Origin of the sequence: Pseudomonas sp. S37, from assembly GCF_016658545.1 — a bacterium.
Taxonomy (GTDB): Bacteria; Pseudomonadota; Gammaproteobacteria; order Pseudomonadales; family Pseudomonadaceae; genus Aquipseudomonas.
The window spans coordinates 1-57173 of record NZ_JACVZC010000011.1 but is presented as its reverse complement, the minus strand read 5'-3'; the positions used below and the strand labels follow the sequence as shown (position 1 = coordinate 57173).

At 61.2% G+C, this 57173-nt stretch carries 50 protein-coding genes and 1 pseudogene (1 of these 51 running past the window's edge); 16 read left to right on the top strand and 35 right to left on the bottom strand.

Annotated elements, in window-relative coordinates:
* The 5 genes in view from IAE39_RS06620 to IAE39_RS06600 are tightly spaced (at most 28 nt apart) and all read right to left on the bottom strand, a layout consistent with a single transcriptional unit that may run on beyond the window.
* Positions 1 to 201 carry the 5' end (the start) of a hypothetical protein gene (locus tag IAE39_RS06620; RefSeq protein ID WP_201200528.1) on the bottom strand. 216 nt of this gene lie to the left of the window's left edge, so only the first 201 of its 417 coding nucleotides appear in the window; its start codon is at positions 199 to 201; its stop codon lies beyond the left edge, outside the window.
* 28 nt (positions 202 to 229) lie between these two features.
* Positions 230 to 1183, bottom strand: coding sequence for a lysylphosphatidylglycerol synthase domain-containing protein (locus IAE39_RS06615; RefSeq protein WP_201200524.1), 954 nt, complete (start codon positions 1181 to 1183; stop codon positions 230 to 232).
* Positions 1183 to 2385, bottom strand: coding sequence for a cardiolipin synthase ClsB (gene clsB, locus IAE39_RS06610; protein WP_201200522.1), 1203 nt, complete (start codon positions 2383 to 2385; stop codon positions 1183 to 1185). The genes IAE39_RS06615 and clsB overlap by 1 nt, the downstream gene beginning before the upstream one ends.
* Positions 2382 to 3167, bottom strand: coding sequence for an endonuclease/exonuclease/phosphatase family protein (locus IAE39_RS06605; protein ID WP_201200513.1), 786 nt, complete (start codon positions 3165 to 3167; stop codon positions 2382 to 2384). The genes clsB and IAE39_RS06605 overlap by 4 nt, the downstream gene beginning before the upstream one ends.
* Positions 3164 to 4081 (bottom strand): DUF72 domain-containing protein, encoded by a 918-nt coding sequence (locus tag IAE39_RS06600; protein ID WP_201200507.1) that lies wholly within the window; start codon positions 4079 to 4081, stop codon positions 3164 to 3166. The genes IAE39_RS06605 and IAE39_RS06600 overlap by 4 nt, the downstream gene beginning before the upstream one ends.
* Positions 4082 to 4247: 166 nt before the next feature.
* On the opposite strand from IAE39_RS06600, the gene IAE39_RS06595 reads away from it, so the two are divergent.
* Together IAE39_RS06595 and IAE39_RS06590 are read left to right on the top strand one after the other, a co-directional pair.
* A complete protein-coding gene (locus IAE39_RS06595) occupies positions 4248 to 4622 on the top strand; it encodes a low affinity iron permease family protein (RefSeq protein WP_201200506.1) in 375 nt (124 codons plus the stop codon).
* Positions 4623 to 4644: 22 nt separating this feature from the next.
* Positions 4645 to 5196, top strand: coding sequence for an ATP-dependent Clp protease proteolytic subunit (locus tag IAE39_RS06590; RefSeq protein WP_201200505.1), 552 nt, complete (start codon positions 4645 to 4647; stop codon positions 5194 to 5196).
* Between the two features lie 112 nt (positions 5197 to 5308).
* On the opposite strand, the gene IAE39_RS06585 is transcribed toward IAE39_RS06590, so the two are convergent.
* The gene (locus IAE39_RS06585) at positions 5309 to 9091 is read right to left on the bottom strand and encodes a CheR family methyltransferase (protein WP_201200504.1); all 3783 of its coding nucleotides are present in this window, start codon (positions 9089 to 9091) and stop codon (positions 5309 to 5311) included.
* 278 nt (positions 9092 to 9369) lie between these two features.
* Between IAE39_RS06585 and IAE39_RS06580 the strand changes: the two genes are divergently transcribed.
* Both IAE39_RS06580 and IAE39_RS06575 read left to right on the top strand, forming a co-directional pair.
* Complete coding sequence (locus tag IAE39_RS06580) at positions 9370 to 9579, top strand: general stress protein (RefSeq protein WP_201200502.1); 210 nt, start codon at positions 9370 to 9372, stop codon at positions 9577 to 9579.
* Between the two features lie 156 nt (positions 9580 to 9735).
* Entirely contained in the window at positions 9736 to 10005 is a 270-nt protein-coding gene (locus IAE39_RS06575) for a DUF6555 family protein (RefSeq protein WP_201200500.1), read from the top strand.
* 248 nt (positions 10006 to 10253) lie between these two features.
* Here the strand turns inward: IAE39_RS06575 and IAE39_RS06570 are convergent, their stop codons facing one another.
* Entirely contained in the window at positions 10254 to 10868 is a 615-nt protein-coding gene (locus tag IAE39_RS06570) for a LuxR C-terminal-related transcriptional regulator (protein WP_201200498.1), read from the bottom strand.
* Positions 10869 to 10984: 116 nt separating this feature from the next.
* Between IAE39_RS06570 and IAE39_RS06565 the strand changes: the two genes are divergently transcribed.
* Positions 10985 to 12607, top strand: a complete 1623-nt coding sequence (locus tag IAE39_RS06565) for an ATP-binding response regulator (protein ID WP_201200496.1) — start codon at positions 10985 to 10987, stop codon at positions 12605 to 12607.
* 32 nt (positions 12608 to 12639) lie between these two features.
* On the opposite strand, the gene IAE39_RS06560 is transcribed toward IAE39_RS06565, so the two are convergent.
* From IAE39_RS06560 to paaF, 16 genes and pseudogenes are all read right to left on the bottom strand, one after another.
* Complete coding sequence (locus IAE39_RS06560; protein WP_201200494.1) at positions 12640 to 12939, bottom strand: hypothetical protein; 300 nt, start codon at positions 12937 to 12939, stop codon at positions 12640 to 12642.
* Positions 12940 to 13317: 378 nt separating this feature from the next.
* On the bottom strand, positions 13318 to 15372 hold the full coding sequence (gene paaZ, locus IAE39_RS06555; protein ID WP_201200492.1) for a phenylacetic acid degradation bifunctional protein PaaZ: 2055 nt from the start codon (positions 15370 to 15372) through the stop codon (positions 13318 to 13320).
* A 35-nt stretch (positions 15373 to 15407) separates the two neighbouring features.
* Complete coding sequence (locus IAE39_RS06550; protein ID WP_201200490.1) at positions 15408 to 16640, bottom strand: OprD family porin; 1233 nt, start codon at positions 16638 to 16640, stop codon at positions 15408 to 15410.
* A 39-nt stretch (positions 16641 to 16679) separates the two neighbouring features.
* Positions 16680 to 18248 (bottom strand): annotated as a pseudogene (locus IAE39_RS06545) (cation acetate symporter); the annotation flags it as partial.
* Complete coding sequence (locus tag IAE39_RS06540) at positions 18239 to 18547, bottom strand: DUF485 domain-containing protein (protein ID WP_012272262.1); 309 nt, start codon at positions 18545 to 18547, stop codon at positions 18239 to 18241. The gene IAE39_RS06540 and the pseudogene IAE39_RS06545, both read right to left, overlap by 10 nt.
* A 169-nt stretch (positions 18548 to 18716) precedes the next feature.
* Positions 18717 to 19793 carry a 1,2-phenylacetyl-CoA epoxidase subunit PaaE gene (gene paaE, locus IAE39_RS06535; RefSeq protein WP_201200484.1) on the bottom strand — a complete coding sequence of 359 codons (1077 nt, stop codon included), beginning with the start codon at positions 19791 to 19793 and terminating at the stop codon, positions 18717 to 18719.
* Between the two features lie 15 nt (positions 19794 to 19808).
* Positions 19809 to 20342: a 1,2-phenylacetyl-CoA epoxidase subunit PaaD gene (gene paaD / locus IAE39_RS06530; RefSeq protein WP_201200482.1), complete on the bottom strand. Its 534-nt coding sequence runs from the start codon at positions 20340 to 20342 to the stop codon at positions 19809 to 19811.
* On the bottom strand, positions 20329 to 21087 hold the full coding sequence (gene paaC, locus IAE39_RS06525; protein WP_201200478.1) for a 1,2-phenylacetyl-CoA epoxidase subunit PaaC: 759 nt from the start codon (positions 21085 to 21087) through the stop codon (positions 20329 to 20331). The genes paaD and paaC overlap by 14 nt, the downstream gene beginning before the upstream one ends.
* An 8-nt stretch (positions 21088 to 21095) precedes the next feature.
* Positions 21096 to 21377 (bottom strand): 1,2-phenylacetyl-CoA epoxidase subunit PaaB, encoded by a 282-nt coding sequence (gene paaB / locus IAE39_RS06520; RefSeq protein ID WP_004374528.1) that lies wholly within the window; start codon positions 21375 to 21377, stop codon positions 21096 to 21098.
* Between the two features lie 25 nt (positions 21378 to 21402).
* Positions 21403 to 22392 carry a 1,2-phenylacetyl-CoA epoxidase subunit PaaA gene (paaA, locus tag IAE39_RS06515; RefSeq protein WP_201200476.1) on the bottom strand — a complete coding sequence of 330 codons (990 nt, stop codon included), beginning with the start codon at positions 22390 to 22392 and terminating at the stop codon, positions 21403 to 21405.
* Between the two features lie 262 nt (positions 22393 to 22654).
* Entirely contained in the window at positions 22655 to 23974 is a 1320-nt protein-coding gene (gene paaK / locus IAE39_RS06510) for a phenylacetate--CoA ligase PaaK (protein ID WP_201200475.1), read from the bottom strand.
* Between the two features lie 121 nt (positions 23975 to 24095).
* Positions 24096 to 25316: a 3-oxoadipyl-CoA thiolase gene (pcaF, locus tag IAE39_RS06505; protein WP_201200467.1), complete on the bottom strand. Its 1221-nt coding sequence runs from the start codon at positions 25314 to 25316 to the stop codon at positions 24096 to 24098.
* Positions 25309 to 25749: a hydroxyphenylacetyl-CoA thioesterase PaaI gene (gene paaI / locus IAE39_RS06500; protein WP_201200466.1), complete on the bottom strand. Its 441-nt coding sequence runs from the start codon at positions 25747 to 25749 to the stop codon at positions 25309 to 25311. Before paaI ends, pcaF begins: the two co-directional genes overlap by 8 nt.
* The gene (gene paaH / locus IAE39_RS06495; protein WP_201200465.1) at positions 25742 to 27259 is read right to left on the bottom strand and encodes a 3-hydroxyacyl-CoA dehydrogenase PaaH; all 1518 of its coding nucleotides are present in this window, start codon (positions 27257 to 27259) and stop codon (positions 25742 to 25744) included. Before paaH ends, paaI begins: the two co-directional genes overlap by 8 nt.
* Positions 27260 to 27261: 2 nt before the next feature.
* Positions 27262 to 28053, bottom strand: a complete 792-nt coding sequence (paaG, locus tag IAE39_RS06490) for a 2-(1,2-epoxy-1,2-dihydrophenyl)acetyl-CoA isomerase PaaG (RefSeq protein WP_201200464.1) — start codon at positions 28051 to 28053, stop codon at positions 27262 to 27264.
* 34 nt (positions 28054 to 28087) lie between these two features.
* A complete protein-coding gene (paaF, locus tag IAE39_RS06485; RefSeq protein ID WP_201200462.1) occupies positions 28088 to 28861 on the bottom strand; it encodes a 2,3-dehydroadipyl-CoA hydratase PaaF in 774 nt (257 codons plus the stop codon).
* Between the two features lie 355 nt (positions 28862 to 29216).
* On the opposite strand from paaF, the gene paaY reads away from it, so the two are divergent.
* The 4 genes from paaY (at position 29217) to IAE39_RS06465 (ending at position 32510) form a co-directional block, all read left to right on the top strand.
* The gene (paaY, locus tag IAE39_RS06480) at positions 29217 to 29816 is read left to right on the top strand and encodes a phenylacetic acid degradation protein PaaY (protein ID WP_201200461.1); all 600 of its coding nucleotides are present in this window, start codon (positions 29217 to 29219) and stop codon (positions 29814 to 29816) included.
* A gap of 77 nt (positions 29817 to 29893) precedes the next feature.
* A complete protein-coding gene (paaX, locus tag IAE39_RS06475) occupies positions 29894 to 30817 on the top strand; it encodes a phenylacetic acid degradation operon negative regulatory protein PaaX (RefSeq protein WP_201200460.1) in 924 nt (307 codons plus the stop codon).
* 131 nt (positions 30818 to 30948) lie between these two features.
* Positions 30949 to 31293, top strand: a complete 345-nt coding sequence (locus IAE39_RS06470; RefSeq protein ID WP_201200454.1) for a helix-turn-helix domain-containing protein — start codon at positions 30949 to 30951, stop codon at positions 31291 to 31293.
* A complete protein-coding gene (locus IAE39_RS06465) occupies positions 31293 to 32510 on the top strand; it encodes a type II toxin-antitoxin system HipA family toxin (RefSeq protein ID WP_201200452.1) in 1218 nt (405 codons plus the stop codon). Before IAE39_RS06470 ends, IAE39_RS06465 begins: the two co-directional genes overlap by 1 nt.
* A gap of 34 nt (positions 32511 to 32544) precedes the next feature.
* Here IAE39_RS06465 and IAE39_RS06460 read toward each other — a convergent pair whose 3' ends face one another.
* From IAE39_RS06460 to IAE39_RS06440, 5 genes are all read right to left on the bottom strand, one after another.
* Positions 32545 to 33339: an ABC transporter permease gene (locus IAE39_RS06460; RefSeq protein ID WP_201200450.1), complete on the bottom strand. Its 795-nt coding sequence runs from the start codon at positions 33337 to 33339 to the stop codon at positions 32545 to 32547.
* Positions 33336 to 34043, bottom strand: coding sequence for an ABC transporter ATP-binding protein (locus IAE39_RS06455; protein WP_201200440.1), 708 nt, complete (start codon positions 34041 to 34043; stop codon positions 33336 to 33338). The genes IAE39_RS06460 and IAE39_RS06455 overlap by 4 nt, the downstream gene beginning before the upstream one ends.
* A gap of 141 nt (positions 34044 to 34184) precedes the next feature.
* Complete coding sequence (locus IAE39_RS06450) at positions 34185 to 35771, bottom strand: hypothetical protein (RefSeq protein WP_201200438.1); 1587 nt, start codon at positions 35769 to 35771, stop codon at positions 34185 to 34187.
* Positions 35772 to 35832: 61 nt separating this feature from the next.
* Positions 35833 to 37569, bottom strand: a complete 1737-nt coding sequence (locus IAE39_RS06445; RefSeq protein WP_201200437.1) for a hypothetical protein — start codon at positions 37567 to 37569, stop codon at positions 35833 to 35835.
* A complete protein-coding gene (locus IAE39_RS06440; RefSeq protein WP_201200436.1) occupies positions 37566 to 39386 on the bottom strand; it encodes a tyrosinase family protein in 1821 nt (606 codons plus the stop codon). The genes IAE39_RS06445 and IAE39_RS06440 overlap by 4 nt, the downstream gene beginning before the upstream one ends.
* A gap of 159 nt (positions 39387 to 39545) precedes the next feature.
* Between IAE39_RS06440 and IAE39_RS06435 the strand changes: the two genes are divergently transcribed.
* Positions 39546 to 40025 carry an Lrp/AsnC family transcriptional regulator gene (locus tag IAE39_RS06435; protein ID WP_201200434.1) on the top strand — a complete coding sequence of 160 codons (480 nt, stop codon included), beginning with the start codon at positions 39546 to 39548 and terminating at the stop codon, positions 40023 to 40025.
* Positions 40026 to 40115: 90 nt separating this feature from the next.
* On the opposite strand, the gene IAE39_RS06430 is transcribed toward IAE39_RS06435, so the two are convergent.
* On the bottom strand, positions 40116 to 40535 hold the full coding sequence (locus tag IAE39_RS06430) for a PA0061/PA0062 family lipoprotein (RefSeq protein WP_201200433.1): 420 nt from the start codon (positions 40533 to 40535) through the stop codon (positions 40116 to 40118).
* A 278-nt stretch (positions 40536 to 40813) separates the two neighbouring features.
* Between IAE39_RS06430 and IAE39_RS06425 the strand changes: the two genes are divergently transcribed.
* The 3 genes from IAE39_RS06425 (at position 40814) to IAE39_RS06415 (ending at position 44224) form a co-directional block, all read left to right on the top strand.
* Positions 40814 to 41707 carry a dihydrodipicolinate synthase family protein gene (locus IAE39_RS06425; RefSeq protein WP_201200432.1) on the top strand — a complete coding sequence of 298 codons (894 nt, stop codon included), beginning with the start codon at positions 40814 to 40816 and terminating at the stop codon, positions 41705 to 41707.
* 21 nt (positions 41708 to 41728) lie between these two features.
* Entirely contained in the window at positions 41729 to 43054 is a 1326-nt protein-coding gene (locus tag IAE39_RS06420; protein WP_201200431.1) for an NAD(P)/FAD-dependent oxidoreductase, read from the top strand.
* Between the two features lie 219 nt (positions 43055 to 43273).
* Positions 43274 to 44224, top strand: a complete 951-nt coding sequence (locus IAE39_RS06415; RefSeq protein WP_201200429.1) for a LysR family transcriptional regulator — start codon at positions 43274 to 43276, stop codon at positions 44222 to 44224.
* A gap of 84 nt (positions 44225 to 44308) precedes the next feature.
* Here IAE39_RS06415 and IAE39_RS06410 read toward each other — a convergent pair whose 3' ends face one another.
* From IAE39_RS06410 to IAE39_RS06390, 5 genes are all read right to left on the bottom strand, one after another.
* A complete protein-coding gene (locus tag IAE39_RS06410) occupies positions 44309 to 45799 on the bottom strand; it encodes an aldehyde dehydrogenase (protein WP_201200428.1) in 1491 nt (496 codons plus the stop codon).
* Between the two features lie 39 nt (positions 45800 to 45838).
* A complete protein-coding gene (locus IAE39_RS06405) occupies positions 45839 to 47167 on the bottom strand; it encodes an MFS transporter (protein WP_201200425.1) in 1329 nt (442 codons plus the stop codon).
* A gap of 99 nt (positions 47168 to 47266) precedes the next feature.
* Complete coding sequence (locus IAE39_RS06400; protein ID WP_268934115.1) at positions 47267 to 47980, bottom strand: GntR family transcriptional regulator; 714 nt, start codon at positions 47978 to 47980, stop codon at positions 47267 to 47269.
* 84 nt (positions 47981 to 48064) lie between these two features.
* Entirely contained in the window at positions 48065 to 49075 is a 1011-nt protein-coding gene (locus tag IAE39_RS06395) for a GlxA family transcriptional regulator (protein WP_201200421.1), read from the bottom strand.
* 91 nt (positions 49076 to 49166) lie between these two features.
* Positions 49167 to 50399, bottom strand: coding sequence for an aromatic ring-hydroxylating oxygenase subunit alpha (locus IAE39_RS06390; protein WP_201200419.1), 1233 nt, complete (start codon positions 50397 to 50399; stop codon positions 49167 to 49169).
* Between the two features lie 3210 nt (positions 50400 to 53609).
* On the opposite strand from IAE39_RS06390, the gene IAE39_RS06385 reads away from it, so the two are divergent.
* Together IAE39_RS06385 and IAE39_RS06380 are read left to right on the top strand one after the other, a co-directional pair.
* Positions 53610 to 54923: a tyrosine-type recombinase/integrase gene (locus IAE39_RS06385; RefSeq protein WP_201200417.1), complete on the top strand. Its 1314-nt coding sequence runs from the start codon at positions 53610 to 53612 to the stop codon at positions 54921 to 54923.
* A 233-nt stretch (positions 54924 to 55156) separates the two neighbouring features.
* On the top strand, positions 55157 to 55468 hold the full coding sequence (locus IAE39_RS06380) for a hypothetical protein (protein ID WP_201200415.1): 312 nt from the start codon (positions 55157 to 55159) through the stop codon (positions 55466 to 55468).
* 443 nt (positions 55469 to 55911) lie between these two features.
* On the opposite strand, the gene IAE39_RS06370 is transcribed toward IAE39_RS06380, so the two are convergent.
* On the bottom strand, positions 55912 to 56211 hold the full coding sequence (locus IAE39_RS06370; protein WP_201200413.1) for a helix-turn-helix domain-containing protein: 300 nt from the start codon (positions 56209 to 56211) through the stop codon (positions 55912 to 55914).
* Between the two features lie 85 nt (positions 56212 to 56296).
* Between IAE39_RS06370 and IAE39_RS06365 the strand changes: the two genes are divergently transcribed.
* The gene (locus IAE39_RS06365) at positions 56297 to 56749 is read left to right on the top strand and encodes a hypothetical protein (RefSeq protein ID WP_201200412.1); all 453 of its coding nucleotides are present in this window, start codon (positions 56297 to 56299) and stop codon (positions 56747 to 56749) included.
* Positions 56750 to 57173: the final 424 nt, after the last annotated feature.

Genomic DNA, 57173 nt, shown 5'->3' with positions numbered 1-57173 from the left:
GCTGTTTAGCATGTCCTTGCTTTCGTTGCTGCACGACCAGTTGATCGCTTCGGCGGGCAGGTTGCTGTAGCTGTAGCAGGTATGCCGTTCAGCGGGCGTAACCGCATCGCTGGAGGAGCGGGTGAGCACATTGCAGGCTTCAGCCCATGCCTGGCCGCTGGCCAGGCTGGCAACCATCAACATCAGTACAGAAACACGCACGTGCCACCTCCCGGGCCAATGGCCCTTGTCATGTCTGGGCGGGCTTGTCGCGCCGGCGCATGGCCTTGGCGCGCTTTTCCAGGATCAGGTAGGTAACCACCGCCAGCAGCAGCGGCACCAGGTAGTACAGCGTGCGATAGCCGAGCAGGGCAGCCACCAGTGAACCCTGGGCCATTTGCCCGTGCAGCAGGGCGAGGAATACCGCTTCCAGCACCCCCAACCCTGCCGGGATATGCGCAACCACACCCGCCACGCAACTGATCAGCAAGATCCCCAGGATCGAGGGGTAGAATGCTTCCCCCGGTAGCAACCAGAAGATCAGCAGCGCCATCAGCGCCCAGTTGCTGGCCCCCAAGGCAACTTGGCACAGCGCCAGGCGCAGCGAGGGCAGTGTTACTTCGTGGTCGCGCCAGCGCCAGGTACGTTTCGTCGCCAAACCACACGCCAGCAGGTAGCCCGCCGCAATGGCCAGCAACAGCAGGCCGATCAGGCGCAGGCCGGTAGCGCCCACTGCCCAGTTGCTGGGCAGTTCGACCAGGCCCATGGCAAACACGGTGCCGGCCAGCAGCATATAGCCCATCCAGTTGGTCAGCAGGCCCAGGGTAAGGATGCGCGTGATGGTCGGCGTATCCAGGCCCAAGCGGCTGTACAGGCGGTAACGCAAGGCAACGCCACCGACCCAGGTGGTGAAGTTGAGGTTGAAGGCGTAGCAGACGAAGGCGATTGGCAGTACCTGCCGGGCCGGCAGGTGGTGGCCGGTATAGGCGCGCGCCAGCAGGTCGTAGCTGGCGAATGTCAGGTAGCTGCACAAGGCAACTGCCAGGCCGATCGCCAGCGTACCGGGCTTGTAGGCCAGCAATGACTGGCGTACTTCGTTCCAGTCCAGGTTGCGCGCCAGCAGGTACAGCAGCACAGGGATGAGGATCAGGAACGCCACTGTGAACAGGCGTTTGCCCCAGGTTTGCCAGCCTTTGCGCGCCATCAGGTATTGCCCTCGTGCAAGTCGCCCTGGGTTTCGGCTTCCGGCTGCACCGAGCGCAAGCGCTGGCGGTGGGCCGGGAACCAGCCGGCAATGCGCGGGAAATGGCGGATGACGTGGAAACACACGAAGATCAGCGGTGCCCGCCACCAGTAACCACGAATCATGCGCGCCAGGGTGACCGGTTTGCACTGCTCCTGGGCCAGCGCCTGCAGATGCTGGCTGAGCTGCTGGTTGAAGACTTGGTCGCGGATGAACAGGTTGGCCTCCAGGTTGAACGACAGGCTCAGCGGGTCGAGGTTGCTGGAACCGACCGTGGCCCACTGGTCGTCGACCAGCGCCACTTTGCCGTGCAAGGGCCGCTGGCAGTATTCGCGAATGGCCACGCCGTCGCGCAGCAAGTAGTTGTACAGCAGCCGCGACAACGCCCGTACCCAGCGCATGTCCGGCTGGCCTTGCAGGATCAGGTGCACCTCCACGCCGCGCCGGGCAGCGTTGCGCAGTTCGCGCAACAGCCGGTAGCCCGGGAAGAAGTAGGCATTGGCCACCACGATGCGCTGCCTGGCACTGCGAAACGCCTGCAGGTACTGGGTTTCGATATCCGTGCTGCGCAGCCCGTTGTCGCGCTCGACCAGCACGGCGCTGCTGGCCCCGGCAGGTTCGGTGAGCGGCCGCACCGTGCTGGGCGCCTGCAGCACCGGCGACATCAGGCGCTTGCTGGCGGCATGCACCTGGGCCACCACCGGGCCGGTCACTTCGACGGCATAATCCTGCTTGGCCATGGCACCAAAATCTCCGAGGTGATCGGCGCTGTAGTTGATGCCGCCGATGAACGCGCGCTCGCCATCGATGACCACGATCTTGCGGTGCAAGCGCCGGAACAGGTTGGTGCGCATGCCCACCAGCCGTGGCTGTGGGTCGAAGGCGTGAAAGCTGACCCCCGCATCGGTCATGGCCGAGATGAACGCAGACGGCAAGTCAGCGGTGCCGTAACCGTCCACCACCACCTCCACACGCACGCCGCGGCGGGCCGCCCCGATCAGCACCTGCTGCAGTTGCTGGCCGACCTTGTCGTCGAAAATGATGAAGGTTTCCAGCAGGATCTCCTCCCGGGCCCGGGCCATGGCCTCAAACACACGGGGGTAATACTGCTCGCCATTGATCAGCAACTGCACACAGTTGCCGTCTACCCAAGGTCGGTTCACAGGTTGATCTCCGCGGCCAGTGGGGCGTGGTCAGACAAGTGCGACCACGGGTATTTCGCCAGCACCTGAGCGCTGCCGGGCATGGCGTTGCGCAAGTAGATGCGGTCCAGCCGCAGCAACGGCAGGCGTGCGGGAAAGCTGCGCGCCGGGATGCCAAAATGCTCGCCGAACGCCTCGACCAGGTGTTCGCACAGCACCGCGTCCGCCTTCAACCGCCAGTCATTGAAGTCGCCGGCGATGATCACCGGTGCCTTGGGCGGCAAGCTGCTCAGCAGGTCGAGCAGCAGCTTCACCTGGCTTTGCCGGTGCGCCTCGCGCAGGCCAAGGTGTACGCACACCGCATGGACCTGGTCATGGCCCGGCACTTCCAGCTGGCAATGCAGCAAGCCGCGCTGCTCGTTGCCCTGCACCGAAACATCAAGGTTGTTGAAGCGGCTGATGGGGAATTTCGACAACAGCGCGTTGCCGTGGTCGCCATGGGGGTATACGGCATTGCGGCCATAGGCGAACTGCGGCCACATGCTGTCGGCCAGAAACTCGTATTGCGGTATTTCCGGCCAGGCCGGGTGGCGCAGGGCGTGCTGCTGGTGGCTGCCGTGCACCTCTTGCAGGAACACCAGGTCGGCCCCAGTGGCGCGCACTGCCTCGCGCAGCTCCGGCAGGATGAAGCGCCGGTTGAAGAAGGTGAAGCCCTTGTGAACGTTCAACGTCAGCACATTGAGCCGACGCACCGCAGTAACCTTGTCGATGATGCAGCGTGGGGCGGGCAGGGTCTTGTTCATAAGGCCACCTCCGGCACCACGCCCGGTTCGGTCATCAACTCATGGTCCAGCGACAGTTTCTGCAGCAGGCGCCGGGCGTCGTAGGGCGCATGGACTTTCTGGTCATTGTCGAAGTAACAGTACACATCACGCGTGGCACGCCGTGGCGGCGCACCTGGCACGATCAGCCGTGCGTCGTCTGCCTGGCTGCCCTGGCTCCAGTGCTGGATGCGCTGTTTCCAGCGGCGCAAGGCGCGTGCGGTGTAGCCGCTGCTGTACAGCTCTACGTCACCATGCAGGCGCATGTACACGAAATCGGCGGTGACGTCTTCAACATAGGGCCACTTGCCCGCACTGTCGGCAACCACCAGCGCCACCCGGTGCTTGCGCAGCAGCTTGACGAAGGCTTCGCAAAGGAAGCTCTCGTGGCGAATCTCCACGGCATGGCGCAGGCGCGTATTGCCCTTGATCGCCAGGCCGCCATTATCCTTCAGGCGCTCGGCGCAGTTTTGCGCACATTCACGGGCAGCCTTGCGGTTGCGCGGCAGCAGTTCAAAAAAACGGGCGAACCGGTCTTCATCGAACTTCATGTTGGGCGGAAACTGCCACAGGAACGGCCCGAGCTTGTCGCCCAGCAATAACGGCCCGGAGGCGAAGAAATTGGCGACGGGCTCTTCGATGTCCTTCAACCGCCGCACATGGGTGATATAGCGCGGCCCCTTGACCGCGAACACGAAGCCGTTCGGTGTCTCGTCACGCCAACCCAGATAACGCTCGGGTGTTTGTAGGCTGTAGAACGAGCCGTTGATCTCGATGCTGTTCACCGCCCGTGAAGCAAACGCCAGCTCGTCGTCCTGGCGCAGGCCTTTGGGGTAGAAATCGTTGCGCCAGGGGCCATAGCGCCACCCGGAAATACCAATGCGGATATCGCTCACGCTGCCGTCCTCATTGCCGGTTCCTTGTTCGGTCGCTCTCAAGGTGCGACTGGCGCAGGCCTGCAAGGGTTCAGCATGCATGACCAACGGGAAAGCCTGATGCCGCGTTGAACTTTGTGGCCGCAGACGTTTCCACCGGGTATCCGCTATGTGGAAGGGTGCCAGGATGAAATTCGACCGTTTCGCCCACTGGCTGGCCAACTGGGCCGGCCGCCCGCTCAGCTTCGGTATCGCCTGCCTGCTGATCCTGACCTGGGCGGTAACCGGGCCGTTGTTTCACTTCAACGACACCTGGCAACTGGTGATCAATACCTCGACCACCATCATTACCTTTCTGATGGTGTTTCTGATCCAGAACACCCAGAACCGCGACAACGACGAACTGCACATCAAGATCGACGAACTGCTGCGCACCACCCGCCGGGCGCACAAGGCGCTGCTCGACCTGGAAGACATGGACCCGGCCCAGCTGCACGCCCTGCGCAAGCAGTACCAGCTAATGGCCGGGCAGGCCGACGAGGCGCAGCACACCAAGGAATGACCTGCCAACCCTGGAGGCAAGCATGGCCAGACACATCATTCATTTCACCGGGCCGATCAACTCATCGACCTGTGGCAACCTGATCAACACCTGCTCACGGGCGTTGCAGCAGGGGGCCGAGGTGCTACAACTGAACATCGCCACCATGGGCGGCGAGTGCAGCTACGGGTTTACCCTGTACAACTTCCTGCGGGCGTTGCCGGTCGAGGTGCATACGCACAACCTGGGCACGGTGGAGTCGATGGGCAATATCCTGTTCCTGGCAGGGGCGCGGCGCACGGCGTGTAGCTACAGCAAGTTCCTGTTCCATCCGTTCCACTGGACCTTGCACGGCTCGGTGGACCATTCGCGGATGGCCGAGTATGCGATGAGCCTGGATTATGACTTGCGCTTGTATGCGCAGATTGTCGCTGAGCGTACCCAGGGTGCGAGCGAGGTGCTGGATGTGCCGCGCTACCTGATGGCTTATCCGCGCATTCTGGGGCCGATGGAGGCACTGGAGAACGGGATGATCCATGCCATTGACGAGATGCCGATCGAGGCAGAGACAGTGCAGTGGAGTGTGCATGCCTAGTGCCTTCCTGTGCCGGCCTATTCGCGGGTGAACCCGCTCCCACATCTATCGCATATTCCCTGTGGGAGCGGGTTCACCCGCGAATAGGCCGACACAGAAGAAAACCATTCGCTCAATACGGCACCGTACCGCTCAACGCCTCGATCGCCTCGACCAGCTCGTCATAGCCCACCGGCTTGTTCAGGTGCCGGTCAAACCCGGACTGGCGCGATTTGTACTGGTCGGCACTGGCGCCATAGCCGGTCAGGGCAATAGCCGGGGTATGGCGCAAGTGGGCATGGCCACGCAAGGCCTTGATCAACGCATGGCCATCCATCACCGGCATGCCGATATCCGAGAGGATGATGTCGAATTCCTCGCCCGAGGCCGCTTCCAGCGCTTCACGCGGTTGGCTGAAGGCCCTGACGCTGGCGCTCTCCATCTCCAGCAGTTCCTGCATTACTTCCAGCACCTCGACCGAATCATCCACCAGCAACACGCGAATGCCTTTGAGGCGACCTTCGCCAGGTTGCTCAACACCGCCTGCAGACTGCGGGCACTGTACATCGCACAACGGCAGGCAGACGGTAAAGGTACAACCCATGCCAAGCCCGGCCGAGCTGGCCTGCACGGTACCGCCCTGGGCTTCGACCAGTTGCCTCACCAGCGACAGGCCGATACCCAGGCCTTCGCGGCTGTGGCTGGCCAACTGCGGCGCCGCCTGGCTGAACAGGTCGAAGATGTGCTCCAGGCTGTCATGGTTCAGGCCTATGCCGTGGTCAATCACCTGCAGGCGCGCCCGTTCGTCGTCGTGGCTCAGCACCAGGCGTATCTCGCTACCTGCCGGGCTGAACTTCAGTGCATTGTTCAGCAGGTTCCAGATGATCTGCTCCAGGCGCGTGAGGTCGCCGTCGATCATCAGCGGCAGGCCGTCGGCGGGCAGCTCAAGGCGTACCGGGCAGGGGTGTTGCTCGCTCAGTACCACGCCGTGAATGCCCCGCAGCACGTCGCCGAGGTCTACCGGCTCGGTCTTGAGCTTGAGCTTGCCGGTGCGAATACGCGCCACATCCAGCAGGTCATCGATGATCCGTGCCTGGCTGGAAACCGCCTCGCAGATGGTACCGACCGCCTTGCTGGCAGCGCCGATATGCTTGATGGACGGCAGGCGGCGGAGGATTTCCGCATTCAGCTGGATAAGGTTCAGCGGGTGTTTCAGTTCATGCGACATGACGGCAAAGAATTCATCCTTCATGTGGCTGTTGCTCTGCGATTCGGCCAACTGCTTGCTCAGGCGCTCTTCGCCCAGGCGCACACGCTCTTCGGCGGCGTGGCTGGTGCTGATGTCGATGAACGTCAGCACCGTGCCGTCGATTTTCTGTTCGCTGGAGCGGTAGGGCAGCAGGCGCGCCAGGTACCAATGGTCGTTCTGCCCGCCAATTTCCCGTTCGATCACCGCTTCACCCTGGGCCACGGCGCGGGCATCGTCGGCCAGGGCCGGGTAATCCAGGCGGTGGGTAATGTCGAGCAGCGAGCGGCCGGTGTCGACCGGCAGGATGTTGAACAGGTCGGTGGCGCGTGGGGTGAACCAGCGGATATGCAGGTTGCGGTCGACGAACACCGTGGCAATTTCGGTGCAGGCGATCAGGTTGCTGAGGTAGTCGTTGACCTTGTCGGTTTCTTCTACCTTGTTCTTCAGCTCGTAATTGACGGTGAGCAACTCTTCGTTGATCGATTGCAGCTCTTCCTTGCTGGTTTCCAGCTCTTCGCTGGCTGAGCGCAGCTCTTCGTTGATGGCCTGCATTTCTTCATTGGAGGCGGTCAGCTCCTCGCTGGAAACCTCCGACTGCTCGATGGTTTCCTGCAATTGCAGGCGGGTGCGCTGCAGTTCGCGCTCCAGGTTGTGCAACACCATGCTGTCGGTCTGGCGGATCACCCCGGGCAGCGGCAGGGACGGGTCGGGCGCACGCTCTTCGAACACTACCAGCAGGCAATCGCTGGCGCCAAGGTCGTCCTTGTAGGGCTGCACCGTGATCTCTACCTGCAACCTGTGCGCGCTGTCTGCCAGGTCGACCGGGCGCGAGGTGACCGCTTCGGTACCCTGGCGCGCCTGGAACAGCGTGCTGCGCAGGGCCAGCCGTAGGCTGGGCAACACCAGGCTGAGCAGGTTGCGGCTGGGCTCGCCACCGGCCAGTTGCAGGAAGCGGCCGACGCCATCGCTCATGTGCAGGATATTGCCGTCGATGTCGACGATCAGGCTGGGCGGCATGCGCCGCGCCAGCGCGCGGTGGTGCAACTCGGCGTACGAGGATTTGCGCCCGGGCTTGGCCTTGATCTGGGCGTCCGGTGGCATGCTGCTGGCAGGTGCGCCGGGCAGCTGGCGTTCGGCGCGGCGCCCGGCGTTGCTGACATCGCGGGCGCGGAAAATACGGTTGCGCTTGTCGATCGGCGCAAACAGTTCACTGACCACATCGGCTGACTCGGACGAACCGAGGAACAGGTAGCCACCCGAGCGCAGGGCAAAGTGGAACATCTGCAGGATGTCCCTTTGCACCTCGCGGTCCAGGTAGATCAGCAGGTTGCGGCAGACGATCAGGTCGATCTGGGAAAACGGCGGGTCGGACAGTAGGTTGTGGCGGGCAAAAAGCACTTTCTCGCGTACTTCCTTGCGCACCCGGTAATGCTGGTCTTCCTTGACAAAGAACTGGCGCAACCGGCTGGGCGGCACGTCGGTGACGATCGCCTCGGGGTAGGAACCACTGCGGGCGATGCCGATGGCGCGCTGGTCGAGGTCGGTGGCGAACACCTGCACTTTCCGCGCGCGCTGTTCCAGCGCCAGCTGCTCGCAGATCAGCATGGCCAGGCTGTAGGCCTCTTCGCCGGTGGAGCACCCGGCCGACCAGATGCGGATCTCGTCACTGGCGTCGGCCGGGTCACGCTCGCAGGCCAGTTGCGGCAGCACATGCCGCTCCAGGGCCTCGAAGGCTTCGCGGTCGCGGAAGAAGTTGGTTACGCCGATCAGCATGTCGGCCAACAACGCAGTGGATTCGCCCGGGTGTTGTTCCAGGTAATGCAGGTAGCCGGCAAGGTCGGTTTGCCCGGTCACATGCAGGCGCCGCTCGATACGCCGCAGCACGGTGGCCCGTTTGTAGTGCTGGAAGTCATGCCCGGTGGTGCTGCGCAGTTGCAGCAGGATTTCCTCCAGCAGCGGTTCGCTGGCCTGGGCGTCGCCGGACCTTGTCCCCAAAGCTGGCGGCAGGCTGTCGTCTTCGATTTCCGGGAGCTTGACCTGGCGGGCATTGCGCCACAGCTCCAGCAGCTTTTGCGGTATTTCTGCCGCGGGCAGCACCAGGTCGACCATGCCGGTTTCGATGGCCGCGCGGGGCATGCTGTCGTACTGGGCGTCATCCGGCGTCTGCACCAGGGTCACGCCGCCTTGTTCCTTGATTCGCGACAGGCCCACCGCGCCATCGGCACCGGTGCCGGACAGCACCACGCAGAAGGCGTGGTCCTTGTGCACGTCGGCCAGGTCGCGGAAGAACAGGTCGATGGCCACATGGTCGCCACGGCGGCGGTTGGCCGGTGCCACGCGCAGGTAGCCGTCGTTGGTGGACAGGCGGTTGGCCGGTGAAATCACATAGACGTGGTTGCGCTCGATCGGCACTGGCTCGGTCACCTGGCGCACCGGCATCTGCGTGGTGTCCTGGATGATGCGGTCGGCCACGCTCTGGTGGTCGGGCGACAAGTGCAGCACCACGACGAATGCCATGCCGCAATCGCTGGGCATTTGCCGGAACAGCGTGCAGATCGCTTCCAGGCCGCCTGCCGAGGCGCCGATGCCTACCACCGGGAAGTCCAGGTGACTGGGGCTGAGCGCAGGGTTCTGCGGCGAGGCGGGTTGCTTGGGGGACGACTTCATCGACGGAGCCTTGTGCAAGAACCTTACGTGCAGCCCGTGACTGCGGTACCGGGCATGTTGAGTGGGGCGATTATAGGTCGCCCTCTTGCAGTTGTGACCGCTGCCAGCGGCACAAAGTGCGATTGGCCCGCAGCCGCCACGCAAACATTTTGCCTGCGTGAGTTTCGTGCCACTGGTCAGCTGTCGGCAAAAGCATTGAGTAGACCTGCAGATCGGCAGTTCGGAACTAAGGCATGCAGTGCATGCAACCAGCCCATTTTTTCGCAAGGAGATACAACATGGCGCAGGATCAAGAGCGAACCAGCCAGCGTGGCGGTACCAAGGAAACCAACCCAGGCAACTTTGCCAACGACCGGGAACGGGCGTCGCGCGCCGGCCATAAAGGTGGCCAGGCGTCTGGCGGTAACTTTGCCAACGACCGCCAAAGGGCATCGGAAGCTGGCCGCAAGGGTGGGCAGAACAGCCACGGCGGCGGCCGCAGCCAGTGACCACGCAGGCTTGCGCAGTGCCTGGCACTTCCAGTGCCAGGCTCACAGCAGCAACGAGTGTTGCCGCTGGGGCCAATAGTTCGACAAATTTTTGAATCTTCTCGTCGCGCCTCGATCAATCAGGGTGTCATCCATGGAGAAGAGGAGGCCCCTGCGATGCCTAGCCCACAGCTGTACATCATCGATTACCAACTGCATGGCCAGCCGCGCAGTTTCATCATTCGTCTGGAGCGCCTGGACAATGCCGAGGCCTGGCATTGGGCAAGTTGCGATGCGGGCATCGGCATCATCCCCAAGTTCGGGCGCGAGAAGATCAAGAAGGTCAGCCGGCCGATGGCCGAGCGCTATGGGATTACTGCAGTGAGCTGGCGGATTTCCGGAAGCAAGCCGAACCAGTCGGTGGGAGACCCGGCGGCGATGGTGTAATACGCCACCTGAGCCTGGAACCTATTCCTGTGGGAGCGGGCGCGCCCGCGAAACAGGCGACGCGGTGGATGGCACCGGCTTTGCCGGTGTTCGCGGGCAAGCCCGCTCCCACAGTGATTGCACTAGCTTTCAGACTTTGAACAAGACAGTCCATCGCGCAATCCTCCTCATCGTTGATCCTCATGGATCAAGAGAGGCAGGCACATTGCAGAAGTCCTTCGGATGCGCTCAACGGCTGACCAACGGCGTCAGCTGCCGGTGTATTTTACCGCCGCCGCCGTGCGCGAACTGACGCCGAGTGCCTTGAGTAATGAGGACACATGAATGCGTACCGTAAACGGCGAGATATCCAGGGCTTTGGCGATTTCCTTGTTGGTCTTGCCCTGGGCTATCAGCTGCAAGACCTCCTGCTGACGCTGGGTAAGCTGTTCCACTGCGCATTCGCCACCGAGGCTGGGCAGCAGCCCTGAGGGGGCATACCTGACCAGCACCTCGCCATCACGAATGGCCAGTATGGCCGCGCCGATTTCGTCGGCGGCGATGCTTTTGCCGATAAACCCGTCTACCCCGGTGGCCATGACCTGCTCGACCACACCCGGGTCATCCACCATCGACACGATAATCAAGGTGGTGCGCGACAGCTGCCTGCGCAAGCGTACCAGGCACTGAACGTCGGCCAGCCCCGGGAAGCGCAGGTCGAGGATCAGCGTATCGGGCACTTCACCGGAAGCGGCCAGCGTCAGCACTTGCTCAAGGCAGCCAGCTTCTTCCACGCAGGCATCCGGCAGCACGCACTGCACGGTACGCGCCAGGGCTTCCCTGAACAGCGGATGGTCATCCGCGACGATGATGCGACACGTCACGCCTGGCGACTCCCTGTGGCCGTGGGTGGGGTGGAACATGCTAATTTAGCAGCCACGGACAAAGGGTGCTGCCTATGGATGGCGGTAATGCGACCCCGTGCACAAGGAAACTGGCCATGGAACCGGACAATAACAGCGAACTCGACCAAGCCAACCTGCGCGTCATCGTTGCCTGCTGCGCCCTGGTCTACATGACCGTGCTGGGCTTTCTGCCCGGCAGCACGCATGCGCCATACCTGCCGGTCATCTACTACATCAGCGCCTTTGTGCTGGTATCTATCGCGTTTCGCCAGGCCATCGCCCACTGGCCTGGGCATTACCCTTGGCGACGGGTGCTGGGCATGGTGCACGACTACACCGGTACCTGTTTCGGCCTGGTGGTCGGTGGCGAGGCGGCACTGCCGATCTATGCAGTAATGGTGTGGGTGAACCTGGGCAACGGCATGCGCTTCGGCTCGCGGTACCTGGCCATTGCCACGGTGCTGGCGCTGGCGGCATTGCTGGTGGTCTACCAGATTACCCCGTACTGGCAGGCCAACCCGTTCATGGTGCTGATGCTGCTCACTACCAGTACGGTGATCCCGATCTATGCGCACCTGCTGCTGGAGCGCACGCGCAAGGCTTCGGAGCAGGCCGCAGCGGCCAATCGCGAAAAGTCCCGCTTTCTGGCGCAGGCCAGCCATGATCTGCGCCAACCCATTCACTCCATCGGCCTGTTCACCGCCTGCCTGCGCGAGTCGCAGCTGGGCAGGGACGAACGGCGGCTGGTCGACAGCATCGACCGTTCGCTGCTTAACGTCTCGCAGCTGTTTCGCTCCATTCTCGACCTTTACACCCTCGACAACGGCCGGGTGCAGCCAAGAAAAGAAACCTTTGCCCTGGCAGGCTTGCTGGCCGACCTGGTGCGCCAGAACAGCGAGGCTGCCCGTTGGGCCGGGGTGGAGATACGCGTGCGGCCCTGCCGTTACTGGACCTGTGCCGACCGCGGCATGCTGGCCACCATGGTGCAGAACGTGCTGTCCAACAGTTTCAAGTATGCGGCCCATCGGCCACTGCTGCTGGGGGTGCGGCGCCGTGGCGATGGCCTTGCCATCGTGGTCTATGACCAGGGGCGTGGCATAGACGAAACCCACCAGCGGCTGGTGTTCGAAGAGTTCTACCGGGTACGCCAGGTGCGCGACAAGGATGTCGAGGGGGTGGGCCTGGGTTTGTCGATCGTGCGGCGGCTGGGGCACCTGATGGGCCTGGAAGTCCAGTTGCGCTCGCGGCCAGGGCACGGCACGGCGGTAAGCCTGCAAGGCTTGCCCTGCCTGGCTGCGCAACCGGCCCAGGTGGCCGGTGAGCGCTCGGCTGCAGCAGCCGGCCTGCTCGGCGGGTTGCGGGTGTGCCTGGTTGAGGACGACCACAACGTGCTGCGGGCGACGTCGGCGTTGCTGCAGCGCTGGGGCTGCGAGGTAGAAGCGCACAGCTCGCCGGTTGGCCTGAGCAGTGATTGTGCGGTAATTGTCGCCGACTATGACCTGGGGCAGGAGGCAACCGGGGTCGATTGCATCGACCGGTTGCGCGCCGAGCGCGGCTGGCAAGTGCCGGCGCTGATCATGACCGGGCATGATCCGGAGAAAATTCAGGCAGTGGTGCATACGCGCAATATCACCGTGCTTTCCAAACCGGTGCGCCCGGCAGAGTTGCGTGCGGCCCTGCGCGCATTGCGCGAGGAGCCAGCGGCGCCGGTCGGCTAGACCGGCGCGAGGGCGCAGAGGCTGTGCGGGGGTTATTGCAGGATGATGGCCTGGCCTTCTTTCATGCATGAAGGCGTAGGCTGGTACAGGCCCATGCCGCCCACGGCGACGATGGCACCGCTGGGCATCTGGCACTCGTACTGGCCTTTGGCGGTGGTGGCGGTGTAGTAGGTGATGGTGCTGTCACTGCGCACGTCGGCGACTTTCGAGACCTTGGTGTTGAGGGCGAATTCGGTGCGCTGCTTGAGGGTTTCTTCGGAAGGGTTGATGGTCTGGCAGCCGGCGACGCCGACCAGCAGGGCGGCACTGAGGACGAGCTTGAAGGGGTGCATGATGGGGACTTCCTTGGCGTTGTTCTCACTGGACTATAACGCCGAGGGGGTGATGGGGCGATTAGGGCGGATGTACGAGGTGGCCCTTGGCCTTTATTTGGCCTGTGCGGGCCTATTCGCGGGTAAACCCGCTCCTACAGAACTGCGCAGGCCTTGAACTTTGCGCTGTACCTGTGGGGGCGGGTGAACCCGCTCCTACAGGACCGCGCAGGCCTTGAACTTTGCGCTGTACCTGTGGGAGCGGGTTTACCCGCGAACACCGGCGCAGCCGGTGCCATCCACCGCGTTGGGTTCTTCGCGGGCATGCCCGCTCCCACAGGGACCGCACATTTCTGTGGGAGCGGGCGCGCCCGCGAAGAGGCCGGTAGCCTCACCCCATCATTGTGGCTGCTTCAACACCAGGGTCAGGATGTCATAACTGGCCACCAGCTCGCCCAGTTGGTTGGTCACTTCCACATCCCACGCCACCACGCCCTGCGGCTGGCCCAACGGGCTGGTTTTGCCCTGGTCGATCTTGCGCTTGCAGGTCAGCCGCGCCTGGATGGTGTCGCCAATGCCCACCGGGTTTATGAAGCGCAGGGTATCCAGGCCATAGTTGGCCAGCACCGGCCCGGCACCTGGTGAGACGAACAGCCCGGCCGCCGCCGACAAGACGAAGTAGCCGTGGGCAATGCGCTTGCCGAACTGCGATTCTTTGGCGGCAATCTCGTCGAAGTGCATGTAGAAATGGTCACCCGACAGGCAACCGAAGTTGACCAGGTCGGCTTCGGTAACGGTGCGGCGGTGGGTCAGCAGCGACTCGCCGATACGCAGTTGCTCGAAGTGGCGGCGGAACGGGTGCACTTCGGTTTCGATCACTTCGCCACCGCGCACGTATTCGCCGGTTACCGCCGTGAGCATGCTTGGCGAGCCTTGTACCGCAGCACGCTGCAGGTAGTGCTTGACCGCGCGCAGGCCGCCCAGCTCCTCACCGCCGCCAGCACGGCCCGGGCCGCCGTGCTTGAGTTGCGGCAGAGGCGAGCCGTGGCCGGTGGACTCTTTGGCAGCCTCGCTGTCGAGCACCAGCAGGCGACCATGCCAGGCAGCAGCCACCGGGATGGCCTTGGCGGCGATGCTGCGGTCGGCAGTCACCAGGGTCGCTACCAGGCTGCCCTTGCCACGGGCGGCCAAGGCCAGGGCCTCGTCAAGGTCGTCATAGGCCATCAGCGTGCTGACCGGGCCAAATGCTTCGATATCATGGGCGCCGCCATCGGCATGCGGGTCGCGGGCCTGCAGCAGGGTCGGGGCAAAGAAGGCACCTTCGGCCACGCCTTCGCCACGCGGGGCAAAGCCATCGCTGGCGCCGAACAGCTGGTCGCAACTGTTGAGCAGGCTGCGCACCCGCTCGGCCACGTCGTGCTGCTGGTCATGGGAGGCGAGGGCGCCCATGCGCACGCCTTCCAGCGACGGATCACCGACCACCACCTTGCTCAAGCGCTCACGCAGGCGCGTGGCGACGGCATCAATGTGCTTGGCCGGAACGATGGCGCGGCGGATGGCGGTGCATTTCTGCCCGGCCTTGGTGGTCATTTCACGCACCACCTCCTTGATGTACAGGTCGAACTCTTCGCTGTCCGGGGTCACGTCCGGGCCGAGGATGGCGCAGTTCAGCGAGTCGGCTTCGGCCGTGAACGGCACCGAGTTGCGGATCAGGTTCGGCGTGATGCGCAATTTGGCGGCAGTGTCGGCGGACCCGGTGAAGGTCACCACGTCCTGGCCTTGCAGGCGATCGAGCAGGTCGCCAGTACTGCCGATCACCAGTTGCAGGCTGCCTTCGGGCAGCAGGCCGGAGGCGTTCATCAGGCGCACCACGGCCTCGGTCAGGTAGCTGGTGGAGGTCGCCGGCTTGACGATGCACGGCATGCCGGCCAGGAAGGTCGGGGCGAACTTTTCCAGCATGCCCCAGATCGGGAAGTTGAAGGCGTTGATGTGCACTGCCACGCCTGCACGCGGCACCAGGATATGGCTGCCGGCAAAATGGCCTTGCTTGCCCAGCGCGATTGCCGGGCCTTCGTGTACCAGGTTGCCCGACGGCAGTTCGCGGCTGCCGATGCCGGCATAGGCGAACAGCGTGGCATTGCCGCCTTCGATGTCGATCCAGCTGTCGGCACGGGTGGCACCGCTGTGGTGCGACAGGGCGTACAGCTGTTCCTTGCGTTCGGCCAGGTACAAGGCCAGGGCCTTGAGGCGTTGCGCGCGTTGCTGGAAGTCCATGGCCATCAGGCTGGCCAGGCCACGGGCACGGGCAAAGTCCACGGCTTCGGCGAAGTCTGGGCGCTCTTCATGGCTATAGGCAAGCACATGGCCGTCGAGGGCGCTGCGCAGGGCCTGGGCGCCGTGCTGGCCAAGCCAGCGGCCGGCGATGAAGCTTTGCAGGGTAGGGGCGGCAGACATGCTGTTCTCCATGCTGTTCAAAGTAGGGGGCGCGGTTACCACAGCGCCAGGGTGTAGCCGATGATCAGGCGGTTTTCGTCCACGGCATTGGTCAGGCCATTGCCGGAACGGAAGGTGACGTTGCGCCAGCGCAGGCTGACGTCCTTGAGCGGGCCGCTTTGGATGACGTAGGTGATGTCGGTGTCGCGTTCACGCTCGCGGCCATTGCTGACCGTGGCGGTTTCGGCGTGGCGGCCATCGGTGTAGCGGGTCATGAAGCTCAGGCCGGGTATGCCCATGGCGACGAAATCGTAGTCGTAGCGCACTTGCCACGAGTCCAGCCCGGCGCGGGTGAAGGTGTTGTAGGTGACCAGGTTGACGGTGAACGGGTCGCCGCCGTTGACGAACGGGAACGCACTGTCACCGGACATCTGCTGCCAGGTGGCGGTGAACTTGTGCGCCCGCACGCCGAGGGTGAACATGGCGTTGAAGTTGCGGTTGTCGATGTCGCCGGCACGTTCGGCACCGTCATTGCGGCTGTCGAAGTAGCGCAGGTCGCTGCGCAGGCTTATGCCTTCGGCCAGCGGGCGGGTGTCGACCAGGCCGACGAACTGCTGGCGGTAGATGTCCTGTAGCTTGGCGTAGTAGTAGCTGACGCTGGTTTGCGGGGTGATGGCGTAGCTGCCGCCGCCAAAGTCCAGGTGGTCGCTGGTCGCCGCGCCATAGCCGATGTCGTCGCGCCCCGAGGAATCACGCAGGTTGGCCTTGGTCAGGCGGCCGGCGTTGAAGGTCAGGCCTTCGAGGTCCTGACTGGTCAGCAAGCCACCCTGGAAGGTCGAGGCCAGCAGGCGCGTGTCGTTGTACACCACCACCGGCAGGATCGGCTGCAAGGTGCCCAGGCGCAGGGTGCTTTTGGACACCCGCACCTTGCCGGTCAGGCCCAGCTCGCTGTAGTCGTCTACCGGTTCATGGCTGTTGGGGCCAAACGGCAACAAGCCGGTGTTGCGCCGGTCGCGGCTGGAATCGAGCTTGATGCCCAACTGGCCCATGGCGTCGACACCAAAGCCGACCGCGCCGTCGGTGAAGCCCGACTCCAGCTTGGCGGTAAAGCCCTGGCCCCATTCTTCGGCCTTGGCCTGCGGCGCGTTGCTCTGGCGGAAGTCGCGGTTGATGTAGTGGTTACGCAGTTCCACCCGCGCGTGGCTGTCGCCAATAAAGTCGGCCATGGCCGGCAACGGCAGGGCGAGGGTGGCCAGCCAGGCGGCTGACATGAAGTGTGTGCGGTTCATTGTTGTTGTTTTACCCGACATGGTGGTTCGTCCTTGAAGTCAGTGCTTGCTGGCGCCGGCAGCGCCGATACCGGTCATGGAGCGGATGAACTGGGCCAGGTAGCGGCCGCGCTCTTCAGTGGCACGCTCGGAGCTGTCGGTGACCGAAAACGCCCAGGCACCGAGGAAGGCCAGGCTCATGGAGAACAGTGCCGGGTTGCTGTAGGGGAACAGCGGTGCTTCGTTGTGCAGCACGTTGACCCAGACCGCCGGGCCCAGCACCACCAGCACCACCGCCGAGACCAGCCCGGCCATGCTGCCGCACACCGCGCCGCGGGTGGTCAGGCCTTTCCAGAACATCGAGAGCAGCAGCACCGGGAAGTTGACCGATGCCGCCACCGCCAGCACCAGGCCGGAGAGGAAGGCGATGTTCTGCGACTCGAACATCAGGCCGAGGATGACCGCCAGCAGGCCGATGGCCAGCGTGGCGATACGCGACACGCGCATTTCCTCTTGCTCGGTCGCTTTGCCTTGGCGCATGACGCAGGCATACAGGTCGTGGGATACCGCCGACGCGCCGGACAGCGCCAGGCCGGCGACCACGGCCAGAATGGTGGCAAAGGCCACGGCAGAAATGAAGCCAAGGAACAGGTTGCCACCCACGGCCTGGGCCAGGTGCACCGCGACCATGTTGCCGCCGCCGATGATCGCGCCAGTGGCATCGCGGTACGACGGCTCGGTGCCGACCATGACGATGGCGCCAAAGCCGACGATGATCAGCAGCAGGTAGAAGTAGCCAATGAAGCCAGTGGCATAGAACACGCTCTTGCGGGCTTCCTTGGCGTCGCTGACGGTAAAGAAGCGCATCAGGATATGCGGCAGGCCGGCGGTACCGAACATCATGCCAAGGCCCAGGGATATGGCATCGATCGGGTTGGACAGCAAACCGCCGGGGGCCATGATCGCCTGGCCTTTGGCATGTACGGCCACGGCGCTGGCAAACATCGCCTCGGTGCTAAAGCCGAAGTGCTTGAGCACCATGAAGGCCATGAAACTGGTGCCCGACAGCAGCATCACCGCCTTGATGATCTGCACCCAGGTGGTGGCAAGCATGCCGCCGAAGGTGACGTAGGCGACCATCAGCACGCCGACCAGCATGACTGCGTACAGGTAGCTGATGCCGAACAGCAGCTCGATCAGCTTGCCGGCGCCGACCATTTGCGCCACCAGGTACATCAAGGCCACTACCAGGGTGCCGAAAGCGGAGGTCAGGCGTACTGGCGTTTGCGCCAGGCGGTAGCTGACCACGTCGGCGAAGGTGTATTTGCCCAGGTTGCGCAGGCGTTCGGCGATCAGGAACAGGATGATCGGCCAGCCGGCCAGTACGCCCAGGGCGTACAGCAGGCCGTCGTAGCCGTTCATGAACATCATCGCCGAAATACCCAGGAAGGATGCGGCGCTGATCATGTCGCCGGCGATCGCCAGGCCATTCTGCATGCCGGTCAGGCCGCCGCCGGCGGTGTAGAAGTCGCTTGCCGAGCGAGTGCGCAAGGCGGCCCAGCGGGTCACCAGCAGGGTGAAGCAGACGAACACCATGAACATCGAGATGGCAGTCCAGTTCATTGTGCGCACTCCTGCTTGACCTTGTCATTGAGCGGGTCGAGCACGTTGTTGGCGCGGTGCACGTAAATGCCGGTGAGGGCGAAGGACAGCAGCACCATCAGCACGCCCACCAGCATGCCGACGGTGGTCACGCCACCGCTGAGGGATTGGCCGAGGGTGCTGGGCGAGAACGCCACCAGCAGGACGAAGCCGTAGTAGATCACCAGCATGGCCAGGGTCAGGCTACCGTTGAGGCGGCGCTTGCGCCGTACCAGGTGCTGGAAGTCAGGATGGTTGGCGATGCTTTCTATGCGTTCGGGTGTCATGGGTTGCGATCTCTGGGTGTTGTAATTGTTTTGTTGAGGTCACGCGGGTTTTGCGGTGTAGCTGATGGCCTCTTCGCGGGTAAACCCGCTCCCACAGGGACCGCACAAAGGCTGAAGGCAATGCCCTACCTGTGGGAGCGGGTTCACCCGCGAAGCAGGCGACGCGGTCTTACAACTGGTCGAAGTCGAGCACCACCTTGTCGCTCACCGGGTAGGTCTGGCACGACAGCACATACCCGGCCGCCACTTCGTAGTCCTCCAGGGCATGGTTGCTGTCCATTTCCACTTCACCCTCGATCACCCGGCACTTGCAGGTGGAGCACACCCCGGCCTTGCACGAGTAGGGCAGCTCGGCGCCAATGGCATTGCCGGCGTCCAGCACGTTCTGGGTGTTGCGCGGCAGGTCGAAGGTGAGGGCGCGGCCGTCGCTGATCACGGTGATGTGGCTGAGTGCTGCGTCCACCTGGCGCGCAGCTTCGCGGGCTTCACGGCGGGCTTCGTTACCGGCAGCGGCGAACAGCTCGAAATGGATGCGCTCCTTGCCCAGGCCATTGGCCTGCAGGCTGTCGCGCACGGTCTCGGTCATTGCCTGCGGGCCGCAGATGAATGCGGCGTCCAGGCCGGGCACATCCAGCCAGCGCGAGAACAGTTGGCCGCACTTGTCGGCGTCGATGCGGCCGTTGTACAGGTCGACGTCCTGCTGCTCGCGGCTGAACACGAAAATCAGGTTCAGGCGCTCGAGGTACCGGTTCTTCAGGTCTTCAAGCTTGTCGCGAAACAGCGCACCGGAGCTGGAACGGTTGCCGTACAGCAGGGTAAAACGGCTGTTCGGCTCGCTGGCCAGGGTGGTGGCAATGATCGACAGGATCGGCGTGATGCCGCTGCCGGCGGCCACGCCCAGGTAGTTGCCCTGGCGCGCCGGGTCCAGCGGTACATGGAAGCTGCCCGACGGCGGCATCACTTCCAGTTGCTGGCCGGCCTTGAGCACTTCGTTGGCAAACGCCGAGAAACGCCCGCCCGGCACGCGCTTGACGGCCACGCGCAGCTCACCGTCCTGCACCGCGCTGCAGATCGAGTAGGAGCGGCGGACCTCTTGGTTGTCCAGCTGGGTACGCATGACCAGGTACTGGCCCTGGGTGAAGCGGAACTGGTTCTGCAGGTGCTCGGGTACGTCAAAGGCAATCGACACCGCATCACGGGTCTCGTTGCGCACTTGCTTGATGGTCAGGCTGTGAAACTGGCTCATGGTGTTCTCCACGGCTCAAATGCATTTGAAATAGTCGAACGGCTCCAGGCACTCGCGGCAGCGGTACAGCGCCTTGCAGGCCGTGGAGCCGAACTGGCTGAGCAATTCGGTATGGGCGCTGCCACACTGCGGGCAGCACACCTGGGGCGCCTCACCGAGCAGGCTGCGCTTGCTGGCGCTGCCCTGGGGCGGGGCGATGCCGTAGGCGCGAAGGCGCTCGCGGCCCAGTTCGCTGATCCAGTCGGTGCTCCAGGCCGGGGTCAGCCGTCGCTCAAGGTCTGGCGCGGTGAAGCCGGCCTGTTCCAGCGCCTGGCGAATGTCACCCTCGATCACCTCGGTAGCCGGGCAGCCGGAATAGGTCGGGGTGACCACCAGGTGCAGGTGACCGGCACGCCAGTCGAGGTCGCGCACTATCCCCAGGTCGACCACGCTGACCACCGGCACTTCCGGGTCCATGACCTGGCCCAGCACCGCCCAGGCCCGCGCCAGGTCGTCGCCCTGTTGCGCCCGCGCGCCGCGGTCGCCGGCAATCAGCTCACCAGGTTGCATCGGGGTAGGCCCTTGGCAGGAACTGCATCTCGGCCAACAGCAGGCCCAGGTGCTCGGTGTGCAAGCCTTTGCGGCCATCCAGGTAGAAGTGGCTGGCGGCTTTTGGCAGCGGCAGTTCAACCGTGGCGAAGGTCTGCGCCACCTGCTGGAGCCAGGCCGCGCCTACCGCAGCCGGGTCGGCGCCGATACCGGCTTCGGCAAGGCGTACTTCGTTGTCGCTGGCAGCGCTCAGCTCGACGGTGAAGCGCCACAGCGCCGGGATGGCAGCGAGCATGCGCTGGCGGCTTTCTTCGGTACCGCCGCCCAGGCGTTGCACCCATTCGCTGGAGCGGCGCAGGTGGTAGGTGACTTCCTTGAGGGCCTTGGCGGCAATACCGGCAATGCGCTCGTCAGCCGACTCGACCAAACGCTGCAGTACGGCGAAGTGCCAGGCGTCATAGAGGAACTGCTTGGTCATGGTCACGGCAAAATCACCGTTGGGTTGCTCGACCAGCAGCAGGTTGCGGTAGGCACGCTCGTCCCGGCGAAACGCCAGGGCATCGGCATCGCGGCCGTCATCGAGCAGCTCGGCGGCGTATTCCAGCCAGTTGCGCGCCTGGCCGACCAGGTCGAGGCCGACGTTCATCAGCGCCAGTTCTTCTTCGATGGCCGGGGCGCGGCCACACCATTCGCAGAGGCGCTGGCCCTGGACCAGGGCACTGTCGCCGAGCAGCAGCAGATAAGGGATAAGGGCTTGGTTATGCATGGCCGACCTCACATGTGTCCGACTTCATCGGGCAGCTCGTAGAAGCTGGCATGGCGGTAGACCTTGTCGTCCGAAGGCGCGAACAGGGGGTCTTTCTCGTCAGGGGACGAGGCGGTGATCAGCGCCGATGGCACCACCCACAGGCTCACGCCTTCGCTGCGGCGGGTGTACAGCTCGCGGGCGTTCTCGATGGCCATGGCGGCATCGGCGGCGTGCACGCTGCCGACATGCTTGTGGTTAAGGCCGTGCTTGCTGCGCACGAACACTTCGTAGAGGGTCCAGACAGACATTTTCGATCTCCGCATCAATCGCCGCTCAGGCGGCGTTCTTGTTCTGTTGCTTGCGCGCGTAGGCCACAGCGGCCTCGCGTACCCAGGCGCCGCTCTCAATGGCATTGCGCCGGGTGGCGACACGTTCCAGGTTGCAGGGGCCATTGCCCTTGATCACTTCGTAGAACTCGTCCCACTGGATGTCGCCGAAGTCGTAGTGGCCGCGCTCGGCGTTCCACTTCAGCTCAGGGTCAGGGGCGGTGCAGCCGAGCAACTCCAGTTGCGGCACGGTCTGGTCGATGAAGCGCTGGCGCAGTTCGTCGTTGGTCTGGCGCTTGATCTTCCAGGCCATGGACTGGGCGCTGTTGGGCGAGTGTTCGTCGCTGGGGCCGAACATCATCAGCGCCGGCCACCACAGGCGGTTGATGGCGTCCTGGACCATGTCGCGCTGGGCCTGGGTGCCGTGGCGCATCATGGTCAGGAGCATTTCGTAGCCCTGGCGCTGGTGGAAGCTCTCTTCCTTGCAGATGCGGATCATGGCGCGGGAGTAGGGGCCGTAGGAGGTGCGCTGCAGCACCACCTGGTTGACGATGGCGGCGCCATCCACCAGCCAGCCCACGGCGCCCATGTCGGCCCAGCTGAGGGTTGGGTAATTGAAGATGCTCGAATACTTGGCCTTGCCGCTGTGCAGCTTGGCGACCTCTTCGTCGCGGTCGGCGCCGAGGGTTTCCATGGCGCTGTACAGGTACAGGCCGTGGCCGGCTTCGTCCTGGATCTTGGCCATCAGCTGCAGCTTGCGCTTGAGGCTGGGGGCGCGGGTGACCCAGTTGCCTTCGGGCAGCATGCCGACGATTTCCGAATGGGCGTGCTGGGAGATCTGCCGAATGAGGGTCTGGCGGTAGGCCTCGGGCATCCAGTTCTTGGCTTCGATCTTGATTTCGGCGTCGATCTTTTCCTGGAAGTTGCGTTCCTCGGGGGACATTTCTTCCAGCGGCTTGACGCGCTTGACTCCGGTTTCCACTAGCTGTGCGTACATGGGGGCAGACTCCTGCTGAGGCATGAGCCATTTGTAAGCGATACAAAACATAACGTCAAACAGTTTTATGTGTATCGAATAAGATTTGTGTATCGCTTTGCTGGCCTAGGGGGCTGCTGTGCAGCCCGATCGCGACACAAGGCCGCTCCTACAGGAGATCGCGGTCCTCTGCGTCGCGAAAGGGGCGCACAGCGCCCCCAGCATTCTCACAGGCAAAAAAAAGCCCCGGACAATGCCGGGGCCGAACTGGCAGCCGAACGAATCAGCCAGCCAACCGTTTGTCGTATACGTGGCAAGCCTTGCCCTCGGAGCGCTTGAGCGTGCCGCAGGGCTGCAGGTGCACGTGGGTGCTGATGCCGATATACGTCTTGATCTGTTTGCTCAGTTCGCCAATCACAAGTTTGCGCTGGCCTTCATCCAGGTGCTGGCACTCCGCACGTAATTCCACATGCACTTCAACACTGTCCAGGTTGCCATTACGATACAGATGGATCTCATACATCTCTGAAAGCTGTTTTATTTTCAGCACCTGTTCCTCGATCTGGGTCGGGAACACGTTGACCCCACGAATGATCAGCATGTCGTCGCTGCGCCCGGTGATCTTGCCGATCCGGCGCATGGGGCGCGCGGTACCGGGCAGCAGGCGGGTCAGGTCGCGGGTGCGGTAGCGCACCATCGGCAATGCCTCTTTGCTCAACGAGGTGAACACCAGCTCGCCCAACTGGCCGTCGGGCAGCACCGCGCCTGTGACCGGGTCGATGATCTCGGGGTAGAAGTGGTCTTCCCAGATGGTTGGGCCGTCCTTGGTTTCGATGCATTCCATCGCCACCCCGGGGCCCATGATTTCCGACAGGCCATAGATGTCGAGGGCATCGATACCCAGGCGCTGTTCGATCGAGCGGCGCAGCTCGTCGGTCCAGGGCTCGGCACCAAAAATGCCAAGGCGCAGCTTGAGGTCGTGCGGGTCGATGCCCTGGCGCTCGATCTCATCGGCCAGGTTGAGCATGTACGACGGTGTGACCATGATGATGTCGGGCTGGAAGTCGCGAATCAGCTGCACCTGTTTCTCGGTCTGGCCGCCGGACATGGGGATTACCGTGCAGCCCAGGCGCTCGGCGCCGTAGTGTGCACCCAAGCCACCGGTGAACAGGCCGTAGCCGTAGGAAACGTGCACCTTGTCGCCTTTACGCCCGCCGGCCGCACGAATCGAGCGGGCGACCACGTTGGCCCAGGTGTCGATATCGTTCTGGGTATAACCGACTACCGTCGGCTTGCCCGTGGTGCCGCTGGAGGCATGCAGGCGTACAACCTCTTCCTGGGGCACGGCAAACATGCCGTAGGGGTAGTTGTCGCGCAGGTCGTTCTTGCCGGTGAAGGGGAACCTGGCCAGGTCTTCCAGGCACTTGAGGTCATCGGGGTGCGCGCCGCACTCGGCAAAGCGCTGGCGGTACAGGGGCACGTTGTCGTAGGCGTGCTTCAGGCTCCAGCGCAGGCGTTCCAGCTGGTGCTGGCGCAGGGCATCGACGCTGGCGGTTTCCATCGGGTCCAGCAGGGCACGATCGGCATCATGGTACATGTTCATGGCTTCACTCGAATTGTTCTTGTACGCCGCGCAGGCCCGCTTGCAGGCCGCGCGGTGAGTGTCATGGAGGCAGCATATACGGCTGCGTTCAGTTCGGTAACAGGCGGTTGGTCGTAACCGCTCAGAGGCGCTCGATGACCATGGCAATACCCTGGCCAACGCCGATGCACATGGTGCACAGGGCATAGCGGCCGCCCGTTTCTTCCAGCTCGTGCAGCGCCGTGGTCACCAGCCGTGCACCGCTCATGCCCAGCGGGTGGCCCAGGGCAATGGCGCCGCCGTTGCGGTTGACCCGTGCATCATCGTCAGCCAGGCCCAGCTCGCGCAGCACGGCGAGGCCTTGCGCGGCGAACGCCTCGTTGAGCTCGATGACATCCAGGTCGGCCAGCGACAAACCGGTCAGCTCCAGCACCTTGCGGGTTGCCGGTACCGGGCCGATACCCATCAGCCGTGGTTCCACGCCAGCCACCGCCATGCCGAGGATACGCCCGCGTGCCTTCAGGCCATGGCGACGGGCGGCGGCGCTACTGGCCAGCAGCAGGGCGCAGGCGCCATCGTTGACACCGGAGGCATTGCCGGCGGTAACGCTGCCGCCTTCGCGAAAGGGCGTACCCAGCCTGGCCAGTTGTTCCAGCGTCGTGTCGCCGCGCGGGTGCTCGTCATGCTCGACCACCTTGGCCGGGCCTTTGCGCTGCGGGATCTCGACCGACACGATTTCCCGCGCCAGGCGGCCGCGGGCCTGTGCTGCTGCGGCCTTGTGCTGGCTGCGCAGGGCGAAGGCATCCTGGTCGGCGCGGGAAATGCCAAACTGTGCTGCGACGTTTTCGGCGGTTTCCGGCATCGAATCCGTGCCGTAGGCCGCTTTCATCTGTGGGTTGACGAAACGCCAGCCGATGGTGGTGTCAAACAGCTCCGCCGCACGGCCGAAGGCCTGCTCCGACTTGCCCATCACAAATGGCGCACGTGACATCGACTCGACACCGCCGGCCAGCATCAGCCCGGCTTCACCACAGCGCAGGGCGCGGGCGGCATTGCCGATGGCATCCAGGCCGGAGCCGCACAGGCGGTTGATGGTGGTACCCGGCACTACCTGCGGCAGCCCGGCCAGCAAGCTGGCCATGTGCGCCACGTTGCGGTTGTCTTCGCCCGCCTGGTTGGCGCAGCCGATAATCACATCATCGACCGCTTTCCAGTCCAGTTCGGGGTGGCGCTGCAGCAGCGCCTTTAGCGGGACGGCGGCCAGGTCATCGGCACGCACACTGCTCAAGGCCCCGGCATAGCGGCCAATCGGGGTGCGCACGGCGTCGATGATCAAGGCATCGGCGAGGGTGGGTTCAGTCATCTTGTGCCTCCTGCGCCAGCACGGTGCCGCGCACTTTGTAGGATTTGCCATGGAACATCGCCACCAGCTCACCGCGCTGGTTGTCGATGCGCACGTCGTACAGGCCGGTACGGCCTTTGCGGCTGACTTCGCTGGCGTGGGCGGTGAGCACGTCGTTGCGCAGCGCCGGGGCCAGGTAGTCGATGCTGCAGCCCAGCGCCACGGTAGCCTGGTCATAGCTGTTGCAGGCGAAGGCGAACGCCGAGTCGGCCAGGGCAAACAGGAAACCGCCGTGGCAGGTGCCGTGGCCCTGGATCATGTCGGCACGCACCGGCATGCGCAGGGTCGCCCGGCCCGGGCCGGCATCCAGCAGGCTGATGCCCAGGCCCTGGGTGGCCTGGTCGCGGGCGTACATGGCGTCGGCACAGGCTTGTGCCAGTTCCACTTCAGTCATGCAGGGTGCCTCCTTTGGCTTCGCAGCGGCGTAACAACAGGGAAGGGCGGTAGCGGCTTTCGCCGTAGCTGCGCTGCAGGTTGTCGAGCACGCGCAGGGTTTGGCTTATGCCGATGTTTGCGGCCCAGGCCAGCGGGCCACAGGGGTAATTGACCCCGGCACGCATGGCCAGGTCGATGTCGGCGGCACTGCCGACGCCCTGCAGCACAGCATCGGCGGCCTCGTTGGCGAGCATGGCCACGGTGCGCAGTACCACCAGGCCGGGCAGGTCGGCAACGCCGGTCACCTTCAGGCCGGCGCGCTGCAACAGGGCCACGGCGTGGTCGCGGGCACTGGCGCTGGTATCGGCCGACCAGCTGATGGCCAGCCGGCTGGCGCTGCTGTAGTCCAGCGCCAGGTCGAGCAGCACCAGGTTGCGCAGGCCGTCTTCGCGGGCGCGCTGGCTGGCCAGGCGACCATCGGACAAGGCCAAGGTGGCATCGCCGACCTGGATCAGGCCATTGCCCGCACGCTGGGTCACGGCAATGCCGCTTTGGCGCAAGCGCTCGACCAGCGGCTGCATCACCCCGAGGGCACCCTCGATCACGCAGGCTTCTACACGGGCGGCGCTGTGCAGCTCTGCTGGCTGCGGGCGTTCTGCGCCTTCGCCGTAGCTGTAGAAGCCTTGGCCGGTCTTGCGGCCAAGGCGGCCAGCGTCTACCAGTTCTTTCTGCACCAGCGAAGGCTGAAAGCGGAAATCGCCATAGAAGGCATCGAATACCGAGCAGGTGACGGCATAGTTGACGTCGTGGCCGATCAGGTCAGTGAGCTCGAACGCACCCATGCGAAAGCCACCTGCGTCACGCAGCAACGCATCGAGGCTGGCACAATCCGCTGCGCCTTCCTGCAACAGCCGCAGGCTTTCGGCATAGAAGGGCCTCGCCACACGGTTGACGATAAAGCCCGGGGTAGAGCGCGCATGCACCGGCTGCTTGCCCCACGCTTGGGCGGTAGCGTAAATGCAGGCGGCTGTCACCGGGTCGGTGGCCAGGCCCGACACCACCTCGACCAGCGCCATCAGCGGCGCCGGGTTGAAAAAGTGCATGCCAACCACTTGCCCGGGGCGCTGAAGGCCGGCAGCCAGGCTGGTAATGGACAACGATGAGGTGTTGCTGGCGAGGATGCAGTCGCTGGCGCACAGGCCCTCAAGCTGACTGAACAACGCCTGTTTCACCTGCAGGTTCTCGACGATGGCTTCGATCACCAGGCCGGCATCAGCCAACGCTTCCAGGCTCTCGACCGGGCACAGCCGGGCGCTGATGGCTTCGCGCTCAGTGGCGGGCAGCTTGCCTTTTTCCACCAGTCGAGCCAGTTGCCGATCAATGCCTGCCACCGCTTGGGCGGCTGCGCCCGGGCGGTTGTCGTAAAGCTTTACCGGGTGGCCGGCCTGGGCTGCGACCTGAGCGATGCCGGCCCCCATGGCGCCAGCACCGATTACCGCCACCTGTACAGTGTTTGCAAGTGCGCTCATGTTCAGCGCCCCTTGAAGGCTGGCGTGCGTTTGTTCATGAAGGCGCTGACGCCTTCGCGGTAGTCCTCGCTGCGGCCGGCCAGGCGTTGCAGGTCGCGCTCCAGCTCCAGTTGCTCATCAAAACCGTTGTCGAAACTGGCATTGAGGCTGCGTTTGATCAGCGCCAGGCCGTAGGTAGGCTGGGTGGCGAGCTGGCGGGCGAGGGTGAGCGCTTCGTCACGCAACGCGGCATCGTCTACCACGCGGTGGATCAGCCCCCATTGCTGGGCCTGCTCGGCGCCCAGGCGCTCGCCCAGCATGGCCAGGGCCTTGGCCCGCGCCATGCCGATCAGGCGCGGCAGCAACCAGGTACCGCCGGAGTCTGGCACCAGGCCGATCTTGCAGAAGGCCTGGATAAAGCTGGCCGAGCGCGCGGCCAGCACCAGGTCGCAGGCCAGCGGAATATTGGCACCGGCACCGGCGGCCACGCCGTTGACTGCACAGATTACCGGCAGCGGCAGGTCGCGCAGGGTACGTACCAGCGGGTTGTAGAACTTGTCGATCGATTCGCCCAGGTCTGGCACCTCGGCGCCGGGGGCGACGTTGCGGTCGGACAGGTCCTGGCCGGCACAGAAACCGCGGCCTTCAGCCGTCAGCAGCAGCACGCGCGCGTCACTGCTTTGGCGCACTTGCTTGAGCGCTTCGCGCACTTCCAGGTGCATGGCCGTGTTGAAACTGTTCAGCTGTTCGGGGCGGTTCAAGGAAAGGAGGGCAACGCCGTCCTCGATGGAAAACAGGATGTGCTGGAAAGTCATGACAGACTCGCTCCGTCAGTCAAGGGAAGGATGATCAACGGCCCAGGAAGCGGGCCTGGCGTTTTTCCTGAAAGGCCCGGATGCCTTCATCGCGGTCGGCAGTGCCGGCCAGCAACGTGAAGGCATGGCGCTCGAAGCGCAGGCCGCTGGCCAGGTCGGTATCAGCGGCCTTGAGCAGCGCCTCCTTGGCCAGGCGTACGGCCAGCGGCGCCTTGGCGGCGATGCTGCGGGCAACCTGAAGGGCGCGCTCCACGGTTAATTCGGGCTGGGTAATTTCACTGACCAGGCCGGCTTGCTGGGCATGGCGGGCGGTAATCGCTTCGCCGGTCAGGACCATCTGCATGGCCAGCGGCTTGCCGACCGCGCGCAACAGGCGCTGGGTACCGCCTGCACCGGGAATGATGCCGAGGTTGATTTCCGGCTGGCCGAAGCGGGCGTCGCTGCCGGCAATGACAATGTCGGCACACATCACCAGCTCGCAACCGCCACCCAGCGCATAACCGTTGACGGCGGCGACCAGCGGCTTGGCAAAGGCAGCGATGCTCTGCCAGTGGGCTACGCGCGGGTCATTGAGAATGCCCACCAGGTCGCGCTCGGCCATTTCGCGGATGTCGGCACCCGCGGCGAATGCCTTGCGGCTGCCGGTGATCACTACCGCGCCGACCTGCTGGTCTTGATCGGCTGCGCCCAGTGCCGCAGCCAGTTCTGCCAGCAGCTCGGTGCACAGGGCGTTCAACGCCTCGGGCCGTTGCAGGGTAATGAGCTGTACGCCGTGTTCGGGCGCCTGCACAGCGAGATATCGCGGCATATCGGGTTCCTCTGGCTGCACGCACGGCACATCGTGGGGCCGGCATTTCTTGGAATTGTTTGCAGGGGCGCGATGCGGGATCACGTCCAGGTGCAGCCAGTATATGCATTACGCGATACATTAAATCAAGGTGATAAATTGTTTCGTGTATCCCTTAATGACGACCTTGCAAATATTCAGAACGCGGATTACTGGGTAGTGAAACGATTATTCCGCCTCACTTACCAGAGAATCGCTTGCAGAAATCTGTTACAGCCATAGGCTTCAGAAGCGATACACGATTCAAGCAATTGACGATCAAATACATAGTGATACAAGATCTTGTCATGTTTTGAATCATTTCAGGAGCTTTGCCATGCCTTGCTATCGACTGGACGGGCTGACGCCGGTGGTTCACCCGACAGCCTACGTGCACCCCAGCGCAGTACTGATCGGCGACGTTATCGTTGGCGCGCATTGCTACATTGGCCCGCTGGCCTCGCTACGGGGCGACTTCGGTCGCATTGTGCTGGAGGAGGGCGCCAACCTGCAGGACACCTGCGTGATGCATGGTTTCCCGGGTGGCGACACCGTGGTGGAGCGCAACGGGCATGTTGGCCATGGCGCGGTGCTGCACGGTTGCCGGGTGGGCGAAGACGCCTTGATCGGCATGAATGCCGTGGTGATGGATGGCGCCCACGTTGCGCCACGCTGCATTGTCGCGGCCACGGCCTTCGTCAAGGCGGGCTTCGAATGTGCGCCGCAAAGCCTGGTGATGGGCGCGCCTGCGCAGGTCAAACGCCCGTTGACCGATCAGGAACTGGCCTGGAAGCAGCGCGGCACCGCCGAGTACCAGCACCTGGCGCAGCGCTGCATGAACAGCATGGTCGAATGCCCGCCGCTGGCTGCAGCCGAGCCGGGGCGCCCGCGCATGGAAGACACTGGCGTGCGCCCCAAAGGCCAGGCCAGCGCATGAGCCTGCCAGCCACACGCAATGGCCAGGCGGCCCGCCGCACAGGTATAGTCGGGGCTTTATCCGCGCACAGTTCGCCCATGAGCACTCTTGCCCCACTGAACACCTTGATCACCCGCTTCCAGGAGCAGACGCCAATCCGCGCCAGCTCGCTGATAATCACCTTGTATGGCGATGCCATCGAACCGCACGGCGGCACCGTCTGGCTGGGTAGCCTGATCAACCTGCTGGAGCCGATCGGCATCAATGAGCGCCTGATCCGCACGTCGATCTTCCGCCTGACCAAGGAAGGCTGGCTGACTGCCGAAAAGGTTGGCCGACGCAGCTATTACAGCCTGACCGGCACGGGGCGCCGGCGCTTCGAAAAAGCCTTCAAGCGCGTCTACAGCCCAAGCCAGCCCGCCTGGGACGGCGCCTGGACCCTGGTGCTGCTGTCACAACTCGATGCTGGCAAGCGCAAGGCCGTGCGCGAAGAGCTGGAATGGCAAGGTTTCGGGGCAATGGCGCCCAACCTGCTCGGCTGCCCACGGGCCGACCGTGGCGACTTGGCGACTACCTTGCGCGAACTGGAAGCCAGCGACGACAGCATCGTCTTTGAAACCCACACCCAGGAAGTACTGGCCTCCAAAGCCATGCGCGCCCAGGTACGGGAGAGCTGGCGTATCGACGAACTGGGCCAGCAGTACAGCGAGTTCATCCAGCTGTTCCGGCCGTTATGGCAGAGCCTGAAAGAGCAGGATGCACTGGATGCCCAGGACTGCTTCCTGGCACGCACACTGCTTATTCACGAGTACCGCAGGCTGCTGCTGCGTGACCCGCAACTGCCGGACGAACTGCTGCCCGGCGACTGGGAAGGCCGCGCTGCCCGCCAGCTGTGCCGCAACCTGTATCGCCTGGTGTGCGCCAAGGCGGAGGAATGTCTTAATGCCGCGCTCGAGACGGCGGACGGGCCTTTGCCTGATGTGAATGAGAGCTTCTATAAGCGTTTTGGTGGTCTATCCTGAAAATAATGCTCACCAAAATTGGCTTTAACTTCCATAAAGCATATTTACGTTAACATTAACCTGATCGTTTACTCACTTAATGTGTGCTATGGTTAACCTTAACTTAGTTAAAGTTATCCATGGTTCACCTTATGTCTGATTTTTTCCCCGTCGCATGTGCCGACACACTTAGCAAAGTGGGCTTGCTGGTCAAGGCACGGCGCCTGGCCCTGGGGCTGCGTCAGGCCGATCTCAAGGCTGCCATCGACGTTTCGCCGCATACCTTGCGCAAGATCGAAAGCGGCTCCGAACTGGTGGACCTGCGCTCGTTCATGCTGGTGTTATGGAGGCTCGGTATCAGCGACACAGTGTTCGCCTCGCTGGAAGGCCTGGAAAACAGCTCACAGATCACCCGCTTCAGCCAGGCAGACGACCCGCACGAGGGTATTGCGGCCAGACGCGTGCGATTGGCCAAACCCAAGCCCGAGGCGTTTTGATGTCGCGCGCATACATCTACATGGAGCACCCGGAAACAGGCGAGGTCACTACCCTTGGCCGTCTTACGCTGAATGGCAGGCTCGGCGAGTTTCTGTATGCCCCGGACCAGGTAGCCCGTGGCGGCTGGGTGCCTGACCCGATCAACTATCCTCTGCGCGCTGAACCCTACACAGGCATAGTCAAGAACCGGGGAGTTCCCGGCTTCATCAATGACGCCATGCCCGACGGCTGGGGTGAGCGACTGCTGCACCGGGCTTATGGGCATGAACTGGGTACCCTCGACTTCCTGCTCAAGTCACCCAACAACGACCGCATCGGCAACCTGATGGCTGGCAGCGCCACAACCCCCGCAGAAGGCATCGGTGACGCAGCAGTGCCGAACCTGAAGGGGCTGGCAAAGTTCGTTGCCGCTTGCGAAGCGGTATATGACGGGCAACTCGACAGCGAATCGATTGCCACCCTGAACGTGCGCCAGCAACGCTCCTCTTTGGGTGGTGCACGGCCGAAGCGTACCCTTCAGGACAAAGGAATGCTGATTCTGGCCAAACCTCGCGATCGCTTTGATCAATACGACTTGCCGACGATCGAGTACGCCTGCATGACCTTCGCAGCGGGGAAGGGCCTGAATGTAGCCAGGACTGCGCTGCATGCCGAAAACCCGTCCACCTTGCTGGTGGAGCGTTTTGATCGTACCCCGATTGCCGAGGGTGCACGCCGCATCCCCATGCTTAGCGCGCTGACCTTGCTCGACTCGGAATGGGATGGCCCACATCACCGGGATTGGCGCTACGCGGCCATGGCAGACGAGATGCGAAGGCGGGGCGTGCCAGATGTAGACCTGCAGGAGTTGTTCAAGCGCATGTGCTACAACGCACTGGTAGGCAACTCCGATGATCACCCACGTAACCATGCGGTGATCTGGCTAGAGGGGCAGTGGCGAATTTCACCTATGTACGACGTGTTGCCGATGCTTGATGAGGGCCCGGCAAAAACCTTGGCAATGGCGGTGGGCCGAGAGGGTAGCCGAGTCAGCCGAAGCAATTTGCTCAGCCACCACGCGCATTTTGCACTGTCACGTGAAGAAGCCGAGCAGTTGCTTGGGGAAGTCGCAAGCTGGGAACAGGAATTGAAAGACCATTACGCACACATTCTCTCAGGGCAGGACCTGGACATGGCTTGCGATGCGGTAAGCTCGGTGCGGATGCTCAACGGGTAAGCTCTTAGAAGCGAAATGGCAAGACTGGCCTGCCTCAGCCCCGCCTGACCAGCTTGTGCGCCATGAACTGGTGTGCGGGTGAGAACAGCCGGTTGAAGGTCAGCAGCACGGCGCAGACCGTGCCCAGCGCCGATGCCGCGGCGATCAGGAACATGATCACAATCTGATAGAGCACGGCATCTTCGGGCTGCTGGCCGGCCAGAATCTGCCCGGTCATCATGCCCGGCAGGCTGACAATGCCGACCACCGACATCTGGTTCAGCGTCGGCATCATGCCGGCCCGCAACGCTTGGCTGGCGGCGGCGCGGGCCGCTTCCCAGCGGGTACCGCCCAGGGACAGGATCATATCCACCAGCGGGCGCTGGCTACTCAGTTCGCGGGTCATGCGCTCGATGCCCAAGGCGACAGCGGTGAGGGTGTTGCCAAGAATCATGCCGAGGATCGGAATGGCGTATTGCGGCTCGTACCAGGGGCGCACGCGCAGCACCAGTAACAGGCCGATGGCGGTGACCAGCCAGGCACTCAACCCGACTGACAGCACGCTGTCGGCCAACAGCCCGCGGTGGCGCTGTGTGCCCCGGCCAGCGGCGGAGAAGCCGGCAATGAGGGTCATTACCAGCATCAGCGGCAGCACGATGTACCACTGGGCATGCTGGAACACCCAACCGAGGATGTAGCCGATGGCCAGCAACTGGGCGATGGTACGCAGCGACGCCCACAGCAACTGGCGCTCCAGCTGCAGTTTCAGCAGCAACGAGAGCAGGCCGTTGATCAGGATGAGGGCGGCGGCGATGGCCACGTCACCATAGTCAAGGTTGTGATAGTTCATGGGCAGTGTTCATCCAGCAGAGTGCCTTGGTGCATGCTCAGCGTTCGCGTGCTGATACGTTGGGCCTGTTGATGATCGTGGGTGATCCAGACGCAGGCGCGCTCGGCAGGCGCGGCTGCGAACCAATGCGTCACCAACGCCTCCACGGCAGCCACTGATTGCGGGTCGAGCGCCGAGGTCGGTTCGTCGAACAGCATCACTTGCGGCGCCAACAGCAGCGCCCGCACCAGGGCAACCACCTGCGCTTCGCCACCGGACAGGTCGGCACCCGCCTTGTCGAGAAACGCGCGGGGCTTGCCGGCCAGTTCCAGCAGGCGCGTAGCCGTGGCCAGGTCGAAGCTGAACTGGCGGTTGTGGCGGAGCGTGAAGGGCAGTTGCAGGTTGTGCAGGACACTGCCGTCCACCAGTGCGGCGCGTTGCGCCAGGTAGCAGGCCCGCGCGCGAAAATGTGGAACTTGTGCAGCTTTGACGGACTGCCCCAGCCACAGGACCTCACCCGCGCTGGCTGCATCCAGCAGTGCCAGAGCGCGCAGCAAGACACTCTTGCCCGAACCCGACGGGCCAACCAGCGCAACGCGCTCGCCTGCACGCAGGATAAAGTCGGTGGGCGCCAGCAGGGTGGCCCGGCTCGACGGATCGACACGGCTCAGTTGCCTGGCCTCCAGCAAGACGTCTGCAGCATGTGGGGGCTGTGGGCCGTTCAAAAGGTGTGTTCCTTGACGCCAAGGGGAGGTAAGCCGACATCTTAGCCTCCACGCGTGCCATGTGCGCAGCGCACGTGAAAATCGTGCAGGAGGGTAGGCGAGGCCAAGCTGGGGCGATCGATGATCGCCCCTGTTCGCGCTTCAAGGGCGATCCTTGAGGGTTTCGAAGGCTTTGACGCGCTTGATCAGGCTTTTCTGGCTGGCGGAGCTTGCCGTGTTGAACAGGAAGGAGAAGTCCGAGGCAAGCGAGGTACTGCCGGCAACCGTCGCATACTGGTGGCACTTGTTGCAGTCATCACCTTGTACGTAGGTCTCCATGGTGGTGTTGGCCACCGGCACATTGCCCTGGCTGATGAACGGCCCGTACGACAGCGGTACTTGCGCATTGGCACCCGGTTCCGGGCTGGGCGGGTTGGGGGCGAGGGTCCAGAGTACGTTGATCAGCTTGTAGTACTGAAACACCGACTGGCCCTGGCTTTGCTTGGCGAAGTTGGCTTGCACTGCGCCATTGAGTGCCTGCAGTTCAGAGGGCACAGGGTGTTCGCGGGTGGTCTGTACGGGCTGGTCGCGTGGAAAAAGGTCGGTGCAGTCTTGCTCGGGGTGGTTCTGCTTGCACTGGATACGGGCCACGTTCGGCTTGCACTCAGGCCCACTGCCACAGTCCGGGTTGTTGAAGGCAAAACCGTTGGGTGGCGTTTGCTGGGCCGGTACCTGGGCCGGCTCGGGCACGTTGTCCACCTGCTCGAAGGTGGTCCAGATGAAGTTGGGCGAAGCCTGGGTCTTGTTGATGATGTGCAGGCCCACCAGGCCCACCACTTCCTGGGTGCACTCCAGTGTGTCGGGGCGTTTGAGCCAGGCGACGGTGGTGAGGTAGCGGCCGAACAGTTCGGGCTTGCCGGTCAGCACCCGCCAGGCAGCCTTGAGCTCAAGCGCACCCAGTTGCTCCTGCGGCACAGGGGACGGCGGCAGTTGGCGCATCGGTTCACCTATGGGCAGCGACAGCCCCTCGCCCTGCGCAACCTTCCACTGGTTAGCGGCGTCGTAGAGCCCCTTGGCGACGATGTAGTCGAACTCGGCCTTGCCGACCTTGCGCTCAAAGAACACCAGGTTGCCCGACTGATCCGTCAACCAGCCACCAGACGCCTCCATGACCGGGTCGGGAATGGAGGCGAGTGTGCCGGTGGACAGGTGAAAGCCGTGCAAGGCGTTGATCGCGCCTTCGGAGGTGGCGTTCATGAACTTGCGAGCACCCACCTTGAGTGCCTTCAGGCTACCGTGGGTGCTGCAACTGGACGGCACCAGGGTTTGCACGCCCCAGCCACTGGGCGTGGGTGCGCCGGGCAGAAAGATGTCGTTGGCATCCTTGTAGCTGGCCCACACCGGCGCCACGCTCATCGGCTGCCCCGGCACCGAAGGTACACCGAACTGCGCCAGGGTGCTGTGCATGTCGGGTTCACCCGCCAGGCTGGCGGTGGCCGGCCAACCCGGGTTCACCGGCCAGTTCAAGGCAATGAACAGCTGCCAGCCAAAGCAGTTCATGAATGCCTGGCTGGTAGCATTGAAGTTGTTGACCGGCAGAAACCCCCCGCTTGCCGGGTTGAACACCAATTGCTGCTGCACACAGGCATCGGCGTCCGACAGCGTGGCTGCCGCGGCGGGTTGCAGGGTCGACAGGCACAGCACAATGCCGCTTAGCAGCGACAGCAGACTCAAGCGTAACCTGGCCATCATTGCGCTCCTTGCAAGCTGTAAAGCCGCACCCGAAGGTGCGGCGTTGGAGGGGTAGGGCTCAGGCGCCAGGTACCAGCGCCAGGCCCGATTCCCATGGGTGGTCTGCCGCGCTCACATCCACCTGTTCGCCCGGATTGAGGGCACGCACTGTCACCAGGCCGGGTGCCGCAGTGGGGCTGACGGTGATGGTCAGGATGTAGGCCTGGGTGCCGCCGGCGTTGGTCTGGCCGGGAATGGCCGAGGCGTCGGGCAGGTATTCGGTAACCTGCGCCGTGACGCCGGGGTTGGAGAACTGCACCCTGGCATTCTGCGCCGTGGTGCTCGGGTCGGCGCCTTGTACCACCAGCACGAACTGGTTACTGCTGCCCGGCGCAAGCCAGGCGGGCAGGTCGGTGGGAGATTGCCCGTAGAACAGGTCCAGCGGCAGCAGCTGCACTGGCCAGGGTTGCAGGCCGGCCACCCGGTCCTGCACGCACGGGAAGGAGGGAGGCTCGCTGGTCAACGGTTTGACAGTGACACTCAGGCCCACCAGCAGTTGTTGGGCGATGACCCACACATAGTCGACTGGCTGGTTGTTGATGGTGATGTCATTGATCGAGAAGCCGGCGCTTTCCGGCACCTCGAATACCGCCTGCAGGATCTGGTCTGAGCCGTTGGCGGCGGTCTTGGCCGTGCCGCGCGTGATGCGCCAGTACTGGCTGACATCCTGGCCTTGCGGGCCTTTCCAGGTACTGAAGTCGGTGGGTTGTTGCAGGTACAGGCCTATGGGGTTGGTCAGCGACAAGCGATTGTTCACCGCGGTGGTATTGGCCATGAAACCGATGTGCGGGTCAGAGTTGCGGTAGTTCTGCCCGTACTGCGCACAGCAGATCAGCGACTGGGCATTCTGGCTGCTGCCCACCGGGCGCAGGATGGTGGCGGCGGCGGCCAGGTACACCTCGGCACTGAGGGTGTTGGGGCCGGAGGTAAGATGCATGGCCCCGCCGTACTGCCCGGGCACACAGGCCGTGCCGGCGTTCCATTTGTTGACGGTGTCATAGGCCGGCTTGCCAGTGGTGGGGTCGATGACCGGGTCACCGGCCTTGCCGGTGCGGCAGTCAACGGTATAACGCAGGTACAAGTCTTCGACCTTCACGTTCGGGTCGATGTACTCGCGGTACAAGCCCAGCACGGCTTGCGGGTCGATGCGCCACATGGCCAGGAAGTACGCGGGGTTTTCGCAGGTGAAGGTGATCTTGCGCATGTTGCCGTTGGCATCGCGCACGATGGACCACTCGCAGTACTCGTCAAGCCAGCCCCGTGGGCCGGAAGGCGAGAACGCCGTGTACTTGCCGTTCCAGTCGATGCTTGGGCAGCGCTTGGCCGGCAGTTGCAGCAAAGTGCCTTTTTTGTCCGGGTCGTACAGCGTGTAGAGGGTGTTGTCGAGGGTGATCTGGCCGTGGTCGGCCAGCGCCATCACCTGTGGCAGGGTCATGGCCTTGCCGCCCAGCTGGGGAACAATCGCCGCACCGTTGTTGTAGAAGAACGTCCACAGCCGGTTGGGGAAGGGCGCCCAGGTGATCGCGGCCGGGGTCACATCGCCGAAGCCCTCCACCAGCGGGTTGTAGTAGCCAGAGCGAGGCGCGTCGTTCAGGCCCGACCAGGGGTTGCCGATGATGGACGACTCGGTCCAGCCGGTGAGGTCGTTGTTCCAGTCGGTTTCAAACTGCAGCAACTGGTCTTCCAGCCCTAGCTTGTTGTAATCCTTGGGCGCTTGTTCGGCGGGAGAGGTGAACTGCTTGAAGGGCGTGCTCATGTCGGTTCTCCAGGTGAGTGTGGGGTGGAAGCAGCACAGCAGCCGGCGACCGCAGGCGGGCCGGCGAGGGTTTGGCGTGGGTCGTCCCACACCAGTTGGGCGATGAAACCGGGCAGGATCCTGTATTCGTCCGGCAGCAGCACGCGGCCACTGTCGAGGTGGGTCACCAGCAGGGACAACTGCACCGCATCGGCGGGACCAAGGCCCAGCGCCGCAACGTTGCGGGCCGCGTTCAGTGCACGCGACACACCATGGGTGATGCAGCGCCCCTTGTCGTCTACCAGCCCCATGCCGATGCGGCTGAAGCGCCCCACGTAGTGGGGGTTGTCGGCGCTCACGTGCTGCACGGCAGCGTCGGGCTGGTCGAGGAAGACGTCGATCAGGTAGGTGTCATGGGTGCAGCGCACATGGTCGAACACCACCCACGGCCCCGCGCTGTCTTCTGCTGTGGGGGCGGCATTGGCGCTGTGCTTGCAACAGGCGGCGCTGTTTGCTTTTGGCGCACCGAACTGTGGGGCCACCGGCACACCGTAGTCGTAACCGATATGCCGGCTGTCCTGGGCCATGTCGCCGAGCGTGGTGTAGCGCCAGGCGTCGGCACTGGTGAACGTTAGCTGCGTGGCGTCGCGCCCGGCGAATGGCTGCAGCAGGCACTGCGTGGTGTACTGCGCCCCGGGGTGAGCCCGGATCCACACCTCGAGCATGCGGTCGATATTGGCGTGGTAGGAGCAAAACAGCGGGTCAAAGGCGGTGTAGGCGTTATCGGCCATATCGCCACCGATCCAGCCGTGATAGTTGTCGTGGGGTTGCTCGTACAGGCCGTCGAAGTTGAGCGTGCGATTGGGGTACAGGCTGTCTTGCTGGGGCGGGTCGAACACCGGGATATTGGCCCAGGGATACCCAGGCACGCCCTGGGGCTGGCTGAAGCAGGTGAACTTCAGCGCATCCACCACCTGTTGCTGGAAAATCCGGCTCATGCCGTAAAGGCGCGCACGATCAAAGCGCGAGTCGTCACCGTGGGTGTAGAACAACGGGTTACGTTGCACATAGCGGCAGTCAACGCCGTTGACCGCAGCACGGGAGCACACCTTGGAACAACCGTCTTTGGCGGCCGCGTAGCGCAGGGGGTTGGGCCGGGTTTCGCCGGTGTGGGGGTGTACGTAGGTTTCTTCGAGAAACGCCTGGGGCAGGCCAGCCTGTGGGCTGCCGTCGACGCTGGCATCCTCGGCCATCCAGTCCCAGTAAGGAATGGCGCAGTCGATAAGCTGCTCCAGGTACAACAGGTACGCCCGGTGCCACAGGGCAAACGCCTCCTGATAATGCAGGCACCAGTTGGTGTGGATGTAGGCGTAACGTTGCCAGGGCGCGGAGCTGTCGGGGTCGCCCACCTGCATCACGTCGTCCAGGCGCGCGCGGTACAGGTTCAGTTCCTCAAGGCTGAGGGCGCGAATGTCCTGCCTTACCCGTTTCACGGGCTGTGGAAGGTCCGGCGGCGGGATGCGTTCAGCCAGGTCGAACGGCGAGCTGGCGTCGAGCCGCCAGCCTTGGTTCACCCACAGCCTGAAGGTTTCCAGCGCGTCGATCGGCCAGAACTGCTGCTGGTCGAGGGTCAGCGGCATGTTGCGCGAGGCCAGGTGTTGGTAGATGGTTTCTGACCAGGTCTTGACCGAGTCCGGGTCGTCCAGGAACACAAAGTAGCCGTTCATGCACCCGGCCCAGGTGGCAGCAACAGCCGCGCGCTGCTCGGCGGGGATCCAGTAGGGGGCGGCGAAAAGGCCGTGGATGTCCGCGGTCCACGTCGGTTTGGCAACGATCATAAGGTCCCTCTCATGCGCCCCGCGGGCCATACTTGGCCGGGCTGCTAAGCTCAGGTAGATGGTAAAGAGCCAGCGCGCAGGAATCGTGCAAATTGGCGCATCCCTGCGGCGTATTCATTGCAGTTTTTCAAGGAAGACACGGGAAAAATGACAGACGCCATGGATCTGAAGATTCTGGGAAAGCTGCAAAAGGATTGCAGCCAGAATCTGGAGTTGCTCAGCGACAGCGTCGGGCTGTCTTCCACCAGTTGTTACCGGCGGATCAGGCGCCTGGAGAGTGCAGGCATCATCAAGGCCAAGGTCGCGATACTGGACGAGCGCAAGCTGGGGATTCAGGTGACCGCTTTTTTTCTGGTCAAGCTGGACCGCGACAGCAATGACATCGACCGCAAGATGCAACACATACTGGCCAGCCACCCGGAGATCCAGGACTGCTACCTGATGACGGGGGAGTTCGATTTCGTGATGGTTGCCAAGTTTCGCGATGCGACCGAGTACACCGACTATATCTATCGGTTTCTCGACACGTACCGAGATATTCCGATTCGCACTTATTCGTCCACGCTGGTGGTGCGTACAGTGAAGAAATCCTATGAGTTGCCGTTGGAGGGTGGGTTGCAGCGGGCTGTGGATGCCTGATGCTTACGGGTTCAAGGGCAGGGGCCTTGGACCTCAGCATTGATGGCCCTGTTGCGCTCACGCTGATCGTTGGCGTGCCGGCAGCGATGATTACAGGCAATAGAATTCGCTGACCTCTGCCACCACATTGCGCTTGGCATCGTACAAGCGTGCCTCCGGTGTCAGCGCCATCGAGCGAGCCTCCAGCAAGTAACGCTCTCCCGCTTTGAAATACGCGTATGGAATGGTCAGGTAACATTCGCGAACAGTGGTGCCGCCCATCAAGCTCATGCCACCGCCACCGCCCACTTCATAGTCGAAGCGGACGAGCAACACATGGCTACCTGGGCTGACCTGAAAAAAGCGCCCGTCGCGCAAACGCTCTTTATCCAGGCGTTCGGCCATCAATACCTTGTCATTGGGGAAGGGCGCCGAGAGATCGACCCAGGCCATCTGTGGGTTGGGGGATGGCATGGGCGTCTGACAACCAGCAACTGCCGTGATTGCGAGCAACAGCATCGACCTGCGCATGATTTGTGTCCCGAGTGAGCGTGGCTTCAGGATACCGCCAACTCGCCTCGTTGGCGCTGGTCACAGAGGCCTGACCAGCAGACTTTGCGGTCCTTTTTTTGGCTGTGCAGCCGCTCGACGGTATTGCGACTTGCCACGGCGCATAACTCAAACTTATCAAATCATCCCTCGAAATGTCGCTGTAACCGCGCGGTATAGCGCCTTAATCTTTTGCCTAGAGCAACACCGCTCGAAGTATTAGCTGAATTTGGCGGCTAAGAATAACAAGGAACTTTTCAATGTCTGCATTCACGTTTTCCGGTGTGAACCTGGCCATTACCACGCCTTTCGATGCGCAGGGCAAGATCGACTACGCACGTTTCGAAAGTCTGATCGAACGCTATCTGGCTGCCGGGGTACACGGCTTTGTGCTCAGCTCCGGAACAGGGATGCACGTTTATCTGAGCAAGGACGAGTCCAAAGAGCTGGTGGCGTTTGGCGCCAATGTCATCAACGGCCGCGCTCGGGTCATCGCCCAGACCTCGGCGCTGCTGGCCGATGAAGTGGTGGAGCGTACCCGCCACGCCAAGGACTGCGGAGCCGATGGTGTGATGGTGCTGCCACCGTTCTTCGAAGGCCCGACCGATGATCAGGGCATCATCGATTTCTACTCGAGCGTGTCCGAGGCCGGCCTGCCGATCATCGGCTACAACGTGCCCCAGGCAGTGGGCGTGGAAGTCACCCCGGATCTGTTCAAGCAACTGAGCGAGATCCCCAATTTTGTCTCGGTCAAGGACAGCAGCGGTGATCTGGCCGCCCAGGCCAGCCTGGTGCGCACCGGCCTGCCAACCATGAATGGTGCCGACCCGCTGGTGCCATATGCTTTGTTCGCTGGTGCTGCTGGTTTGATCTGGGGCGGTGCCAACATGGCGCCGAAAGCCTGTGTCGCGCTGGTCAATGCGGCCCATGCGCGCCAGTGGGATGAGGTGCAACAGATCTGGAAAGCCCTGGCCCCGGTCATGTCGCTGATCTGGCGAGGCGATTACGTGCAGTCGGTTTACGCTGGCGCCGAAATCATGGGGTATGGCGCCGGCAACCCGCGCCGTCCGCTGGCGCGCCTGGCCGAAAACAAACTGCCGGCCCTGCGTGAAGCGCTGGCAGGCCTGCGCGAGCTCGAAGCTTCGGCGAACTGAAACACGCAGGAGGTAACGAGCATGTTTGTCGCGTCCAAATTACCCAAGAACAACGGCAGCTCCGGTTGGGTCGAAATGCTGCCCAAACGCCAGCCCAAGCCCGCGCTGCAGGCATCGGTGACTGCTGACATCGTCATCATCGGCGCAGGGTTCGCTGGCCTGTCCTGCGCCCGGCAGATCGTGCGCAACGACCCCAAGGCCAAAGTGGTGATCCTTGAAGCAGGGCTGGTCGGTGAGGGCGCATCCGGGCGCAACTCGGGCTTCATCATCGACCTGCCTCACGAAGTGTCAGCTGAGGGGCTTGGCGGTGGTTCACTTGATCGCGCCCGACGGGATATCAAGCTCTATCGCACTGCAATCGAGCTAGGCCGTGAACTTGCCGAGGAGCACGGTTGGGGCCGCGAGGTCTTCGACCCTTGTGGGCGCTTCAGCGTTGCGCGCGGCATTCAGGGCGATGAACACATCCTGTCGTATGGCAAACAGCTGGATGCGCTGGGTGAGCAGTACACCTTGCTTGATCGCCAGGCGATCAGCGATGTGACCGGTAGCCCCGCCTATACCTCCGGTATGTTCATGCCAGGTACGGTCATGATCCAGCCAGCCGATTACATCCGGCGCATGGCCGATACATTCAAGGACCCGGTTCAGGTCTACGAGCAGACGCCGGCGTTGTCATTCAAAAACGTGGGTGGCGCCTGGGTAGTCAAAACGCCCAAGGGTGTGGTCACGGCTGGCAAGGTCATTCTGGCAAACAACGGCCACGCACAGAGTTTCGGCTTCTTCAAAGGCCAGTTGCTGCATGTGTTCACCTATGCATCGTTGACCGAGCGGTTCGACCCCAAGCGTCTGCCGGGTCAGCGTACCTGGGCGGCAACGCCTGCATTGCCGATGGGCACCACCATACGCCGGATCATCGACGGTAACAGTGATCGCATCCTGGTGCGCTGGCGTTACTCTTACAACCCGACGCTGACGATCGGAGACCGCCAGGTGAATAGCGCCGGGCGTGTACATGATGGCAAGTTCATCACCCGCTTCCCGGCCCTCAAGGGCCTGCGCATGGAGCATCGCTGGGGTGGGCCGATGGCACTTACCTGGAACAGCGTGCCGGCCTTCGGTGAGCTAGAGAACGGAGTGATTTCGGCGTGTGGCTGCAACGGTCTGGGTGCTTCAAAGTCCAGCGCTGCAGGTATTGCCGCAGCTGACATGGCATTGGGCATTGACAGTGAGTTGGTGCAGATCCTGTCGGCTTACGACAAACCGAAGCAACTGCCCCCGCAACCGTTCCTGACCCTTGGCGCCAAAGCCAATATGAAGTTCAAGGAAATGCGGGCAGGGGATGAGTAACCTCGACCGAGTTTGAACATCGATGAAAAAAGGGGCCTCAAGCGAGGCCCTTTTTCGTATCATGCCCACGTGGCGCCTGTGCAAGGTGGCTACGTTCCACGGATTGTACATTTGCCAGGATTGCCATTTTCAAGAACAAGATCCAGAAAAGGGTGTACTGCTTGAGCCAATCTGCCGTGATGCAAAACTTGATGTTCAGTTTGATAATGGTATAGGTCAATGGTAAAGCACACAGAGCCCGATCAGTCGCTGATCCAGATGCCCTCGTTGCGCGCAGTCAAGGCGTTTGTCGCAGCGGCAAAGTATCTCAACTTCACCCGCGCCGCCGAATCGTTGTGCGTGACTCAGGCGGCAATCAGCAAGCAGATTCGCGAGCTGGAAAGTTTCATGGGCGCCGAACTGTTCATCCGCAATGGCCGTGCGGTGCGACTGACGCCCGAGGGCGCAATCTTTTTCGACGCGGTTCAGTTGTCGCTGACCAACATTTCACAGGTGACCGGCCGCATACGTCGGCAGAACAGCGGCAAGCGGGTGGTGACGCTGTGTTGCACGCCCGCGTTTTCCGGTTTGTGGTTGACCCCCCGGTTGCCCGAATTTCTGGCAAAAAACCCTGATATCGATTTGAACCTGGTGACAACGCAAAACTTTGTCAACCTGGAGCCTGGGGTACAGCCCGATATCTTCGTCAACAAACTGGCGAAAATCCGCGAAGGGTATAGCAGCCACCCGTTGGCGTACGATGTGATCTACCCGATCTGCAGCCCCGATTTTCTCGAGCAACATCCCGAAGTGTCCACGCTGGAGGGTATCTGCAAAGGTTCGCTGCTGAATCTCAGCCCCTATGGTCGTTCGCAAATTGCCGAGCACGTGGATTGGTATGTCTGGTTCGAGTATCACAACGTCAATTTCAGCACGCGCGTTGCCTCCGAGGCACAGTTGCTGCATTCCAACGACTACAGTTCGCTGGTGCAATTGGCGGTAAAGGGGCAGGGCGTGGCGTTAGGGTGGCACTACCTGGTAGAACCACTCATCGAGCAAGGCCTGTTGTTGCGGCCGGTCAGTGAAGAGCTGGTGCACAAGGATAGCCAGCACTTTCTGACATTCAACGAACAGAAAAAGGACGATGACGCGTGCTGTCGCATGCGCGACTGGATCTTGTCGAAGTTCTAGCGGCCCGCTGACAAAAGGCCGCCACTGCGACGGCAGGGCTGGCCCTTTCGCGGGTGAACCCGCACAGCACCGGTCTTGCTCAGATCACGAAGCGTTGATCCAGATGGTCTTCAGCTCCGTGTATTGGTCATGTGCCCAGATGGACTTGTCGCGCCCACCAAAGCCAGACTCTTTGTAGCCCCCGAACGGCGTGGTCACATCCCCTTCGCCGAAGCAGTTGACCGTCACCACGCCCGCGCGAATTTCACGCGACAGGCGCAGCGCATTGCGCAGGCTGCCGGTGTAAGCGGAAGCGGCCAGGCCGTAGACGGTATCGTTGGCCAGCTCGATCGCCTCGTCGATGGTCTCGAAGCTGGTCACGCTCAGCACCGGGCCAAAGATTTCCTCGACGAACAATTTGTTGTCGCGGCCAACGTTGTCGACGATGGTCGGCTGCACGAACACGCCTTCTTCGGTTTCGCCGCCCTGAACGATGCTGAGTTTCTGCTCGGCGGCGTATTCCAGGTACGACTTGACCTTTTCGAAGTGCGACTTGCTGACCATGGCGCCCAAGCGGTTGTCCGGGTCCAGCGGGTCGCCCAGCTTCCAGTCCTTCAGGTGCTTGGCGATCAGGCCCAGCAATTCGTCTTTGACGTCCTTATGGACGATCAAGCGCGAGGAGGCCGAGCAGTTCTCACCCATGTTCCAGAACGCACCGGCGGTGACGAACTGGGCCACTTCGTCCAGGTCTTCACAGTCGTTCATGACTACGGCCGGGTTCTTGCCACCCAGCTCCAGGACGATGCGCTTGAGGTTGGACTCGGCGGCGTATTTCAGGAACAGGCGGCCGGTGTCGGTGGAGCCGGTGAAGCTGACCATCGGGATGTCCATGTGGCGGCCGATGGCCTCGCCCACTTCACGGCCACCGCCAGGCACCAGGTTGAACACACCAGCAGGAATGCCCGCCTCATGGGCCAGTTCGGCCACGCGCAGGGCGCTGAGGGTGGTTTCCTTCGCCGGCTTGACCACGATCGAGCAACCGGCGGCCAGCGACGGGGCGATCTTCCAGGCCAGCATCAGCAGCGGGAAGTTCCACGGCAGCACCAGGCCGACCACGCCGATGGCTTCACGCACCACCATGGTCACGGCAGCGTTGCCGGTCGGGGCAGTGGCGTCGTAGATCTTGTCGATCAGCTCGGCGTGCCAGCGGATGGTGTGGATGGTTTCCGGCACGTCGACGGTCTGGCACTCGCTGACCGGCTTGCCGCTGTCCAGCGCTTCCAGCACCGCCAGCTCATGGGCGTTGTCTTCCAGCAGCTGGGCGAACTTCTGCAGCACATGCTTGCGGTCGTTGGGCTGCATCTTCGACCAGGTGCCTTCTTCGAACACACGCTTGGCCGCGGCCACGGCCACGTTGACGTCATTGACGTCGCAGGCGGCGACTTCAGCCAGCTGCTTGCCGGTGGCCGGGTTGGTGGTGACGAACGTGCGACCGGAGATGGCGTCGCGGAATTCACCGTCGATGAACGCCTGAGTGCGCAGTTGCAGTTCGGCGGCGATGGCCGCGTATTGTTCCTTGTTCAGCAGAGTTGTCATCTTGTGCTCCCTTTGACAATGATTGTTTGAATCAGTGGATCAACCCAGCGATGCCGCTTGCTGCAGATTCAGCGAGCGTGTTTCCGGGGCCAGGGCCCAGGACATGAACAGCCCGACGAACGATACGAGCGCGGCGATATACATGGTCTGCGCAATGCCCAGCGAGTCGAGCGACAGTGGTACCAGGTAAGTGCCTACCGCAGCGCCAATACGGGAAACCGAAGTGCCGATGCCTACCGCGAAGGTGCGGATCTCGGTGGGGAAAATTTCGTTCGGGTAGACCAGTACCAGCACCTGGGCACCACCAATGAACAAAGCGTAAGAGGCAAACAGCACGAGGATGATCATGCCGGGGCTTGCATGGAAAATACCCAGGCAGAGCAACGACAGGCCTGAGAGCAGGAAGCTGTAGATCAGCATGGTGCGCCGGTCGACGATGTTGATGATGCGGGTGGCGATCATGCAGCCGAAAACGAAGAACAAGGTGATCAGGGCAGAGCCCAGAGACGCGATATCACCTTTCACATTGAGTGCCCCAAGCACCTTGGGAGCAAATGAATACACCGCAAATACCGGAATGATCGAGCAGGTCCAGAAACTGACGATGAACAGCATGCGCTTGCCGTAGCCCGAGTGCAGCAGGTTGGCGAAGCTCAGGCTGTTACCACTCTGTTCCACCGGCAGGTTGCGCAGGCCGAAATCATTGCCGTAGACCGATTTGATCACGACTTCCGCCTCGGCATCCCGGCCTTTGCTTAATAGCCAGCGGGCCGATTCTGGTGTGCCGAGACGGACCACGAACAGGAACACCCCCACCAGTGCGGAGCTTGCCAGAACCCACGGCCAGGCATCAGCGCCCAAGGTCCGCAGGATCACTTCTCCGCTCAGGTAGGCGCTCGCAGCACCGGCAAACCACAAGAGCGTCAGCATGGCCAGGCGAGAACCGCGGTACTTGCGCGGCATGAACTCGACCAGCATCGAGGTGGCGACCGGGTACTCAATACCAACGCCGATGCCGATCAGCAAGCGCAAGAGGAACATGCCCAGCGCGGTATCCACCCACAGGTGGGCCAGCGAGGCGCCGATGAACAGCAATGGGCCAATGAAATAGACTTTGCGCCTGCCCAGATGGTTGGTCAGCCATCCCCCCAGGAAACCGCCAAAAAATACGCCAATCAGGGAGGCGGCCGCGATCAGGCCTTCCCAGAATGTGCTTAGGTTCAATGCTGCGGATATCTGTGCCAGCGCGACGCCGATAACGCACAATACATACCCATCAGCGAAACCACCCCCGCCTGAACGGACCGTCAGCAACCTGTGAAAGTTGTTGAGGGGTACATCTTCGACCGTGATTACAGGACTTGTCATTTTTATCTCCTTTATAAATTCATGGCAGGTGCAATGTGCAAGTGGCCTGGGTGCACGCGGCAGGTTTATAAGCGTTGTTGACTCTGCCTTGCCCAGGTATCAGTTAAAGGCCTCCCGTACTGCCGTGGTCGCGCTCAAGTAGGCGTCGACCCGTTGGTGGATGAGTTGGATGAGACGGTTGCAGGTGTGCGTGGCGTGGCTGACGTCGTGGCTGGCGATGGCGTCGATCAAGCGTGCGTAGCAGCGGGTCAGTTCACCCATGTCGGCGGTCGCCGCTGCTCGTGTTTGCCAGCGATAGATGAGCTGTTGAATACGGGCGTGATCGATCAGCAGACGCTTGAGCGACGGGGTCAGAAAGGGGTTTTCGCTGATCAGGCCAATGCGCAGCTGCAGAGCGCTTTCCAGCGGGGCGCAGGCCTGGTGGTTGTCAGCCTGGCTAGCACCTTCGAGTTGCTGCAAGGTGTTGCGCAAGCGGGTGACATCCGCAGCTGACGCATTGGCGGCGGCCAGGTGTGCCGTTGCCACATAGATCAACCCGCAAGACCGGGCAAAACCCTTGAAAGCAGATGAGGGCAGGGGGGCTACCCGGGGCGCGCGGTTGGCGGCCATTTCGATGTAGCCTTCGCCTGCGAGCTGGCGCAGCACCTCTCTGACTGGCGAGCGTGAAAGGCCGAACTCTTTGCTCAACGCCAATTCATCGACGGCAGAGCCTGGCGCCATGCTCATGTCCAGAATCCGGCGGTGAAGCGCGTTTTCAAAGACCGCCTTGCGGTCGAAACTCGCACTGTGTGAAATACTTTCTACTGATCGCATGTAAAACAGTCGTCCAGCCGGGTTTGTGCATGAGTGACAACGTCACTCACGCGGGTAACAACGACAGGGATGCCGCTGACGGTGTCAGATCTCGTATCGAGTTTCTTTCGAGGGGGGCCTGCCGAAGAACTTGCTGTAGGTTCGGCTGAAATGCGTGGCTGCGACGAAACCACAGGCAAGGCCGACTTCCATCACTGACAGTGCGGTGTGCTGGAGCAGTCGCCGGGCCTCGGTAATCCTCAATTGCAGGTAGAAATGCTGTGGCGTGGAGCCAGTCTGGTCACGAAACAGGCGTTGGATCTGCCTGGGCGACAGCGAGACGCATTGCGACATCTGCTGGATATCCAACGGTTCTTCAAGGTTGGACTCCATCAGCCGAATGATTTCACGCAGTGGTTTGGTCATGTTGGGGTGGCGGGTCTTGGCTGCGCTGCGAAAACGAGACTGGTCGTAATCCAGCAGATCGACCACCGCCTGGGCCAACGCCGGGTCGCAGCGTTCGTGCAGCCAGTCGATCATCAGCAGGAAAGCCCCGGCGGGTGTTGCTGCGCTCAAGCGATTACGGTCGAAAACCACGCTGTCCTGGCTGACCATCGCTTGCGGCACATGCTCGGCGAGTGCTGAGCGCTGCTCTGGGTGAATAGCGCAACGGTAGCCATCGAGCAGGCCCGCGTGGCCGATGTACCAAGCACCGTTCCATAACCCGCCTAGCGCCATGGGTGACAGGGCCAACCTGCGCAGCAGGCTGCTCAGCCACAGCGGTGCGCTGCGCGGCGTGCGTAAACCACCACAGACCACCATCAAGTCGATCTGCGCAACGCGGATATCCGTCAGCGGGGTATCTGGGCGAATGGGAATGGCCAGGTCGCTCACCACTTCGGCACCGGTATGGCTGAAGGTATGCACGCGCACCGAGCCTGGACGAATCAGGTTTGCCGTATGCAGCGCGTCCAGCGCCTGGGTGAAACACGGCAAGGAAAAGTTGTCGAGTAACAGAAAACCGATGATCGATGTCTTGCGCGGTACCTTTTTCTCGAGGTACCGCAGATTACGGCCTTCAAATTTTTCATCGAAACAGCTATTCACGGTGTGCATGGTCATTCCGTGCAGCGAAGCGCTAGGGGCCACCGACACTGCGGTGACTTGAAGGCGAAACCGGCAGAAGGCGCGCCCTCTGCCGGGCAGCTCAGATGATCCGCTTTGACGCCGCTTCGGCAAGCCGTTTGGTCATCAGCTCGCAGTACCAGTCGACGAACTGGCATACCCCGTTCTCGACCGTTGAAGAGTAGGGGCCAGGAATGTAAGCAGGCGAGGTAACGCCGACCTGGGTGCCCTCCACCAGGCGCCGGTCCTGGTCGTTGGTGGCTATCCACACTTTGGTCAGGCGATCGATGTCATAGTCCACACCTTCCTGTGCGTCCTTGGGCACCAGCCACTTCGTGGTCACCACGGTTTCCCCCGGGCCTACCGGCAACACGCGAAAACTCAATGCGTGGTCGCCCAGAAAGTGGTTCCAAGTAGAGGGATAGTTGAAGTACAGCAGCGCACCGATGTTGTCCACGCCACTGCGGTCCAGCCGCCGCGCCACGGCAGGCTTGCCGTCCATGGTGTAGCTGCTGGCGCCCGGGTTCAGCGGGATGCGGGTCATGCGGAACTGGCCGTTGGGGTCCATGACCAGTCGGCTGGCAAGGCCCGCGGCCTCCAGCGTGTCGCAGTACTCGGCGAACACCGGGTCTTCAACACCACCGACACCTTGTACCGATGCCAGTTCGGTGTAGCTGCACAGCAACTCGGGGTGGGTGCCGTCACAGTGGAAGCATTCACGGTTGTTTTCGAAGACCAGTTTCCAGTTGCCTTTTTCCACGAGTTGCGATTCGAAGGCGACCTTGCAATCTTCCAGATAGTGAGGGCCAATGAACGGCGAAACGGCACTGCGAAACTTCTCGAAGTCCGGAGCCTGTTGCCCGACGCACACATAGATATAGCTATGAACCACTTCGCAGTGCACGGGCGTCAGGCTGTGATCCGCCGGGTTGAAGTCCGCACCCATATTGCCGGCATACAGCAACTTGCCGTCCAGTTCGAAGGTCCATTTGTGGTAGGGGCACACCATCTTGGCAACTTTGCCCTTGGCTTCTGTGCACACTTTCGAACCGCGGTGGCGGCAGGCATTATGGAAGGCCCGCACCGTGCCATCTTTGCCCCGGATTACAACAACCGGGTACTCGCCGATTTGCAGGGTGAGGTATTCGCCGGGCTTTTCCAATTCAAACGTATGACCGGCAAAGATCCATTCTTTATACCAGATCTGTTCGAGGTCCTGTTGATACAGGGCCGGGTCCATGTAGGCTGCACCGGGAAGCCCGTGTTGGGGCTTGCGCTGTTTGATCAGGTCTAATCCAGCGGTGTACTTTTGCATTTTTATCTACACTCCTTAAACAACCCGCGGCAACAATCAACGACCTCGACACGTGCAGCCTCGGGCTGCGAGCGGTCAGCTATGAAGGCTGACACTGCGCGATCGTTCGGGTAGGGGTATCGTTGCTTGAGGCTAGTCTAGAGGTGCGCACTGATCGGCGTAATCAATTTTTAGTAAGCCGCTCTGATAACTAAAAGTCATGCCCATCAAGCGAGCAAAGCGTAACCAGGCGCACTGCTGCAGTGCGCCTTGGCCGGTGTCCGTCAGGTTTCCTCGCGAAAGCCCTGCTGAGCCGGATCTATGGTCTGGGTGGGTCGGTCTTGTGAATATCCTATGGTGGGCACAAGCAGTCCGGTATCGGCACCGAACACGGAGCGGAGGGGCGCTTGCTGTACACCAATCCAAAAAACGGTAGCGTTACTCTGAAAGTTCAAAAATGATAATAACTTAGCGGGGTAGGCGGCAGTGCAATCATAGTCCCACCTCTGTTTACTCCACTAAATGACTATTTAGTGGAGTTATAACCTCACCAAGAGAGATCATGCTTGGAGGAGGTTAACTGCCCCTTGAGCAATCGGTCGTTATTCAGAACAATCACACAACTAACGTACTGAGGTGCAGTACAGTCCAAAAAGGTCTATAACGCCCAGAAATAAGGTTCGGAAGCGGCTTTTTTCTCCTGAGCGCGCCCATGCAAAAGCATCACGATCTGAAACCGGGTAACGGACCTGCATAGCATCTAAATCAGTCGCTCATGGTGATTCTGCCGCCCGTGAACGCATGCTAACAAGCCTCTACGCGCAATCTACGTTTCCATGCTCGTAGCATCTCCGATGTTCTTCATACCGTATGGGACTTTCAAAAGCTTAGGTACTGGTGTCAAGGCGTGCTGATGCCAAGAACGTCGTCTGGGCACCGAACTGTCACATGTACGGCTATGGACGCGGCTTAGCTTCGTGCTAGCTACGCTAGGTAATTGACGGACAAACAGTGACAGGAAGCAATTTGAGAACGTAGCATCGCCACGGGTTCCAGGGCGTCAAGGCTCACCAGCACCAAGGAATGGATACCTAGACGTAGCTATGGTGTGTATCGTTGCGGGATCACATCGTCCAGGCTCGTGCATGGCGGAAGTACATTGAGATGGTCGCAGGTAGAAAACTGTAACGCAGTCAGCATGCAGAATGCCTCGACACACAGCTCGGGTTCGAAACAAATCTAGGAATTCCGCCTGATGACTGGAATGGAGCGCATGGCGAGTGACCGAAGCGGCAAGGACCGACCAGCGCGCTTTTGCTGGTCCCAAAGTGGCTGACTCACGGATTGGTGACCATATATAGACTCACGCATAATGCATATTATGTTAAATGACGTATCAGGGTTGAGCAGTCAACCTGCCAAGTTGGTCTGTGTGACCGTCACTTAATGAATGGAATTGTGGCTCCTGCCAAAAAAGGATCGCTTGCCGCTTGCCTGATAAAAAATAATCTATGCAGATCAGTGGCCTAGCCACCAGTCATCTCCATGATGAGTCGCCCAACAACCCTGTGACCGTCACTTAATGAATGGAATGGCGCGATCTCACGCAACCAGCTGATTTCAATGTTTTTTTCGTTCACCCTCATAATCTGTACCACTTGAAATCGTAGTTATTGAGTGGAAATCACCCTTCGGCCCGGCTGCATCTACAGATTTTCCACCCATTAATGGCGAAACGAACCACGTTCGCTTCGCACCTTGTCCACTTATTAATCGATAGCTTTCCGGCGCTGTCGCGCTGGAGGCGCTGTATCACGGGGATTCGAGCGACAATGGCAGCAAAAAAATCATCCGATTTTTTTCCGCTCATTACTTGTAATTAGTGGAATTTACCAATTGCATCCGCTTGAACAAACGCTTTCTTGACGCGCCGAAGATGTCAACTTAACGTAAAGATCAGTCCCAGTTATGCGGTACGCCCGAATGCATCCTCGCCCAATATTTAATGACCGTATGTCCGTGGAGAGTCCTCTGCAGGATTTTCTGGAGCACTACGCGCCTGTATCGGATTTCCTTAAAAATCTGCTCGCCCCTGATAGATATTTAACTGACTTTACTTTGGTTCGCGGCTTCTTAGCTCAATACACGGATGAGCAAAGCACGTTCTTATCTTATAGGCAGTCTGCTGAGCGTCTTTTGCTCTGGAGCTGGCTAGTAGCAAATAAGTCAATTCTTGATCTGTCGACCCTGGAGATTAAAGACTTTATTGCTTTTAATAAGATGCCGCCTGACGACTGGCAAACAGCGTGCCCCCGGAAACGCTTCGTGAATGGGGATGACGGAATATCATTCAACGAAAATTGGCGACCCTTCAACAATGCGCGATCACTCTCGATATCAAACAGCTCTATAGTACAGCTACTCCGAATATGCAGCTCTCTGTATAATTACCTGCTGGCTACTGGAAACACTTTCATCAATCCGGTTGCAGTCCTAAATTCAGTGCACTCAAAGCGCGAGAAACCCTTTCGTGCACCCAGACCAGCTTTGGCTTTTGATCTTTGGCAGTTTGCAAGCCAGCTTGCAGTTGCGTTAGCTGATGAAGATCAGAGGCATGAACGAACACTGTTTATCATTATGTGCGCATACTACTTACGCGTCCGTATTTCGGACTTAGGGGGTAGCAATCGGCAAGCCCCGTTAATGACCTCTTTTTTTAAGTGTCGCGATGTATGGTGGTTCAAGTTAGATAGTTGCATGCACGAGATAACTCCGACTCGAGTTCCGCTAGGTCTCCTACCGTACCTGGAGCGTTATCGGTTAAGCCGCGGACTGCCACCATTCCCTATAGATAAAGAGGACGTCGCTCTGTTAGAGACCTCATACGGGAGGCCCGGTCTCAGCGCTCGACAAATTCGAGAGCTTGTTAGCGTTTTCTTCGCACTTATTGCTGACAAGATGGAAGCCAGTGGTGTCACTAAAGAGCGATGCCTTCAGCTAAGGACTGCCCCTTTTGCAATTCTGAAAGGTGCTGGTGCGCGCGATGCCGCGCTAGCGGAATATCAAGCATGGTCCCGATCGGATTTCTGTCCGTTGCGCTCCGGTGCCTCAACGGAGTAGTTGAGGTAACTCATTCTGAGTACTGCAATATTCGATAATTGTCAGAATCGAATATTGCAGTCGTCGGAGGTTCAGCTGTACGATTCACTAGCATCCACCCCAGGATTTCCAATGGCTACCGCAGCTTCACCATTTCCGCTTTTTGAAACCTACGACCGGTTCCAAGAGTTAAATCATAGCAATTTGAGTGCTGAGCAGCCTTCAGTCCTCGAGTTCCTCAAGTCATTCCCTGAAGCCCTTAAGCCTCTTGAGGGCTATCTAGCGGTCCGCAGTTTTCTCCGATCGTACGGGGGTAACCAGGCTACTTACAATTCTTACCGCACCCATGTGGAGCGAATGCTTCTGTGGTGTCTCATCGTGGCAAAAAAACCGCTAATGGAGATGAAACGCCAAGATGGTGAACGTTTCATGGAGTTTTGCATAAAGCCTCCGGCTGAGTGGATCGGTCCAATCGTCAAGGCCCGATTTAAGCGCATCGGAGGCCGCAAAGCTAAGGACACAGACACGTATATTGCCAATCCTCAATGGCGTCCTTTTTTCTTTACCACCAGTAAAAGATCCGCGAAAATTGCAAAAGAGACACTGCGTGAGCTTGAGCCGCAGGCACGCAAGCTGGCTCAGGACTCCATCGCTCAAATATTTGCGGTATGCGGCAGCTTCTTCCAATTCTGTACTGATGAAGGCTTGACTGAAAGCGTCAACCCCATTCGAGCCATTAAGCAGAAATCCAAGTATAAGCAGCGTGTTTCCGGGACTCAAAGAGCTAAATCCTTGACCCCACTCCAATGGAGCTACGTTCTTGATACGGCTGAGGGCATGGCGAATGCTGATCCGGATAAGCATGAGCGTACCTTATTCATCGTCTCAACAATCTTTTCGATGTACCTCCGTATCTCTGACTTAGCTGGTCGTGATAACTGGCAACCTTTAATGAGTGATTTCCGGAAGGACTCATCCGGCGCCTGGTGGTTTCACGTGATTGGCAAGGGAAATAAAATTGCCAAGATCAGCGTTAAAAATGAATATATCGATGTCTGGATGCGTCGGTATCGTCTTTATCTAGGCTTAACTGCTACTCCCACCTCGGATGACGCAACCCCCCTCCTCCGCGCTCATCATGGTCGAGAAGGGTTGTCTGAAGGACACATTCGTGTTTTGGTGCAGAGTGTCTTTGATGAGGCCTTAAGTCGAATGAAGGAGGAAGATCGAACTGAGGACGAGATAGATGGCCTACGTTCTGCCTCGACCCATTGGCTACGTCATACCTCAGCAACCTTCGATGCAATAGTTCGTAATGATAAAGACTTGCAGGCTGATTTGCGTCACGAAAGCTTGTCCACTACGGTGAACAATTACTACCACAGCATTGACGAACAACGTCACCGGTCTAACAAAGATCTGAGCATTGTAGATCGTGATCTCTGAATATATGGCAATTACCGTGGTCGTCTGCCTCTTCACAGGCGACTCGATCCACGCCCGCCGAATTGGGCTCCGACGATCGTGAGCAGATGCACATGCTCGCGGCAATTTAATCTTCATCGCCAGCATGATCATGACCGAGTGAGCGACTATGGGTACGACATTGGCTAACCTACGCTCTGTCCTAGTGGCTGTATGCTGTAAGCGAGAGACCGAGATATTTTTAGGAGTAAGCGATGAAAATAACCGGAAGAGTCCAAATGGAGGCCGTTACAGATGTCGTGTGCGATGTATGCCGATGCTCCACCCGCTTGGATACTGGCGGGCATCAGTTCGGCACCTTACAAGCACATTGGGGCTATGGCGCTGCCCATGATGGGGAGCGCTATGAACTGCACCTGTGTGAGGGTTGCTTCTTCCAAGCATTGGCTTACCTCAAGCAGGAGCGGCGAACTCTACATCTGTTCAGCGAGGATGGCGATGATCTCACCGATAATCTCGGTCTGGTCGCAAGGGATGATTATTTCGGTGACGCCGGGAGCCGATAGATGCTCTCTGCAAATCGCAAGCGATCGGAAGCGATACCCAGCGCTTCAGACTGCAGTCCCAGGTTTTGGCCGTGGCTGAACCGTTGGGTAACAGGTAACGCTGGGCCAGCATCCGCTCACTCTGGTGGATAACCCACTTGGATTTAGAGCGATTGAAGACTACCTAGGACGAGCCGAGTTGGGGGTCTACCAATAGCCCTTCTCATGCTCCATAGACTCCAATCGGCTGGTGTGGCCGAACTTAACGTGGCTCAGGCAAGGCTGCGTCAACAGTGTATCCCGGCACACCAGGCACGCGGCAGATCTTATGCCTCTCACTCTGGTGGTAACCAACGATGTACCTCCGCCCTGCCCCTTTTGCTCACGCCGTACCCTCAAAGACCTCCATGGCCAGCGATAGCATGCGCTCACTCATCCCAGGTTCAGCGATAGACGCTAGTGCATCATTGAGAGAGGTCTTGGAAAGAGCTCATTCCAGCTAATTCATCTTTGATTGTATGAAGAAGACCCTCAATGTCCAAGTTGGCGTCCCGCGCGACGTATGTGGCTACGAGAATGGTGAGCGGGTGCACGTCGAGCGTACCCGCGAGCTGATTGATTTTTTCCAGCGTAGGGCTTTTCAGGCCTCGCTCCAATGAGCTGAGATACGTACGGCTGCTCACAGTAGAAAAATCCTCTTGCGTGAGATTTTTGCTGGCTCGAATCTTTCTGAGCGCCTGGCCGAAGGCGATGTTGAGGTCCAATTTTCCGTTCCCACAAAAGGAACGATGAAGCGCTATCGAATCCTATAGGGCTACAATCTATAGTGTTCATTTTGAGGGCTTGCCGATGTTCACTACCTATCGCCACACTGAAATGGTAATCGAAGGGCTTGAGGGTCATGGTCACAGCCAGCTATGGCGATGCGTTGAGCAGGAGCTTATTCACCCTTGGTTCTACCTACAGGTGAGCCGCAAGTCAGGGAGTCAGATCTCAACGTCCATGATGATGGTTCATCATGCCCAAGAACTTCGAGATCTCATTGATTGTCAATCCAGCCACACATGGCTTGATGAAGTGATGCTGGTAACGCCACCACATACCAACGGGCAAGCTCAATGGATGATGGAGAAGCTGGAGAAATTGAGTGTGCTTAGCTCAAGGGGCACCAATGACTTTGAGCTGCAATACGAGGTCAAGGGCGGCCACAGCTACTTTTTGAACGGAAGACACGACCCGCAAGGCTTTTCAACAAGTCATGTCCTGTTCGACTCCACTAATGATCTCCTCAGCCGAAAGTGAAATGCTTGTGAGGCCTCTCCCGCCACTGACCGCGGCATTCGCGGGGGCACCAGGTGAACATTCCTGGGACCTTGAGTTTTCCGCGGGGGATGAGCTGTGATCAGTTCCAGATCGATCAATTCTTCAGACCAGGTTACCGACGCGAGGAGCAGATGAAGGGACGACGTAAAGCAAAGTCGGGAAAGTGGAAGCAGATTTCGCAGTTCACTCAAGATGCCAGAGCGATCTTGGAATCTGACATTTTCAGCCAGCGGAGAGGAAGATTTCTTTCGCGTGCGGAAGCTGCTGGGAGAGATGCTGAACCCCTCGGGAAACTTGCAGGAAACGTATTGCAAAATAGAAGAGATGCAGGTCATTCGGAGATTTGAAGAAGGTAAGCGTCCGACGAACTCACCTTGCGTAAGTCAGGCCGGCATCCACTGAT

Coding starts and splice junctions, on each gene's coding strand:
- IAE39_RS06400 (WP_268934115.1), bottom strand. CDS start 47,980: ATGCGATCAGTAGAAAGTATTTCACACAGTGCGAGTTTCGACCGCAAG.
- IAE39_RS06470 (WP_201200454.1), top strand. CDS start 30,949: ATGTCTGATTTTTTCCCCGTCGCATGTGCCGACACACTTAGCAAAGTG.
- paaK (WP_201200475.1), bottom strand. CDS start 23,974: ATGAACATGTACCATGATGCCGATCGTGCCCTGCTGGACCCGATGGAA.
- IAE39_RS06550 (WP_201200490.1), bottom strand. CDS start 16,640: ATGAACCGCACACACTTCATGTCAGCCGCCTGGCTGGCCACCCTCGCC.
- IAE39_RS06420 (WP_201200431.1), top strand. CDS start 41,729: ATGTTTGTCGCGTCCAAATTACCCAAGAACAACGGCAGCTCCGGTTGG.
- IAE39_RS06365 (WP_201200412.1), top strand. CDS start 56,297: ATGTTCACTACCTATCGCCACACTGAAATGGTAATCGAAGGGCTTGAG.
- paaE (WP_201200484.1), bottom strand. CDS start 19,793: ATGAGCCAGTTTCACAGCCTGACCATCAAGCAAGTGCGCAACGAGACC.
- IAE39_RS06595 (WP_201200506.1), top strand. CDS start 4,248: ATGAAATTCGACCGTTTCGCCCACTGGCTGGCCAACTGGGCCGGCCGC.
- IAE39_RS06585 (WP_201200504.1), bottom strand. CDS start 9,091: ATGAAGTCGTCCCCCAAGCAACCCGCCTCGCCGCAGAACCCTGCGCTC.
- paaY (WP_201200461.1), top strand. CDS start 29,217: ATGCCTTGCTATCGACTGGACGGGCTGACGCCGGTGGTTCACCCGACA.
- paaI (WP_201200466.1), bottom strand. CDS start 25,749: ATGACTGAAGTGGAACTGGCACAAGCCTGTGCCGACGCCATGTACGCC.
- IAE39_RS06445 (WP_201200437.1), bottom strand. CDS start 37,569: ATGAGCACGCCCTTCAAGCAGTTCACCTCTCCCGCCGAACAAGCGCCC.
- IAE39_RS06440 (WP_201200436.1), bottom strand. CDS start 39,386: ATGATCGTTGCCAAACCGACGTGGACCGCGGACATCCACGGCCTTTTC.
- IAE39_RS06580 (WP_201200502.1), top strand. CDS start 9,370: ATGGCGCAGGATCAAGAGCGAACCAGCCAGCGTGGCGGTACCAAGGAA.
- paaB (WP_004374528.1), bottom strand. CDS start 21,377: ATGTCTGTCTGGACCCTCTACGAAGTGTTCGTGCGCAGCAAGCACGGC.
- IAE39_RS06395 (WP_201200421.1), bottom strand. CDS start 49,075: ATGCACACCGTGAATAGCTGTTTCGATGAAAAATTTGAAGGCCGTAAT.
- paaC (WP_201200478.1), bottom strand. CDS start 21,087: ATGCATAACCAAGCCCTTATCCCTTATCTGCTGCTGCTCGGCGACAGT.
- paaZ (WP_201200492.1), bottom strand. CDS start 15,372: ATGTCTGCCGCCCCTACCCTGCAAAGCTTCATCGCCGGCCGCTGGCTT.
- IAE39_RS06380 (WP_201200415.1), top strand. CDS start 55,157: ATGAAAATAACCGGAAGAGTCCAAATGGAGGCCGTTACAGATGTCGTG.
- IAE39_RS06540 (WP_012272262.1), bottom strand. CDS start 18,547: ATGACACCCGAACGCATAGAAAGCATCGCCAACCATCCTGACTTCCAG.
- IAE39_RS06590 (WP_201200505.1), top strand. CDS start 4,645: ATGGCCAGACACATCATTCATTTCACCGGGCCGATCAACTCATCGACC.
- IAE39_RS06565 (WP_201200496.1), top strand. CDS start 10,985: ATGGAACCGGACAATAACAGCGAACTCGACCAAGCCAACCTGCGCGTC.
- paaH (WP_201200465.1), bottom strand. CDS start 27,259: ATGAGCGCACTTGCAAACACTGTACAGGTGGCGGTAATCGGTGCTGGC.
- IAE39_RS06560 (WP_201200494.1), bottom strand. CDS start 12,939: ATGCACCCCTTCAAGCTCGTCCTCAGTGCCGCCCTGCTGGTCGGCGTC.
- paaF (WP_201200462.1), bottom strand. CDS start 28,861: ATGCCGCGATATCTCGCTGTGCAGGCGCCCGAACACGGCGTACAGCTC.
- IAE39_RS06450 (WP_201200438.1), bottom strand. CDS start 35,771: ATGGCCAGGTTACGCTTGAGTCTGCTGTCGCTGCTAAGCGGCATTGTG.
- IAE39_RS06435 (WP_201200434.1), top strand. CDS start 39,546: ATGGATCTGAAGATTCTGGGAAAGCTGCAAAAGGATTGCAGCCAGAAT.
- IAE39_RS06415 (WP_201200429.1), top strand. CDS start 43,274: ATGGTAAAGCACACAGAGCCCGATCAGTCGCTGATCCAGATGCCCTCG.
- paaX (WP_201200460.1), top strand. CDS start 29,894: ATGAGCACTCTTGCCCCACTGAACACCTTGATCACCCGCTTCCAGGAG.
- IAE39_RS06575 (WP_201200500.1), top strand. CDS start 9,736: ATGCCTAGCCCACAGCTGTACATCATCGATTACCAACTGCATGGCCAG.
- IAE39_RS06615 (WP_201200524.1), bottom strand. CDS start 1,183: ATGGCGCGCAAAGGCTGGCAAACCTGGGGCAAACGCCTGTTCACAGTG.
- IAE39_RS06390 (WP_201200419.1), bottom strand. CDS start 50,399: ATGCAAAAGTACACCGCTGGATTAGACCTGATCAAACAGCGCAAGCCC.
- paaG (WP_201200464.1), bottom strand. CDS start 28,053: ATGACTTTCCAGCACATCCTGTTTTCCATCGAGGACGGCGTTGCCCTC.
- IAE39_RS06465 (WP_201200452.1), top strand. CDS start 31,293: ATGTCGCGCGCATACATCTACATGGAGCACCCGGAAACAGGCGAGGTC.
- IAE39_RS06605 (WP_201200513.1), bottom strand. CDS start 3,167: ATGAACAAGACCCTGCCCGCCCCACGCTGCATCATCGACAAGGTTACT.
- paaA (WP_201200476.1), bottom strand. CDS start 22,392: ATGTACGCACAGCTAGTGGAAACCGGAGTCAAGCGCGTCAAGCCGCTG.
- IAE39_RS06410 (WP_201200428.1), bottom strand. CDS start 45,799: ATGACAACTCTGCTGAACAAGGAACAATACGCGGCCATCGCCGCCGAA.
- IAE39_RS06405 (WP_201200425.1), bottom strand. CDS start 47,167: ATGACAAGTCCTGTAATCACGGTCGAAGATGTACCCCTCAACAACTTT.
- IAE39_RS06430 (WP_201200433.1), bottom strand. CDS start 40,535: ATGCGCAGGTCGATGCTGTTGCTCGCAATCACGGCAGTTGCTGGTTGT.
- IAE39_RS06425 (WP_201200432.1), top strand. CDS start 40,814: ATGTCTGCATTCACGTTTTCCGGTGTGAACCTGGCCATTACCACGCCT.
- IAE39_RS06385 (WP_201200417.1), top strand. CDS start 53,610: ATGGCTACCGCAGCTTCACCATTTCCGCTTTTTGAAACCTACGACCGG.
- paaD (WP_201200482.1), bottom strand. CDS start 20,342: ATGCAACCTGGTGAGCTGATTGCCGGCGACCGCGGCGCGCGGGCGCAA.
- IAE39_RS06460 (WP_201200450.1), bottom strand. CDS start 33,339: ATGAACTATCACAACCTTGACTATGGTGACGTGGCCATCGCCGCCGCC.
- pcaF (WP_201200467.1), bottom strand. CDS start 25,316: ATGACTGAACCCACCCTCGCCGATGCCTTGATCATCGACGCCGTGCGC.